Annotated in this window: 33 protein-coding genes; 27 read left to right on the plus strand and 6 right to left on the minus strand. The window is 69.9% G+C overall.

Features of this window, described 5'->3' with window-relative positions; translation table 11 throughout:
- The first annotated feature begins 276 nt into the window (after positions 1 to 276).
- From ACNFOC_RS12515 to ACNFOC_RS12565, 11 genes are all read left to right on the plus strand, one after another.
- Positions 277 to 2901, plus strand: coding sequence for a valine--tRNA ligase (locus tag ACNFOC_RS12515; RefSeq protein ID WP_416959188.1), 2625 nt, complete (start codon positions 277 to 279; stop codon positions 2899 to 2901).
- Positions 2902 to 3067: 166 nt separating this feature from the next.
- Positions 3068 to 4555: a bifunctional tetrahydrofolate synthase/dihydrofolate synthase gene (folC, locus tag ACNFOC_RS12520; protein ID WP_416959189.1), complete on the plus strand. Its 1488-nt coding sequence runs from the start codon at positions 3068 to 3070 to the stop codon at positions 4553 to 4555.
- Positions 4556 to 4560: 5 nt separating this feature from the next.
- Entirely contained in the window at positions 4561 to 4926 is a 366-nt protein-coding gene (locus ACNFOC_RS12525; protein ID WP_416959190.1) for a DUF4233 domain-containing protein, read from the plus strand.
- Positions 4927 to 5026: 100 nt separating this feature from the next.
- On the plus strand, positions 5027 to 5440 hold the full coding sequence (gene ndk, locus ACNFOC_RS12530; RefSeq protein WP_416959191.1) for a nucleoside-diphosphate kinase: 414 nt from the start codon (positions 5027 to 5029) through the stop codon (positions 5438 to 5440).
- Positions 5441 to 5716: 276 nt separating this feature from the next.
- Positions 5717 to 6736 (plus strand): rod shape-determining protein, encoded by a 1020-nt coding sequence (locus ACNFOC_RS12535; protein WP_019065566.1) that lies wholly within the window; start codon positions 5717 to 5719, stop codon positions 6734 to 6736.
- 172 nt (positions 6737 to 6908) lie between these two features.
- Positions 6909 to 7850: a rod shape-determining protein MreC gene (gene mreC / locus ACNFOC_RS12540; protein WP_416959192.1), complete on the plus strand. Its 942-nt coding sequence runs from the start codon at positions 6909 to 6911 to the stop codon at positions 7848 to 7850.
- 12 nt (positions 7851 to 7862) lie between these two features.
- A complete protein-coding gene (gene mreD, locus ACNFOC_RS12545; RefSeq protein ID WP_405972036.1) occupies positions 7863 to 8531 on the plus strand; it encodes a rod shape-determining protein MreD in 669 nt (222 codons plus the stop codon).
- Between the two features lie 93 nt (positions 8532 to 8624).
- Positions 8625 to 10889, plus strand: a complete 2265-nt coding sequence (mrdA, locus tag ACNFOC_RS12550; RefSeq protein ID WP_416959193.1) for a penicillin-binding protein 2 — start codon at positions 8625 to 8627, stop codon at positions 10887 to 10889.
- Complete coding sequence (rodA, locus tag ACNFOC_RS12555) at positions 10886 to 12082, plus strand: rod shape-determining protein RodA (protein ID WP_416959194.1); 1197 nt, start codon at positions 10886 to 10888, stop codon at positions 12080 to 12082. Before mrdA ends, rodA begins: the two co-directional genes overlap by 4 nt.
- A 105-nt stretch (positions 12083 to 12187) precedes the next feature.
- Complete coding sequence (locus ACNFOC_RS12560) at positions 12188 to 13753, plus strand: CYTH and CHAD domain-containing protein (RefSeq protein WP_416959195.1); 1566 nt, start codon at positions 12188 to 12190, stop codon at positions 13751 to 13753.
- 115 nt (positions 13754 to 13868) lie between these two features.
- Positions 13869 to 15836, plus strand: a complete 1968-nt coding sequence (locus tag ACNFOC_RS12565) for a TIGR03960 family B12-binding radical SAM protein (protein WP_416959196.1) — start codon at positions 13869 to 13871, stop codon at positions 15834 to 15836.
- A gap of 12 nt (positions 15837 to 15848) precedes the next feature.
- Here ACNFOC_RS12565 and ACNFOC_RS12570 read toward each other — a convergent pair whose 3' ends face one another.
- The gene (locus ACNFOC_RS12570; protein ID WP_416959197.1) at positions 15849 to 16544 is read right to left on the minus strand and encodes a DUF899 domain-containing protein; all 696 of its coding nucleotides are present in this window, start codon (positions 16542 to 16544) and stop codon (positions 15849 to 15851) included.
- A gap of 182 nt (positions 16545 to 16726) precedes the next feature.
- The gene (locus ACNFOC_RS12575; protein WP_416959198.1) at positions 16727 to 17533 is read right to left on the minus strand and encodes a hypothetical protein; all 807 of its coding nucleotides are present in this window, start codon (positions 17531 to 17533) and stop codon (positions 16727 to 16729) included.
- Between the two features lie 307 nt (positions 17534 to 17840).
- Here ACNFOC_RS12575 and ACNFOC_RS12580 point away from each other — a divergent pair, with 307 nt between their 5' ends.
- Positions 17841 to 18992 carry a glycosyltransferase gene (locus ACNFOC_RS12580; protein WP_416959199.1) on the plus strand — a complete coding sequence of 384 codons (1152 nt, stop codon included), beginning with the start codon at positions 17841 to 17843 and terminating at the stop codon, positions 18990 to 18992.
- Between the two features lie 29 nt (positions 18993 to 19021).
- On the opposite strand, the gene ACNFOC_RS12585 is transcribed toward ACNFOC_RS12580, so the two are convergent.
- Positions 19022 to 19498, minus strand: coding sequence for an RrF2 family transcriptional regulator (locus tag ACNFOC_RS12585; RefSeq protein WP_416959214.1), 477 nt, complete (start codon positions 19496 to 19498; stop codon positions 19022 to 19024).
- A gap of 156 nt (positions 19499 to 19654) precedes the next feature.
- On the opposite strand from ACNFOC_RS12585, the gene ACNFOC_RS12590 reads away from it, so the two are divergent.
- Positions 19655 to 20392 (plus strand): SDR family oxidoreductase, encoded by a 738-nt coding sequence (locus tag ACNFOC_RS12590; RefSeq protein ID WP_416959200.1) that lies wholly within the window; start codon positions 19655 to 19657, stop codon positions 20390 to 20392.
- Positions 20393 to 20397: 5 nt separating this feature from the next.
- On the opposite strand, the gene ACNFOC_RS12595 is transcribed toward ACNFOC_RS12590, so the two are convergent.
- A complete protein-coding gene (locus ACNFOC_RS12595; RefSeq protein WP_416959201.1) occupies positions 20398 to 21255 on the minus strand; it encodes a helix-turn-helix domain-containing protein in 858 nt (285 codons plus the stop codon).
- A gap of 169 nt (positions 21256 to 21424) precedes the next feature.
- Here ACNFOC_RS12595 and ACNFOC_RS12600 point away from each other — a divergent pair, with 169 nt between their 5' ends.
- A complete protein-coding gene (locus tag ACNFOC_RS12600) occupies positions 21425 to 22177 on the plus strand; it encodes an SDR family oxidoreductase (RefSeq protein WP_416959202.1) in 753 nt (250 codons plus the stop codon).
- Positions 22178 to 22190: 13 nt separating this feature from the next.
- Here the strand turns inward: ACNFOC_RS12600 and ACNFOC_RS12605 are convergent, their stop codons facing one another.
- Together ACNFOC_RS12605 and ACNFOC_RS12610 are read right to left on the minus strand one after the other, a co-directional pair.
- Positions 22191 to 23033, minus strand: coding sequence for an LPS-assembly lipoprotein LptE (locus ACNFOC_RS12605; RefSeq protein ID WP_416959215.1), 843 nt, complete (start codon positions 23031 to 23033; stop codon positions 22191 to 22193).
- Positions 23034 to 23176: 143 nt separating this feature from the next.
- Positions 23177 to 23692: a cysteine hydrolase family protein gene (locus tag ACNFOC_RS12610; RefSeq protein WP_416959216.1), complete on the minus strand. Its 516-nt coding sequence runs from the start codon at positions 23690 to 23692 to the stop codon at positions 23177 to 23179.
- Between the two features lie 154 nt (positions 23693 to 23846).
- Between ACNFOC_RS12610 and ACNFOC_RS12615 the strand changes: the two genes are divergently transcribed.
- The 13 genes from ACNFOC_RS12615 to ACNFOC_RS12675 form a co-directional block, all read left to right on the plus strand.
- Positions 23847 to 24461, plus strand: coding sequence for a TetR/AcrR family transcriptional regulator (locus ACNFOC_RS12615; RefSeq protein WP_416959203.1), 615 nt, complete (start codon positions 23847 to 23849; stop codon positions 24459 to 24461).
- Between the two features lie 296 nt (positions 24462 to 24757).
- Complete coding sequence (locus ACNFOC_RS12620; RefSeq protein ID WP_416959204.1) at positions 24758 to 25291, plus strand: GNAT family N-acetyltransferase; 534 nt, start codon at positions 24758 to 24760, stop codon at positions 25289 to 25291.
- Positions 25292 to 25306: 15 nt separating this feature from the next.
- Positions 25307 to 26416, plus strand: coding sequence for a phage tail tape measure protein (locus ACNFOC_RS12625; protein WP_416959205.1), 1110 nt, complete (start codon positions 25307 to 25309; stop codon positions 26414 to 26416).
- A 46-nt stretch (positions 26417 to 26462) separates the two neighbouring features.
- On the plus strand, positions 26463 to 27230 hold the full coding sequence (locus ACNFOC_RS12630; protein WP_416959206.1) for a TIGR03936 family radical SAM-associated protein: 768 nt from the start codon (positions 26463 to 26465) through the stop codon (positions 27228 to 27230).
- Between the two features lie 261 nt (positions 27231 to 27491).
- Positions 27492 to 31517 carry an Rne/Rng family ribonuclease gene (locus ACNFOC_RS12635; protein WP_416959207.1) on the plus strand — a complete coding sequence of 1342 codons (4026 nt, stop codon included), beginning with the start codon at positions 27492 to 27494 and terminating at the stop codon, positions 31515 to 31517.
- A 230-nt stretch (positions 31518 to 31747) separates the two neighbouring features.
- A complete protein-coding gene (gene rplU, locus ACNFOC_RS12640) occupies positions 31748 to 32068 on the plus strand; it encodes a 50S ribosomal protein L21 (protein WP_006374708.1) in 321 nt (106 codons plus the stop codon).
- Positions 32069 to 32082: 14 nt separating this feature from the next.
- Complete coding sequence (gene rpmA / locus ACNFOC_RS12645) at positions 32083 to 32337, plus strand: 50S ribosomal protein L27 (RefSeq protein WP_019063244.1); 255 nt, start codon at positions 32083 to 32085, stop codon at positions 32335 to 32337.
- A 159-nt stretch (positions 32338 to 32496) separates the two neighbouring features.
- A complete protein-coding gene (gene obgE / locus ACNFOC_RS12650; RefSeq protein ID WP_416959208.1) occupies positions 32497 to 33933 on the plus strand; it encodes a GTPase ObgE in 1437 nt (478 codons plus the stop codon).
- A gap of 615 nt (positions 33934 to 34548) precedes the next feature.
- Positions 34549 to 36099, plus strand: a complete 1551-nt coding sequence (locus ACNFOC_RS12655; protein WP_416959209.1) for an alkaline phosphatase D family protein — start codon at positions 34549 to 34551, stop codon at positions 36097 to 36099.
- Between the two features lie 96 nt (positions 36100 to 36195).
- Positions 36196 to 37359: a hypothetical protein gene (locus ACNFOC_RS12660; protein WP_416959210.1), complete on the plus strand. Its 1164-nt coding sequence runs from the start codon at positions 36196 to 36198 to the stop codon at positions 37357 to 37359.
- Between the two features lie 149 nt (positions 37360 to 37508).
- Positions 37509 to 39002, plus strand: coding sequence for a D-ribitol-5-phosphate cytidylyltransferase (locus ACNFOC_RS12665; protein ID WP_416959211.1), 1494 nt, complete (start codon positions 37509 to 37511; stop codon positions 39000 to 39002).
- 58 nt (positions 39003 to 39060) lie between these two features.
- Positions 39061 to 41139: a CDP-glycerol glycerophosphotransferase family protein gene (locus ACNFOC_RS12670; protein ID WP_416959212.1), complete on the plus strand. Its 2079-nt coding sequence runs from the start codon at positions 39061 to 39063 to the stop codon at positions 41137 to 41139.
- A 197-nt stretch (positions 41140 to 41336) separates the two neighbouring features.
- Positions 41337 to 42621 (plus strand): glycosyltransferase family 2 protein (locus ACNFOC_RS12675; RefSeq protein ID WP_416959213.1); only part of this gene is annotated, 1285 nt, incomplete at its 3' end.

A 42621-nucleotide genomic window follows, 5' to 3' on the forward strand; every position in this document is an offset into this window, starting at 1 on the left:
GCCTGCTGGGGGTAGCCGTAGCCGGGCTGGGGGGCGCCCTGCGGCGCCTGCTGGGGAGGCTGGCCGTAAGGACCCGGCTGACCGTACGGACCGGGCTGCTGAGGCTGCCCGCCGTACGGGCCCGGCTGGTTGTAGCTCATTTCTGGGTTCCCCTCCAGATGCTTATGTGATCCCGACATCCTGGCCCAGTCACAGGAACCGCACGGCATCGGGGGGCGCACCGTTACAGAACAAACGCGTTTCGGGACACCCCCGCGACACCCCTAAACTGGGCCCGTGACCGAGAACGCTCAGCAGCAGCCATCAGCGCCCGACTCAGAACTGCCGACCCAGTACGCGCCGGCCGAGGTAGAGGGGCCGCTGTACGAGCGCTGGGTGGAGCGGGGTTACTTCGAGGCGGACGCGAAGAGCGAGAAGCCGCCGTACACGATCGTCATCCCGCCGCCGAACGTCACGGGCAGCCTGCACCTCGGGCACGCCTTCGAGCACACGCTCATCGACGCCCTCACGCGCCGCAAGCGCATGCAGGGTTACGAGACGCTGTGGCAGCCCGGCATGGACCACGCCGGTATCGCCACGCAGAACGTCGTCGAGCGCGAGCTGGGCAAGGAGGGCAAGTCCCGCCACGACCTCGGCCGGGAGGCCTTCGTCGAGCGGGTCTGGCAGTGGAAGGGCGAGTCCGGGGGCCAGATCTCCGGCCAGATGCGCCGCCTCGGCGACGGTGTCGCGTGGTCGCGTGAGCGCTTCACCATGGACGAGGGCCTCTCCCAGTCCGTCCAGACCATCTTCAAGCGGCTCTACGACGACGAGTTGATCTACCGCGCCGAGCGCATCATCAACTGGTGCCCGCGCTGTCTCACCGCGATCTCCGACATCGAGGTCGAGTACCAGGACGACGACGGCGAGCTCGTCTCCATGAAGTACGGGGACGGTGACGAGACCATCGTCGTCGCCACGACCCGCGCCGAGACCATGCTCGGTGACACGGCCGTCGCCGTTCACCCCGGCGACGAGCGCTACAAGCACCTCGTCGGCAAGCTCATCAAGCTGCCGCTGACGGACCGTTCCATCCCGGTCGTCGCGGACGAGCACGTCGACCCCGAGTTCGGCACGGGTGCCGTCAAGGTCACCCCGGCCCACGACCCGAACGACTTCGAGATCGGCCAGCGGCACGACCTCCCGGCCATCACGGTCATGGACGAGCACGCCGTCATCACCGTCCCCGGCCCCTTCCAGGGCCAGGACCGCCTCGAAGCACGCTCCGCGATCGTCGCCGCCCTGCGCGCCGAGGGCCGGATCGTCGCCGAGAAGCGGCCGTACGCCCACTCGGTCGGCCACTGCTCGCGCTGCAAGACGACCATCGAGCCGCGGCTGTCCATGCAGTGGTGGGTCAAGGTCGCCCCGCTCGCGAAGGCGGCCGGCGACGCGGTCCGTGACGGCCGCGTCAAGATCCACCCCCAGGAGATGGAGAAGCGCTACTTCGACTGGGTCGACAACCTCCACGACTGGTGCATCTCACGGCAGTTGTGGTGGGGCCACCGCATCCCGGTCTGGTACGGCCCGAACGGCGAGGTCGTCTGCGTCGGACCCGACGACGAGGCCCCGGCCGGCGAGGGCTGGCACCAGGACACCGATGTCCTCGACACCTGGTTCTCCTCCGGCCTGTGGCCCTTCTCCACCCTCGGCTGGCCCGAACAGACCGAGTCGCTCGCGAAGTTCTACCCGAACTCCGTCCTGGTCACCGGCTACGACATCCTCTTCTTCTGGGTCGCCCGGATGATGATGTTCGGCCTCTACGCGATGGACGGCACCCCGCCGTTCCACACCATCGCCCTGCACGGCATGGTCCGCGACCAGTTCGGCAAGAAGATGTCCAAGTCCTTCGGGAACGCGGTCAATCCGCTCGACTGGATGGACAAGTACGGCTCCGACGCGCTCCGTTTCACCCTCGCGCGCGGCGCCAACCCGGGCGTCGACGTCCCGATCGGCGAGGACTGGGTCCAGGGCTCCCGCAACTTCGCCAACAAGCTCTGGAACGCGACCCGTTTCGCGCTCATGAACGGCGCGACGATCGAGGGCGAACTCCCGGTCGCCGACCGCCTGTCGGCGACCGACCGCTGGATCCTGTCCCGCCTGAACTCCACGGTCGCCGAAGTCGACGCGCTCTACGAGGACTACCAGTTCGCGAAGCTCTCCGACGCGCTGTTCCACTTCGCGTGGGACGAAGTCTTCGACTGGTACGTCGAGTTGTCCAAGACGACGTTCATGGCGGGCGGCGAACCGGCCGAGGTCTCCAAGCGCGTCCTGGGCGAAGTCCTCGACGTCACCCTGAAGTTGCTGCACCCGATCGTCCCGTTCGTCACGGAGACGCTCTGGACGACGCTGACGGGCGGCGAGTCGGTGGTCATCGCCGAGTGGCCGAAGGACAGCGGCTTCCGGGACGAGGCGGCCGAGCGTGAGATCGAGACGCTCCAGCAGGTCATCACCGAGGTCCGCCGTTTCCGCGCCGACCAGGGCCTCCAGCCCGGCCAGCGCGTCCCGGCCCGCCTCACGCTGGACGGCACGGCACTGGCCCCTCACGAGGCCGCCATCCGCCAGCTCCTCCGCCTCCAGCCGGAAGGCGACGCCTTCGTGGCGACGGCGACCCTCCCGGTCGGCGGCGCCACGGTCGCCCTCGACCTCTCCGGCACGATCGACGTCGCGGCGGAGCGGAAGCGCCTCGCGAAGGATCTGGCGGCGGCGGAGAAGGAGCGCCAGCAGGCTGAGGCCAAGCTCGGCAACGAGGCGTTCCTGGCCAAGGCCCCCGACAACGTGGTCGACAAGATCCGCGGCCGCCTGACGAAGGCGGACGAGGACATCGCCCGCATCAAGAACCAGCTGGCCGGCTTGCCGGAGGCGTAGGCGTCAGTACGTCAGCGAAGGCACCTGAAGCTTTGTAGCTCCGGGTGCCTTCGCTTACCTAGGGGCGCGGGGAACTGCGCGACCAGCCCCCACCGGCCCGCAGACGAAAGACCCCCCACCGGGCCCGCAGACGAAAGACCACCCCAACGTCCGTAGACTGACCCACGTGACTGACAGCGACCCGTTCGACGAGATCATCGAGGCCGAGACAGACCGCGACCCCGACCTCGCGGTCATCGAGGCCGGCAGCCGCACCCTCCGAGCCCAGGGCACCGGCGCCCCCCAGGCAGACGTACCCGGCCGCCCAGAAGACCCCGCGCTGGACAAGGCCCTCCGCACCGTAGAGGCCGACCTCGCCACCCGCTGGGGCGAGACCAAGCTGGAGCCCTCGGTCAGCCGTATCGCCGCGCTGATGGACGTCCTGGGCGACCCGCAGCGCTCGTACCCCTCGATCCACATCACCGGGACGAACGGAAAGACGTCCACGGCCCGCATGATCGAGGCGCTGCTCGGCGCCTTCGAGCTGCGGACCGGCCGGTACACCTCCCCGCACGTCCAGTCGATCACCGAGCGCATCAGCCTCGACGGCGCCCCGATCTCCGCCGAGCGGTTCATCGAGACGTACGAGGACATCAAGCCGTACATCGAGATGGTCGACGCGCAGCAGGAGTTCCGGCTGTCGTTCTTCGAGGTGCTCACGGGGATGGCGTACGCCGCGTTCGCGGACGCGCCCGTCGATGTCGCCGTCGTGGAAGTCGGGATGGGCGGGTCCTGGGACGCGACCAACGTCATCGACGCCGACGTCGCCGTAGTCACCCCCATCGATCTCGACCACACCGACCGGCTCGGCGGGACGACCGGTGAGATCGCCACCGAGAAGGCCGGGATCATCAAGCAGGACGCGACCGTGATCCTGGCGCAGCAGCCGGTGGACGCGGCGCAGGTGCTGCTGAAGAAGGCCGTCGAGGTGGACGCGACCGTGGCCCGGGAGGGTCTCGAGTTCGGTGTCGTGTCCCGCAACGTCGCGGTCGGCGGACAGCTCATCAACCTGCGCGGCCTCGGCGGCGAGTACGAGGAGATCTACCTCCCCCTGCACGGCCCGTACCAGGCGCACAACGCGGCCGTGGCGCTCGCCGCCGTGGAGGCATTCTTCGGTGTCGGGGCGCAGCGGCCCGATCCGCTCGCGATCGACACCGTGCGGAAGGCCTTCGCGTCCGTCACCTCGCCGGGGCGGCTGGAGGTGGTGCGGCGGTCGCCGACCGTCGTGCTGGACGCGGCGCACAACCCGGCGGGCGCCCGTGCGACCGCCGAGGCGGTGGCCGAGGCATTCGACTTCAGCCGGCTGATCGGGGTCGTCGGGGCCAGCGGGGACAAGAACGTGCGCGGGCTGCTGGAGGCCTTCGAGCCGATGTTCGCCGAGGTCGTCGTCACACAGAACTCCAGTCATCGCGCGATGGACGTGGACGAGCTGGCGGGGATCGCCGTCGAGGTGTTCGGCGACGAGCGCGTACAGGTCGAGCCCCGGCTGCCGGATGCCCTGGAGGCCGCGATCACGCTGGCCGAGGAGGACGGCGAGTTCGCGGGCGGCGGTGTGCTCGTCACCGGTTCCGTCATCACCGTCGGTGAGGCCCGACTGCTCCTGGGGAGGGGCTGACTTCCGTGCGTACGCTCTGTTCCTCGACGCTGATCGGCGAGTTCTTCGTGATCGGGTTCGCCGGTCTGGTCGCCATGAAGGACCCGGACCTGGCCACCTCCACGGTGTGGACGGTCAGCGGGATCGCGATGTTCCTGTCCGTCGCGCTGTGCGGCGTGGTGACCCGGCCGGGCGGCATCGCGCTGGGCTGGGCGCTCCAGATCGCGCTGATCGCGTCGGGCTTCGTCGTGCCGTCCATGTTCTTCCTCGGGGTGATCTTCGCGGCCCTGTGGTGGGCCTCGGTGCACTACGGCCGGAAGATCGACGAGGCGAAGGCGCGGTTCGCGGCGATGGCCGCGCAGGCCGACTCCACTACACCTGACGTTGCGTAATCGACGCATGGACACGCCCTGTAGCCTCGGCCTTGTCGTGAGACGACCGTGACACGACCGTGAGTCGACCCGCACCATCATGATCAGAAGGAGCCCCGTCGTGACCCAGCGCACCCTCGTCCTGCTCAAGCCCGACGCCGTACGTCGTGGCCTGACCGGCGAGATCATCAGCCGGATCGAGCGCAAGGCCGGCTGGCAGATCACCGCGCTGGAGCTGCGCACCCTGGACCAGGACACCCTGGAGCAGCACTACGGCGAGCACAAGGGCAAGCCCTTCTACGAGCCGCTGGTGGAGTTCATGGCCTCCGGTCCCGTCGTCGCCCTGATCGTCGAGGGCGAGCGGGTCATCGAGGGCGTACGCCGGCTGGCCGGTCCGACCGACCCGATCGCCGCCGCGCCGGGATCGATCCGCGGGGACTTCGGAGTCATCGTCCGCGAGAACCTGATCCACGCCTCGGACTCGGAGGAGTCCGCCGACCGCGAGGTGAAGATCTTCTTCCCCGGGCGCGTCTGAATCTCCATCAGTAACCCACATGCCTGACCAGGGACGGCCGCGATTTTCCGGCCGTCTCTTGGCATATGCGTGCCGATCGGGGGAACGAGTGCCCCCGTTGGGCCGTCTCCACAAGCGAGGCGGCGCCTCACATGCTGACAATGGCGAAGACCCTCGCGCAGTGTTCGTGATGGCGCGTCTACGATGGAAGCCTTCACGTCACAGCACCCACTTCGCCGACCTGAAAAGCCCTCAAAAGCTCCCGGGAAGGCCAGACGAATCCTGATGGGGAACTCAATGTCGTTCATCGGCCGTGACATGGCTGTCGACCTCGGGACCGCCAACACGCTGGTGTACGTCAGGGGTCGCGGGATCGTACTCAACGAGCCGTCCGTCGTCGCGATCAACACCAACACCGGTGGCATTCTCGCGGTCGGCTCCGAAGCCAAGAAGATGATCGGGCGCACGCCCGGCAACATCGTTGCCGTACGTCCGCTGAAGGACGGTGTCATCGCCGACTTCGAGATCACCGAGCGCATGCTCCGCTACTTCATCCTGAAGATCCACAAGCGGCGCTATCTCGCCCGCCCCCGTGTCGTCGTCTGTGTGCCCTCGGGCATCACGGGCGTCGAGCGCCGTGCCGTCATCGAGGCGTCGTCCCAGGCCGGGGCCCGCCAGGTGCACATCATCGAGGAGCCCATGGCCGCGGCCATCGGTTCCGGCCTGCCGGTCCACGAGGCCACGGGCAACATGGTGGTGGACATCGGCGGCGGCACCACGGAGGTCGCGGTCATCTCGCTCGGTGGCATCGTCACCGCCCAGTCCATCCGCGTCGCGGGCGACGAGTTGGACAACGCGATCATCCAGCACATCAAGAAGGAGTACTCGCTCCTTCTGGGTGAGCGGACGGCTGAGCAGATCAAGATCACGATTGGTTCCGCGTACGACCTCGACGATGACCAGCACACCGAAATCCGCGGCCGGGACCTGGTCTCCGGCCTTCCGAAAACCGTCGTCATCTCGGCCGGCGAAGTCCGCAAGGCGATCGAAGAGCCGGTCAACGCGATCGTCGACGCGGTGAAGACGACCCTCGACAAGTGCCCGCCGGAGCTGTCCGGCGACATCATGGACCGCGGAATCGTTCTGACCGGTGGTGGAGCCCTGCTGAAGGGTCTCGACGAGCGGCTGCGCCGTGAGACCGGAATGCCGATCCATATCGCGGAGGATCCGCTGGACAGCGTGGCGCTCGGCTCCGGCAAGTGTGTCGAGGAGTTCGAGGCGCTCCAGCAGGTTCTGGACGCCCAGCCGCGCAGATGACGTAACGCTTCGATTCCGCCGTACGGGATGATCTCCTCTCGTGCGGCGGATCGTTGATACGGAGGCATAGGCTCCGTCATAGGCCTCCATTCACATCTGACGGGGCCTCCGTACACACATCTGCATACCCGAACCTCTGCACATTTCTATGAGGAAGGCACGGCCGCCGCACGTGAGGGACACACGAGAGAGCCGGCTGCTCCTGGTGCTGCTGATCGCCGTAGCGTTCGCGTTGATCACGGTGGACATCCGGGGAGGGCAGGACTCGCCCGTCGACGGTGCCCGCCAGGCCGCGGCCACCGTGTTCGGCCCGATCGAGAACGGCGTGTCGTCCGCCGTCGACCCGGTCGGTGACGCGGTCTCCGCGGTCCGCGACTCCGGTGAGCGGCACGACCGGCTCGCCGTCCTGGAGAAGGAGAACGCGGCCCTCAAGGCGAAGCTCGGCAGCGACGACCGCAACCGCAGCCGCCTGACCCAGCTCGACAAGATGCTGAAGGTGGCCGGCGAGGGCCAGTACGGCATCAAGGGCGCCCAGGTCATCGCGATAGGAGCCGCCCAGAGCTTCTCCTGGACGATCACCATCGACGTCGGCGCCAACGACGGCATCAAGCGCGACATGACCGTCCTGAACGGCAACGGACTGGTGGGCCGGGTGACGACCGTCGGACCCGACACCGCCACCGTCCTCCTCGCCAACGACCCCGACTTCACCGTCGGCACCCGGATGGAGGACAGCGACGAACTCGGCTTCGCCTCCGGCGAGGGCGACGGACCGCTGCGCGTCGAACTCCTCAACGGCAAGGCTGAGGTGAAGAAGGGCGACCGGCTCGTCACCTTCGGCTCGCAGTCCGACAAGCCGTTCGTGCCCGGCGTCCCGGTCGGTGTCGTCTCCCGCGTCGACCCCTCCGGCGGCGGCCTGACCCGCACGCTGTACGTCACGCCGTACGTCAACTTCACCAAGCTCGACATCGTCGGCGTGGTCGTGGAGGCCCCGAAGAAGGACCCGCGTGACACGGTCCTGCCGGCGAAGCCCAAGCCGACCCCGATCCCGACGGTGACCGTCACGGTCACCCCGTCCGCGAACGCGCCGGTCGACGGCCAGCAACAGCAGTAGGAGCTCCTCCCCATGCGTGTCAACCGGATCCTGCTCTCCGTGCCGCTGGTCGTCGTCGCCCTCGTGATCCAGGTGAGCGTCCTCGCCCGCCTCCACCTCCCGGGCGCCGTCCCCGACCTGCTGCTCCTCACGGTCCTCGGCCTGGCCATGGTCTACGGCCATGTCGCGGGCGCCCTCATCGGCTTCGGCGCGGGCCTCCTCGCCGACCTGGCCCCGCCCGCCGACCACGCGGCCGGCCGCTACGCCCTCGTGCTCTGCGTGATCGGCTACCTCGCAGGCCTCGCGAAACCGGAGAACGGCCGCCTCAAGTCGGCCACCGGCCCGATGGCCGTCGTGGTCGCCGCCGCCATCGGCGCCACTCTGCTCTACGCCGGTGTCGGCGCCCTCGTCGGCGACACCGCCGCCCGCCATGTGGGCCTGGGCAGCCTGCTGTTCACGGCCTCCCTGTACGACCTGCTGCTCGCCCCGTTCGTCGTCCCCGGGATCATGGCGCTGGCCCGGCGCGCCGACAACGACCCGCTCGCGGAGACCAACGCCGCCAAGTCGGCCGACATCTCCTCGGGTTGGCTCTCCTCGGGCACCGGCCTGAAGATCGGCGGCCAGCGCGGCGGCCTCCGCATGAAGACCGCACGCGCGCGTGTGGCCCGTGCGGGACGTATCAAGGGGGTCAAGAGGCTTTGACCACCGGGGAGTTGGCCCACGGACTCACAGGTCCGTCGTATATGACTCATACACGCATCGTGTACGCGCACTGAGAGGGGGAGGCAGCACCACATGACCAACATCCCGGAGACCGGTCGGACTCCACGGGTTCAGATCAGGCTCGTCGTCATCCAGATTCTCGTCCTCTCCCTCCTCGGCACCCTCGGCGGGCGCCTCTGGTACCTACAGATCCGTGAGGGCGCCGCGTACCAGAAGGAAGCGTCCGGCAACCACGTCCAGCAGGTCGTCGAGCCCGCGGTGCGCGGTTCGATACTGGACGCGCGCGGTGTGCCCCTCGCCGACAACGAGACCCGGCTCGTGGTCTCCGCCTCCCGCACCGACCTGCTGAAGCAGGCGGACGACGGCAAGGCCGTCCTCACCAAGCTGTCCGGCGTGCTGGGCCTGAAGCCCGCGGACGTCATCCAGAAGGTCCGGCTGTGCGACGCGAAGACCCCGCAGCCCTGCTGGAACGGCTCGCCCTACCAGCCCATCCCGATCACCGACGAGGCCACCGCCAAGCAGGCCCTCCAGATCCGCGAGCGCGCCGAGGACTTCCCCGGCATCACCGCCGAGCCCGAGGCCGTACGGCGTTACGCGGCCCCCGGCGACGCCAACGCGGCCCAGGTCCTCGGCTACCTCTCGCCGGTCACCGACGACGAGATCACCCAGGCCAAGGACTCCGACTCGCCGTATCTGCGCTCCGACCAGGTCGGCCGCTCGGGCCTTGAGCGCGAGTACGACAAGGAGCTGCGCGGCAAGGCCGGCGTCACCCGCTACGAGGTCGACAACCTCGGCCGGGTCATCGGCAAGGCCAAGTCCGATGCGGCTGAGCCCGGTTCGAACCTCGTCACCAGCATCGACGCCCGCGTGCAGCGCGTCGCCGAGTACCAGCTGGACAAGGCGATGAAGACAGCCCGCACGCAGTTCGACAAGATCACCGGCGAGAACTACAAGGCCGACTCCGGTGCCGTGGTCGTGATGGAGGCCAAGACCGGCCGGATCGTCGCCATGGCGTCCGCGCCGACGTACGACCCGAACGTCTGGGTCGGCGGCATCTCCGCCAAGGACTACAAGCAGCTCACCGGCAAGAACTCCGACTACCCGCTGCTGAACCGCGCCATACAGGGTCAGTCGGCGCCCGGTTCGACGTTCAAGGTGGTCTCCACGGCCGCCGCGGTCGAGGCCGGCTACACCTGGGACGGCGGCTACCCCTGCACGAGTTCGTACTCGGTGGGCGGCCAGGTCTTCAAGAACTTCGAGGGCGAGAACTTCGGCCCCATCTCCCTGGGCCGCGCACTGGAGGTCTCCTGCGACACCGTCTTCTACGGCCTCGCCGACGCCCAGTGGAAGAAGGACGGCGGCATCAACCCGAAGAAGGGTGAGCCGAAGGACTACTTCTACAAGGCGGCCCACCAGTTCGGCCTCGGCAAGACCACCGGCGTCGACCTCCCCAACGAGGTCACGGGCCGGATCCCGGACCGCAAGTGGAAGCAGGAGACCTGGGAGGCCAACAAGGCCTACTGGTGCAAGACCGGCAAGAAGGGCGGCACGTACGTCCAGCAGATCGCGTACGAGAACTGCCTCGAAGGCAACAAGATGCGCGAGGGCGACTCGATCAACTACTCCATCGGCCAGGGCGACACCCTCGTCACGCCGATCCAGGAGGCCATGATCTACGGCGCGCTCGCCAACGGCGGCACCGAGTACGTCCCGACCATCGGCAAGGCGATCGTCAGCGCCGACGGCAAGACGGTCCAGGAGATCAAGCCGAAGGTGAAGGCCAAGCTGCCGATCAGCGCGGCCACGCACAAGGGCATCGACAAGGCCCTCGCGGGCGTGGTCACCAGCGGTACCGCCGCCTGGAAGTTCCAGGGCTGGCCGCAGGACAAGATCGCGCTGCACGCCAAGACGGGTACGGCGGAGGTCTACGGCAAGCAGACCACCTCCTGGTTCGCCACGTACACCAAGGACTACACGGTCGTCATGACGATCGCGCAGGCCGGTACGGGTTCCGGCGCCTCCGGTGAGGCCGTGCGCAACATCTACAACGCGATGTACGGCGTCCAGGCCGACGGCTCCGTCGACAAGAAGAAGGCGCTGCTGCCCACGCCGCAGACGAGCCTGCCGAAGGTCCGCGCCGACGGCACGATCGCCTCCCCGAAGATCACCGCCGACCCGGCCAAGGAGCTGGAGAAGCAGCAGGAGAAGGCGACCGAGGGGGGCGTCACGCCCGCGGACGACACCCAGCAGCCGGCCGTCGCGCCCTCACCGTCCACCACCAACAGCAACACCCGTAAGCGACCGCGCAGAAGGGGTAGCCGGAGGATGCTCACATGACCGGCAACAGCTTCTCCGTCTCCGGCTACGGGCCCGACCGGGCCGGCTGGACACGGGTGTTCGCCCGTGACTCGCTGGCCCGCCGGCTGGACTGGCCGATACTGCTGTCGGCGATCGGCCTGTCCCTGATCGGCTCGCTGCTGGTCTTCTCGGCGACCCGCAACCGCACCGAGATCAACCAGGGCGACCAGTACTACTTCCTGATCCGGCACCTGATGAACACCGGCATCGGCATCGCCCTGATGATCGGCGTTATCTGGGTCGGCCACCGCACCCTGCGCGTCGTCGTCCCGTTCCTGTACGGCGCCTCGGTGTTCGGCATCCTCCTGGTGCTCACCCCGCTGGGCTCCACGGTCAACGGCGCGCACTCCTGGATCGTGCTCGGCGGCGGCTTCTCGCTCCAGCCCTCGGAGTTCGTGAAGATCACGATCATCCTGGGCATGGCGATGGTGCTCGCCGCCCGGGTCGACGCGGGCGACAAGCCCTACCCCGACCACCGCACGGTCCTCCAGGCCCTCGGCCTCGCCTCGGTCCCGATGATGATCGTCATGCTGATGCCCGACCTCGGCTCGGTCATGGTCATGGTCATCATCGTGCTCGGCGTCCTGCTGGCCTCCGGCGCCTCCAACCGCTGGATCTTCGGCCTGCTCGGCGCGGGCACCCTGGGCGCGATCGCGGTGTGGCAGCTGCACATCCTGGACGAGTACCAGATCGCCCGCTTCGCCGCCTTCGCCAACCCGAGCCTCGACCCCGCCGGCGTCGGCTACAACACCAACCAGGCCCGCATCGCGATCGGCTCCGGCGGCCTCACCGGCGAGGGCCTCTTCCACGGCTCCCAGACCACAGGCCAGTTCGTCCCCGAACAGCAGACGGACTTCGTCTTCACGGTCGCGGGCGAGGAGTTGGGCTTCGTCGGCGCGGGCCTGATCCTCGTCCTCCTGGGCGTGGTCCTGTGGCGCGCCTGCCGCATCGCCCGCGACTCGACCGAGCTCTACGGCACGATCGTCGCCGCCGGGATCGTCGCCTGGTTCGCCTTCCAGGCCTTCGAGAACGTCGGCATGACCCTCGGCATCATGCCGGTCACCGGTCTGCCACTGCCGTTCGTGTCGTACGGCGGAACGTCGATGTTCGCGGTGTGGCTGGCGGTGGGGTTGCTCCAGTCGATCCGGGCGCAGCGCCCGATGTCCGCATAGCCGCTGTTTTCACGTGGCCGCCACCGCCCTGTGCGCCGGGGTTTCCCCGGGGTTCATTTGGGACGCACCCTGCCATCCTGGCCGGTCAGCAACTAGATTCAGGTCATGGCGGACACAAAGCGTGAGATCGAGCGTAAGTACGAGTCCGACGAGAGTGGGCTGCCCGACCTGACCGGTGTCGCCGGGGTTGAGGCCGTCATCGACAAGGGCGTCATGAGTCTGGACGCCGTGTACTACGACACGGCCGACGAGCGCCTCGCTGCCGCCTCACTGACCCTGCGCCGCCGCACCGGCGGTTCGGACGCGGGCTGGCACCTGAAGGTGCCGGTCGCGCCCGGTGTCCGCGACGAGATCCGGGAACCGCTCTCCGACACCGTGCCGGACACCCTCGCCGCGCTGGTCCGCTCCCGCGTGCGCGAGGCCGAGCTGCTCCCCGCCGTCCGCCTGCGCTCCGACCGCGACGTACGGCACCTCGTCGACGCCCAGGGCAAGCTCCTCGCCGAGGTCAGCGTGGACGCCGTGCACGCGGAACGCCTCACCGAGGGCGGCGGCACCGTCCAGTGGACCGAGATCGAGGTCGAACTCGCCGACGACGGCGACCCGGCGTTCCTCGACCAGGTGGAGAAACGGTTGCGCAAGGCGGGCGTACGGCCGTCGTCCTCGGCCTCGAAGCTGGCGCGGGCGCTGGCGGAGACATCGCGTCCATCGGAGTCGGGAAAGTCGGGGTCGGGAAAGTCCGGGTCGGGAAAGAAGAAGCGCAAGGCGGCGTCCGTGCCCGAGGGGCCCGCGGATCCGGTTACCGCCGGCGACCACGTCCTCGCCTACGCCCGCGCCCAGCGCGACGCCATCCTCGAACTCGACCCCGCCGTACGGCAGGACGCGTACGACTCCGTCCACCGCATGCGCGTCGCCACCCGCCGGCTGCGCAGCACGTTCCGGTCCTACGGCAAGGTCCTCGACCGTGAGGTCACCGACCCGATCGGCGATGAACTGCGGTGGCTGGCGGGCGAGTTGGGCGTGGACCGCGACCGGGAAGTGGTGACCGAACGCCTGACGACGGTCCTCGGCGAACTGCCCGGCACCCTGATCTCCGGCCCGATCCGCACCCGCCTGGACACCTGGGCGAACGCCCGGCACGGCGGATCACGCAGCCGGCTGATCGGCGTCCTGGACTCCCGTCGCTACCTCACGCTCCTCGACACCCTGGACGCGGTGATCGCCGACCCGCCCCTCTTGAAAGCCGCCGAGGGCGATCCGTCCAAGGTGATCGGCAAGGCCGTACGCAAGGACTTCGGAAAGGTTTCCGCGCTCGTGGAGGAGGCGATCGCGGCTCCGCCCGGCGAGGATCGCGACCTCGCGCTGCACGAGGCCCGCAAGAAGGCCAAGCGCACCCGGTACGCGGCGGAGGCGGCGACGCCGGCCCTCGGGGCACCGGCCCGCGCGCTGGCCAAGTCCATGAAGTCGCTGACCAGCCTGCTCGGCGAGCACCAGGACAGCGTGATGGTCCGCGTGACCCTGCGGGAGCTGTCCGCGGTGGCGCACGCGGCGGGGGAGAGCTCGTTCACATACGGGGTGCTGTACGGGCGGGAGGAGCAGCGGGCGGCCGGGGTGGAGGCGGCGCTGCCGGGGGCGTGGGAGGAGATCGTGGCCGAGGGGTCCCTCCAGGGGTGACGGCCGGTGCGTCCCGGAAGGCCCGTGAGCGATTGCGGCGTACGGGTGAGGTCCGGGATCGCGTTAGTCTGGATGGTCACCCGTCCGTTCAGTCCCGCTCACGAAGGTTCGCGAGATGCCTGCCGAAGTCGCTGCGGCCGCAGAGTCCGTGTTTCCGCAGCTCGAAGCCCTGCTCCCGCATGTGCAGAAGCCGATCCAGTACGTCGGCGGCGAGCTCAACTCCACGGTCAAGCCGTGGGAGTCGTGCGATGTCCGCTGGGCGCTGATGTACCCGGACGCGTACGAGGTCGGCCTGCCCAACCAGGGCGTCATGATCCTCTACGAGGTCCTGAACGAGCAGGAGGGCGTCCTCGCCGAGCGCACGTACAGCGTGTGGCCGGACCTGGAGGCGCTGATGCGGGAGCACAAGGTCCCGCAGTTCACGGTCGACAGCCACCGCCCGGTGGGCGCGTTCGACGTGTTCGGCCTGAGTTTCTCCACCGAACTCGGCTACACGAACATGCTGACGGCCCTGGACCTGGCGGGCATCCCGCTGGAGTCGAAGGACCGGACGCTCGACGACCCGATCGTGCTGGCGGGCGGCCACGCGGCCTTCAACCCCGAGCCGATCGCGGACTTCATCGACGCGGCGATCATCGGCGACGGCGAACAGGCCGTACTCGACATGACGAAGATCATCCGCGCCTGGAAGGCGGAGGGCCGCCCCGGCGGCCGCGAGGAGGTCCTCTTCCGCCTGGCGAAGACGGGTTCGGTCTACATCCCGGCCTTCTACGACGTCGAGTACCTGCCGGACGCCCGTATCGCGCGCGTGGTCCCCAACAAGTCGGGCGTCCCGTGGCGGGTGAGCAAGCACACGGTGATGGACCTGGACGAGTGGCCGTACCCGAAGCAGCCGCTGGTGCCTCTCGCCGAGACGGTCCATGAGCGCATGTCGGTCGAGATCTTCCGGGGCTGTACGCGCGGCTGCCGTTTCTGCCAGGCGGGCATGATCACGCGCCCGGTCCGTGAACGCTCGATCACGGGCATCGGCGAGATGGTCGAGAAGGGCCTGAAGGCGACGGGCTTCGAGGAGGTGGGCCTGCTGTCACTCTCCTCGGCCGACCACTCGGAGATCGGCGAGATCGCGAAGGGCCTGGCGGACCGGTACACGGAGGACAAGGTCGGCCTGTCCCTCCCGTCCACTCGCGTGGACGCGTTCAACGTGGACCTGGCGAACGAGCTGACGCGCAACGGCCGTAGGTCTGGCCTGACCTTCGCGCCGGAGGGCGGCTCCGAGCGCCTCCGCAAGGTCATCAACAAGATGGTCTCGGAAGAGGACCTGATCAGGACGGTCTCGACGGCGTACGGCAACGGCTGGCGCCAGGTGAAGCTGTACTTCATGTGCGGCCTCCCGACGGAGACCGACGAGGACGTCCTCCAGATCGCCGACATGGCGATGAACGTGATCGCCGAGGGCCGCAAGGTCTCCGGCCAGAACGACATCCGCTGCACGGTCTCGATCGGCGGCTTCGTCCCCAAACCGCACACCCCGTTCCAGTGGGCCCCGCAGCTCTCGGCGGCGGAGACGGACGCCCGCCTCACGAAGCTCCGCGACAAGATCCGCGGCGACAAGAAGTACGGCCGCTCGATCGGCTTCCGCTACCACGACGGCAAGCCGGGCATCGTCGAGGGCCTCCTCTCCCGCGGCGACCGCCGGATCGGCGCGGTCATCCGCGCCGTCTACGAGGACGGCGGCCGCTTCGACGGCTGGCGCGAGCACTTCTCCTACGACCGCTGGATGCGCTGCGCCGAGAAGACGCTGCCCGCGTTCGGCGTCGACGTCGACTGGTACACGACCCGCGAGAAGACGTACGAGGAGGTCCTTCCCTGGGACCACCTCGACTCGGGCCTCGACAAGGACTGGCTCTGGGAGGACTGGCAGGACGCCCTCGACGAGACGGAGGTCGAGGACTGCCGGTGGACGCCGTGCTTCGACTGCGGGGTGTGTCCGCAGATGGATACGTCCATTCAAATCGGGCCCACGGGCAAGAAGTTGCTCCCGCTGACGGTGAAGCAGCCTGCGGGGAGTGGGCACACGCACTGAGCGGTGCGTCGGTCAGCTGACGGGGTCCGAGGGGCCGTAGAGCGCGGCGATGTCCTTGGATCCCGCCCACCCGCTGTACGTGGGCGACTGGGGCCAGCCCTCGGGGGAGTCCTGCCATTCCTCCTGGCGGCCGTACGGCAGGAGGTCGATCAGGGCGAAGCTGTGGCTGAGTTGCTCGGTGCCGCGGCCGTCGGTGTGCCAGGTGCGGTAGACGGTGTCGCCGTCGCGTAGGAAGACGTTGACCGCGAAGCCGCCGTCCGGGGGTGCGCCGACGTCGGTGCCGAAGGGGCTGTTCGCGGTCGAGTACCAGGGCATCCGGTTGCCCACCCGGTGCTTGTAGGCGAGGGCCTCGTCGATCGGGCCCTGAGTGACGATGACGAATCGCGCGTCGTAGTTGTCGAGGAACTCCAGGCGCGTGAACTGCGAGGTGAACCCCGTGCAGCCCGAGCACTGCCACTCCTTGCCGACGAACCACATGTGGCTGTAGACCACCAACTGCCGCTTGCCTTCGAAGACTTCCGCCAGCCGGACCGGGCCGTCCTCGCCGTCGAGGGTGTAGTCGGGCATCTCGACCATCGGCAGCCGGCGGCGCTCGGCGGCGATGGCGTCGAGTTCCCGGGTCGCGGCCTTCTCGCGGGCGCGGAGGGTCGCGAGCCGCGTTTCCCATGTCGCGGTGTCGACGACGGGGGGTAGTGCGTCGGTGGTCATGGTCCCTCACAGAGGTTGTGGGCGTGGCTGTCCCTTGTGTGTGTGGGGGTAGACCTCGGTGGGCTCCGGAACTCATCGGTCGGGAGCTGGCGAGCCGGCCGGCTGCCCAGAACCGGGTGCTTCCCGCACCCGGCCCGGTCACGTCGTGGGGTGTGACCGGGCCAGAGGTGCGTGCCGGAGGGTCAGTTGTTGCTGTTGCCCGGTTCGGGTGAGTTCAGCGCGGTCCACGGGCCGGGGCAGGTCAGGCTGGCCGGGGTGTTCGCGGCGTGGCTCTCGGTGCAGATGGTCTCGAAGACCAGACCCGTGGTGGTGATGACGTCGTACTTGATGCCTGCCAGTGCCGTACCGCCCTGGCTGTGTTCGTTGACGGACACGCCGCAGGCGAAGCCGTTGGTGCCGCCGTTCGGATAGCCCGTCAGGGTGCTGAGGTCGGTCCACCGCATGGTGTGGTCCTCGCCGGGGCGGACGTCGCGGATGCCCGCGTAGGTGATGGTCCCGCTCACCGCGCCGCGGACCTCGTACACCTGTTGGTCCTGGAACCCGTCGATCTCGGCGCACGGCCCGGTGGCGCCGGTGGGGCCCGCCGGTCCGGTCGCGCCCGTGGCGCCCTGCGCTCCGGTGGCACCCGTCGCGCCCTGGTTGCCCTGCGGGCCGGTGGCTCCCGTGGGCCCCTTGGGGCCGGTCGCGCCTGTGGCTCCCTTGTCGCCCTTCGGGCCCTTGGGGCCGGTGGGACCCGTCGGTCCCTTGCAGTCGCCCTTGCCGCCGCCTTCGGTCACCCGGGACTTGTGATGGTGGGCCGGTTTGCAGTGATCGCCGGTGTGGCCGGCGGCCGCCTTCGGCTGGTCGGTGATGCTGCGCGCCGCCGCGGTGGCCGGAGCGGCCACGCCGGACGCCAGGACCAGGGCGAGCGAGGCCACCAGGCCCGCCTTCCTGAACCTGTCCCGGGCAAGCGGACCGAGGGGCGAGGACGTCGGGAACTCAGGGTTCATCTGTGCGCTCCTTGGGAGACCGGTCCGGGTGATGTCCCGAATCCGAGTGCGAACGCGAGCTTGGCCCTAGGGAGCTCGGACGACCGGCGTAGCGGCACGGAACGCGCCCACATGTCGTCATATCGGACTAATTGGTGCGCGCTGATGGGGCATTTTTTACCTGCGATCACCCGTACGGCCTCGACCGCCGCTGTTCGGGGGCTCTCGGCGCGGGCTTCCGCGTGGGTGGACGGCCATGAAGCGGACGCGTGCCACTGTGGCGCGCGTGATTCCGACGGGACGTCAGCAGTCCGGGACGGGTGAGGCCGTGAAGCAGCAGACCCTCTGCCTGTGCATGATCGTCAAGAACGAGTCGCTCGTGATCGAGCGCTGTCTGGAGGCCGCCCGTCCGCTCGTCGACTACTGGGTGATCTCCGACACCGGCTCGACGGACGGCACGCAGGACCTGATCCGCAAGCTGCTGGACGGCGTTCCCGGCGAGCTCCACGAGGAACCCTGGGTCGACTTCGGCCACAACCGGACCCGGAACATCCAGCATGCCCGCGGCAAGGCCGACTACCTGCTCACGCTCGACGCCGACCACGTCATGCGGCAGGACGCCCCGCTGCCCCGCCTGACGGCCGGCTCATACATGCTGCGCTACGACACCCCGGGCACCCAGCACCGGTTCAAGCACCTGATGCGGGGCGACTGGCCGTGGCGCTACGAGGGCGTGACGCACGAGTACCCGTGCACCGACGAGTCCGACACCCAGGAGAACCTGGACGCGCTCGTCATCGAGGACCAGGCCGACGGCGGGTGCCGTAGCGACAAGTTCGAGCGCGACGCGCGCCTGCTGCGGCGCGAGTTGGAGCGTGACCCGGACAATCCGCGCACGGTCTTCTATCTGGCCAACACCGAACGCGACCTGGGGCGCACGCGGGAAGCGATCGCTCTCTACGAGCGGCGCGCGGGGATGGGCGGTTGGGGTGAGGAGGTCTACTGCTCCCTCCTGGAAGCCGGAATCCTGCGGGCGGAGGAGGCCGACGACTGGCCGGGGGCGATGGACGCGTTCTCTCGGGCCTGGGACGGGCGGCCCGAACGGCTGGAGGCCTGCTATGAGTTGGCGTCCCGGCTGCGGCTCGCGGGCCGCCACCGCACCGCTTACGCCCTTCTCCGCGACGTCGTCGGCAGGCCGGAACCGGGTGACCTGCTCTTCACCAGGTCCTGGGTGTACCGATGGGGGCTCCTCTTCGAGTTCTCGATCACCGCGTACTGGGTGGGCGAGTTCGCGGCCTCGGTCGAAGCGTGCGACCGGTTGCTGGCCCTGCCGGACCTGCCCGCCGCCGTCCGCCGCCAGACCATGGCCAACCGGGAGTTCTCCGCCCCGCTCGCCGCCGCGGTCCCCCGGCCGTCGAACCCCGCACGCGGACCGAAGGCCTCCCGGGCGGGCAAGGCGGCCAGGGGCAGGAAGAAGTAGGCGGTACGCCGACGCGCTCGCCGTGCGGGTCAGTCGTGCTGGGCGACCAGCCAGGTGCCGACCCCCGCCAACGTCCCCTCCCCGGAGTCCGATTCCACGTCGCCCGCCAGGTCGGCGATCGTGACGGACCGCAGGGCGTCCCGGCGGGCCGACTCGGCGGCGGCCATCGTGCGGGCGATCGCGCACGGGGTGGTGCAGGCCTCGGGCGGGGTGGCCATCGGGCCGCGTTGGCGGATCTCCGTGCAGACGAAGGCCGGGTCGGGGCCGTCGATCGCCTCGACGACGTCGAGGACCGTGATCGACGCGGGGGAGCGGGTGAGGACGTAGCCGCCCGACTTTCCCTGTACCGATCGGACCAGGCCGGAGCGGGAGAGGGCCTGGAGCTGTTTGGCGAGGTAGGTCGGTGACACGTCGTGGAACTCGGCCAGGCGGGCGGCCGGGACCGGGGCCTGGGTCGAGGTCAGGACAACGCAGCAGTGCAGGGCCCACTCGACTCCGCCGGACATCTTCACCCGCTCATTTTACTCAGACTCCAGTTGACTCGGACATTAACTGTCCGGGTATTATCTCGGATGGAAAGTGTCCGAGTTTCGGGCCGGGGTGCCGCCGGAGTCGCGCAACGGTACATATCGGACGTCAGTCATCTACGGAAGGCGTAGGCCATGAAGATCGCAGTCATCGGCGGAACCGGACTGATCGGGTCGCAGGTCGTGCGGAACCTGAACGCGGCCGGGCATCAGGCCGTGCCGCACTCGCAGTCCACCGGCGTGGACATCATCACCGGTGAGGGGCTGGAGGCGGCCGTCTCGGGCGCCGACGTCGTCGTCAACCTGACGAACTCACCGACCTTCGACCACGCCTCGATCGGGTTCTTCCAGACGTCGATGGACAACCTGCTCGCCGCGAGCGAGAAGGGCGGGGCCGGCCATTTCGTCATCCTGTCCATCGTCGGCGTGGACCAGGTGCCGGGACTTGATTACTACCGGGCGAAGGTCCTTCAGGAGGACCTCCTCAAGGGCGGGCCGGTCCCGTACTCCATCGTCCGCGCCACGCAGTTCATGGAGTTCATGGGCGCGACCCTCGCCATGACCACCGACGGCGACACCGTCCGGCTGCCGCGTACGCCGATCCAGCCGATCGCCGCCGCGGAGGTCGCCGCCGTCGTCGCCGAGGTCGCCGCGGGCGCCCCGCTGAACGGCGTCCTCGACATCGCGGGACCGGACGTCTACCCCCTCGACGAACTCGGCCGGCTCACCCTGACCGCCAAGGGCAGCGCCGACTCCGTGGTCACCGACGACACCGCCGGCATGTTCGCCGTCGTCCCCGGTGACGTCCTCACCGCCCCGGACGGCGCGCGCATCACCGCCACCCACTACACGGACTGGCTCACCGGGCACTGACTCGCCTACGGCCGGGGCGCTTTCGGGGTCCCGGCCGCGTGCGGAGAACCCAACCGCGCCAGCGCCGCCGCGTCCTCCGTGTCCGGCTCCGCCGTGCCGACCAGGAGGCACTGGCCGGGGGCGCTCTGCACGTCGAACGTCTGGTACGTGAGTGTGACGCGGCCCACGGCCGGGTGGTTGAAGGTCTTGGACTGGCGGCCGGGGCGGCTGACGCTGTGGTTCTGCCACAGGGTGGCGAACTCCTCGCTCCCGTCGAGGAGTTCGGCGATCAGCGAGTCGAGCTCGCGGTCGTCACGGTCGTGTCCCGTGGCCAGCCGCAACGCCTCGGCCGAGCAGCGGGCGACGTGCTGCCAGTCGGCGAACAGGTCCCGGGCCGCCGGGTCGAGGAAGAGCGAGCGGACCATCCTGCGGCGGTCGCCCAGGGGCGCGAGCAGCGCGTCGGCCAGCGCGTTCGACGCGAGGATCTCCAGACGCCGGTTGATGACGTACGCCGCCGCCGTCGGGAACGCGTGCATGAGCTGGAGCAGCGCCGGGTCCACCGCGTCGGACGGTTCGGCGGGGACGGGCCTCGGGACCAGGCCGGCCAGGCGGTACGCGTGCCAGCGGGCGTCCGTGTCGAGGCGCAGGGCGCGGGCGATGGCGTCGACCACCTGGCCGGAGGGGCTGCGTTCCCGGCCCTGCTCCAGCCGGGCGTAGTAGTCGGCGCTGACCCCGGCCAGCACGGCGACCTCCTCGCGCCGCAGCCCGGCCACCCGGCGCGCCCCGGAACTGGGAAAACCCACCTCCGCCGGCGTCAGCCGGGACCGCCGCGCACGCAGGAAATCACCGAGCGCGTAACCGTCCGTGCCGTCCGTGGCGTCCATTCCAAAAGCCTACGGCGCTCCCGCTGCCCCGCTTCCGCTTCCTAGGAGTGGCACACCCCGGAAGCCCCGTCCTGCCTCATCGGGGCGATCCCGCCGATGCTCGGAAGGCACGACACGAACGGGCGATGGATCACCACCGCGCGGATCAGGTTTCACCGAAGGGCTCCTCATGACCGCCACCACCATCCAGTCCACCGCCCGTACCGCCAAGGTCGTCCTGATCACCGGCGCGAGCAGCGGTATCGGCGAGGCCACGGCCAGGCTGCTCGCCGCAGCCGGGCACCGGGTGTTCCTCGGCGCCCGGCGCGCCGACCGCCTCGCCGCCGTGGCCAAGGACATCCAGGCGGCGGGGGGTACGGCCGACCACCGCGAGCTGGACGTGACCAGCCTGGAGAGCGTGCAGGCTTTCGTCCGGGCCGCGCGGGAGTCGTACGGACGGGTCGACGTGCTCGTCAACAACGCGGGCGTGATGCCCCTGGCGATGCTGGAGGCCCTGAAGGTCGACGAGTGGAACCGCATGATCGACGTGAACATCCGCGGTGTGCTGCACGGTATCGCCGCGGTGCTGCCCGTCATGCGCGAGCAGGGCGCGGGACACATCGTGAACGTCGCCTCCGTCGCCGGGCACCGCGTCGATCCGACCGCGGCCGTCTACTGCGCCACCAAGTACGCGGTCCGCGCCATCTCCGAAGGGCTACGGCAGGAGAGCCGCGACCTGCGCGTCACCGTGGTCAGCCCCGGCTTCACCCGAACCGAACTGACCGACGGCATCGGCGACTTGGGCATGCGCGCGGTCGCGGAGGACATGATGGGCATCGCGATCCCCGCGACGGCGATCGGCGAGGCGATCGTCTACGCCGTCAACCAGCCCGCGGACGTCGACGTCAACGAGATCGTCGTCAGGCCCACGGCGCAAGGCTGAAGTCCCGCCGGAGTCAGGGGAGTTGGCCGCCTGTCGGCGAAGCCGAAGCCGACGGTGGTGGGTAACTCGGGTGCAGCGAGGCGGAGAGCGGGGCCAGTTCGGCGCACAAGGACGTGGGGAACGCGGGCTCCGCGCGCTGGACGGCCCCGCAGCCGCCGGCCGCGCTCGCCGTGATCGGTGCCCAACCGGCGGGCCTCGCACGGAAGAACCAGCGGTCGCCGAGCCGGGACGCGCAGCCGGACGGGGACGCGGTCGTGTCGCCGCAGACCGGGCCCGTACGCCAGGTGAAGTCGAGGACGAGCCACTTGCCGTCGCAGTGTTCCGCGTCGCGGTAGCTGTGCATGGGGGCGTCGGCGGCGATCATCGCCTGTTCGTAGGAGGCGGTGGTGCAGCCGGTGGGCGGCGGATGGCAGCCGAGCCTCCCGCACAGCCGCAGCGCGGGCAACTTGGCGCCGTCGGTGGTGAATTGGTTGTCGTAGTCGACGACCAGTCTCTGGTTGCCCAAGGGTTCGGGCAGCCGGAGTCGCGTCGAGGCCGTACGTTCCCCGGTGCAGCCGGAGCGCCTGTCCCCCGATGGTGAGGAGAAGGTGATCTGGACCCACACGGTGTTGTTCTCGGAGGCGGTGAGCGCGGCCTTGAGCGCCCGCACACACGGCTGCTCGCCGTCGGGTACCCGGACGCTCACGGTCAACGTGCGCTGGTCGTCGGCCAGTTGGGCCCCCGTGACCCTGGAGGGCGACGCCAGGGTCCAGGGGAGCGACTCGGTCGGCGTCGCTCCCTCCGCGCTCCCCGCGAGCTGCGTCCCGCAGGCGCTGAGAAGCAGTACGGCGGCTATGGCGCAGAGGGCGGCCACCACTGCCGCCCCGCGTGTTCCGACTGGTCCCACGAACGCTCAATCCCCCCCGGATCGCACCGACGTCGACTCGGGACCACCACGGACGGGCGTCACGTACGGGCCTCAAGTGCGCCCATCAATATAGGGAGTTCGGCCCAGGGAGTTCAGCGCGCGGCGACCCAGTCCGCCACCGTCGTCACCTCGGCCTGCATCGGGAACACCTTCTCCGTGAGGACCCGGTGCACCTCCGGGTCGTTGTCGAGGCAGCCGTCGGACAGGACGGTGAGGGTGAAGTCCAGGTCGGCGGCCTGGCGGAGGGTGGACAGGACGACGCCGCTGGTGGCGATCCCCGTCAGGACCAGGTGGTCGATGTCGTTCGCCCGCAGGACCATGTCGAGGTCGCTGCCTGCGAACGCGCTGACGCGGCGCTTGGTGACGAGGATGTCGCCGGGTCCGGGGGCCACGTCCGGGTGAATCTCGTTGGCCGGGCCCGCGGGGGCGCCCGCGAGCCTGCCGAACAGCTTGTTGCGGGGGCTGATCTCCGGTGCGCCGGGGCGGAACCCGACGGTCACGTAGATCACGCGGACGCCGTTCGCGCGGGCCGTGTCGATCGCCTTGCGCAGGCGCGGCAGATAGGCCGGGTCGGGGTAACGGTCCACGATCATGCGCTGGACGTCCATGACGAGGAGAGCTTCGGACACCGCTGTCCTTCCGTGAGCTGAGTGCGTGGTCGCTAAGTCATCAGGTGATTACTTGCCTAACGTAACCATGCCCTGTAGTCATGTCAACGAGTGATTACTTGAGCTGGTCGAGGATGGTCGAGGGAGGTCGCCGGTGGTGACGAGTGAGGCCGACGGACCCCGGCGGCGGGACGCGGGGGCGACCCGGCAGGCGCTCCTTGAGGCCGCGAGCAGCCGATTCACCCGGCTCGGGTACGACCGCACTACGTTGCGGGACGTCGCCGCCGACGTCGGGGTCAACCTGGCTCTCATCAAGCGGTACTTCGACTCGAAGGAAGGGCTGTTCAAGGCGGCCCTGGCCTCAACTCCCCGTTTCCTGGGCCGCGATGAGGAATTCCCTGCCGACCGGGCCGGCCTCGCCGAGGCGCTCAGTCATCAACTGTCCGCCGGTGCCTGGCCGGAGTTCGGCGAACACCCCGTACTGATGCTGCTGCGCGACACCGGCGACGAACGCGTGGACGCCCTGCGCCGAAAGGCCCTGGACGAGTTCAGCCGCCAGATCCTCGAAGCGTCCGGCGAGGGCGCGGCCGAGGAGGGCGACGAACGGCTGCTGCGCGCGCAACTCCTCGTCGCGCTCGGCGTCGGCGTCGCCGTCGTGCGGTCCGCCGTAGGCCTGCGCCCCCTGCGTGACGCGACCGCCGGTCAACTGGCCGCGCCACTCCGGGAGATCGTCGACGCGCTGCTGGCGCCCCCTGCCGACGACCGCTGAACTGCCGCACAACGCACGGGTGGACGACATCACGATCCGCCCCGCCGAACCCGCCGAGCTGGACGTCGTCGCGGGGCTCCGGTGGCGCTGGATTCTTGAGAGCGGACACCGACCCGCCGCCGCCCAGGAGGAGTTCGTACGACACTTCGTCAACTGGGCGGCGGAGAACGCCGGTTCGCACCGGTGCATGGTCGTCGTCCGGGACGGGGTGATCCCCGGCGAGCGCGACGGCGGTGTCGGCGGACGGCTCGCTCCTGCACACCCACGTCGGCCGCACCGACCCCTACCCTTGACCGATGCCTCAACTGATCCTGCCCGACGCCCGGTTCCGGGTCTCCTTCCTGGACGCCGTGTACGAGCACATCGTCGAGGACGACTTCTTCGGCGGCACCCTCGCGCGTGAACTGCGGGAGCACGGCAGCACCTGGCGGCAGCCGGCGGGCTTCGCGCGGTACGTCGAGGCGGTGCGCGAGGAGGAGTCGGAGGACGGGCGCCGGCCCGAGGGGTTCGTGCCGAACACCTGGTACTGGTACGTGGACGGCGACACCTACCTCGGCCGGATCCAGATACGGCACCGGCTCACTCCGTGGCTCCTCGACTACGGCGGCCACATCGGGTACGGCGTCCGGCCGGGCGCCCGTCGTCGCGGGCACGCGACCGCGATGCTCCGCGACGTCCTGCCGTACGCTCAGGCACTCGGCCTGGACCCGGTCCTCGTGACCTGTGATGCCACCAACATCGCGTCCCGCAAGGTGATCGAGGCCGGTGGCGGGAAGTTCGAGGACGAGCGGGACGGAAAATTGCGGTACTGGATCCGGACGGGGAGCTGAGGCGTCTTGCCCGGTATGGACACCCCCAGGAAATTCGAGAAGCCGCCCGCGCGGCCGTCGCCGCAGCCGCCCGAGGGGTGTCTCGCCGTCGCGATCCGTGTCCCGGTGCGGATCGTCGTGCTCGTGCTGGTCGTGCCGGTGCGGCTGGTGTGGGACGCGCTGGTGGTCGGCGGACGGTTCCTGTACCGGACCGTGCTGCGGCCGGTGGCGCGCGCGGTGTTCGTGTGGCCGTGGGTGGCCCTGTGGCGGTACGTCGTCGTGCCGCTCGCCAAGGCGCTCGGCTGGCTCACCAACCTCCTTGTCCTCGTACCTCTCGTCTGGCTGTACCGGTACGTGCTCACCCCGGTCGGGCACGCCCTCTCCTGGGCCGCCCGACAGATCGCGAGCGGCCTGGCGTGGGTGTACGCGCGCGTGCTCACTCCCGTCGGGCACGCGTGCGCGTGGGCCGCGGGCGGATTGGCAGCCGGCGTGGCGTGGGTCGTCGGTGGGGTGGCCGCCGGTGTGACCTGGCTCGGGCGGTATCTGGTCGTCGTGCCCGCCGAGTGGCTGTACGCGTGGGTCCTCGCGCCGGTCGGGCGGGCGATCGCCTGGTGCGGGCGGGGACTTCTGTGGCTGGTGAAGGCGATCGGTACCGGAGTCGGTGCCGTCCTCTACTGGACGGCCTGGATCCTCCTCGTCCTGCCCGCGATCGGCCTCTGGCGCTGGGTGCTGACACCGGTCGGGCGCGCGCTCGCCGTCATCGGGCGGGAGGTCCGGGACGCCCTCGGGCACGCCTGGCGGATCGCCGGGCACATCTCGCTCGCCGTGGGGCGGGTCCTCGGGACCCTCTTCCGGTGGATCTTCGTCGAGCCCGTGAGCTGGGTCTACCGGACGATCCTCACCCCGGTCGGACACGTCGTACGGGACCTGGTGCTGCGGCCCGCCGCCGAGGCCGCGCGCGCTGTGGGGCGGGTCACCCGGCAGGTGCTGACCGCCGTGCGCGACTCCGCCCGGCAGGCCCGTGCCGACTTCCGGCGGATGGTCTTCGGCGAGCCGCGAGCGCCCCAGCCGGTGGAGCGACGGGAACCGATGGGCGACGACACACGTACTCTTGGTAGAAGTACGACCGTTCTCACGAAGGACTAGGACACTGGGCAAGCGACAGCCCGAAGGCCCGCCGCCCGCACCCGCGGTGCAGCGCATCCGACTGCGCTACACCAAGCGCGGCCGCCTCCGGTTCACCAGCCACCGAGACTTCCAGCGCGCCTTCGAGCGTGCGCTGCGCCGCGCCGAGGTGCCGATGGCGTACTCGGCGGGGTTCACGCCGCATCCGAAGGTGTCGTACGCCAATGCCGCACCCACCGGCACGGGCAGTGAGGCGGAATACCTGGAGATCGCGCTCACCGCCGAGCGCGACCCCGACAAGCTGCGCGAGCTGCTCGACGAGTCGATGCCCGTAGGGCTCGACATCATCGACGCGGTCGAGGCCCGGACCTCCGGGCTCGCCGACCGGCTCACGGCTTCCGTGTGGGAGCTGCGGCTCGACGGAGTGGCGCCCGAGGACGCCGAGCGCGCGGTGGCCGCGTTCAACGCGGCCGAGAGCGTCGAGGTCCAGCGCATGGCCAAGAACGGCATGCGGACGTTCGACGCCCGACCCGCCGTAGCGCATCTTGAGACGGTTGGTCCACAGGCTGATAGGCCTACCGACCAGGCCTGTGCGATACTGCGGCTGGTTGTTCGGCACGTGACGCCTGCCGTTCGACCCGACGACGTCCTGTCCGGTCTTCGCGCCGTGGCCGACCTGGCGCCGCCGGTCGCCGCAGCGGTGACCAGGCTGGCGCAGGGGCTGTTCGATGAAGAGACCGGCACGGTGACCGACCCGCTCGCGCCCGACCGCGAGGCAGCAGTGACCGGGAACACCACGGTCGCCGAAGCTGCCGCCGCGAAGGCGCCGGCGTAGGGAAGTTCCGCGTAGGACGGACGTCGTAGCGTCGCCCTCGGACTCGGGAGCCACCTGGGTCGGGCAGCGCACCGACCACAAGACTTTCGCCAGGCCGTCCGCATCTGGGCGTACGGAACCGGCGAGACAGGACACAGAGAGCTCCCGTGCGGCGCCCGCGCCCCGGACGGCGGCACCGCGCAACGCGCGAGCCGCGGACGTCACCGGCATCCCCGCCGGACCAGGCGCGGCGCCCGGGAGCCTGACGGGAGAAACGCCCGCATGCTCGAACCGACCGAACCCACCGAGGGTTCCGAACCGACCACCCCGAGCGACACGCTGCCGCCGCGCCGCAGGCGCCGCGCCGCGTCTCGCCCAGCGGGACCGCCGACCGCCCCCGAGGGCGCGGTCGAGAACAGCGCTCCGGCCATACCGGCCGAGGTGAGCGACGAGAAGCAGGACGAGAACGTCGAGGTCACCGGGCCCGTTGCGGCCGAAGTGGCTGTCGAGGCTCCTGCTGCCGCAGAGGAAGCCGCGCCCGCCGGGCGTACGCGTCGGCGTGCCACTCGGCGGGTGTCCGCGCCCGCCGGTGCGCCCGAGGCGAGTGAGGTGCCCGAGGCGGCCGAGATCGTGGTGCCGGCCGTTGCCGCCGCCGCGCCCGCCGCCGTCGAGGAGACCGCGCCGCCCGTGGAGTCCGACGAGGACGCCGCTCCGCGGCGTACCCGCCGTCGTGCCACGCGCCGGGTGACCGCGCCCGAGACCGTTGCCCCGGCTGCCGTGGTGGCGCCGGTGGAGGAGCCCGAGGCCGCGCCTGTCGTCGCCGAGGAACCCGCCGTCGTAGAGGAAGAGGCTGCTGCGCCTGCCGGGCGTACGCGTCGGCGTGCTACCCGGAAGGTGTCTGCGCCCGCCGGTGCGCCCGAGGCGAGTGAAGTGCCCGAGGCCGCCGAGAGCGTTGAAGCCACCGCAGTGACCTCAGTGACCGAAGAAGTGACCGAAGGTTCCGCGGCTGCTGCGTCCGATGAGGATGCCGCCCCGCGTCGGAGCCGTCGTCGCGCCACGCGCCGTGTGTCCGCGCCTGCCGGGACGCCCGTGGGCGAGGAGGCCCCTGTGAACGACGAGACCCCCGCGGACACCGCGGAGACGAACACCACCGCCGAGGTTCCCGCCGAGGACTCGGGGCCGCGCCGTCGGCGCCGGTCCGTGCGGACCGCCGCCGGAGGGTTCTCCGCGCCCGCCCCCAAGAACGGGAACAGTGCCGAGGAGGAGGACGGTCCGCGCCGGCCGAGGCGGCCCGCTGTCGCCGTGTTCCAGGCGCCCGTCTTCACCGAGCCGATGTTCCAGACCCCCGAGCGGGCCGCCGCTGCCGCTGCCGCCGAGGCCGTGGAGGACGACGAGGAAGAGGTCGTCGTAGCGGAGCCCGTCGCGGTGGAGGTGGTCGAGGAGGAGACCGGCGGGCGTCGTCGGCGTCGCCGCCGGGGTGCCGCCTTCGAGGCGGAGCCCGAGGCGCCCGCCGTCGTCGAGACCGCCGTCGTGGAGGAGGAGCCCGAAGAGGCCGAGGAGGCCGAGGACTCCGCCGACGGTGACGAGGCCGAGGAGACCGGTTCGCGCCGTCGCCGTCGGCGTGGTGGCCGGCGTCGTCGCCGTGGCGAGTCCGCCACCGGTGAGGACGAGGGCGAGGACGGCGAGGAGTACGCCGCCGAGCAGGCCGCGCAGGATTCAGAGGACACCGCCGAGCAGGTCGAGGAGGACGCCGAGGAGGCGGACGACGACCAGGGCGGTTCCGGGTCGAGCAGTAGCCGTCGTCGGCGTCGTCGGCGTCGTCGCGCCGGTGACTCGGGCGGCGAGAGCGAGGCGCCCTCGTCGGCCGACGACCCCGAGCGCACCGTCGTCAAGGTCCGCGAGCCGCGCGCCAAGAAGGACGAGCACCCGAGCGACGAGGTGCAGTCCATCAAGGGCTCGACGCGTCTCGAGGCCAAGAAGCAGCGTCGCCGCGAAGGCCGCGAGCAGGGCCGCCGGCGCGTCCCGATCATCACCGAGGCAGAGTTCCTGGCCCGCCGTGAGGCCGTCGAGCGGGTGATGGTCGTCCGGCAGAGCGGTGAGCGCACGCAGATCGGCGTCCTGGAGGACGGCGTGCTCGTCGAGCACTACGTCAACAAGGAGCAGTCGACCTCGTACGTCGGCAACGTCTACCTGGGCAAGGTCCAGAACGTGCTGCCCTCGATGGAGGCCGCGTTCATCGACATCGGCAAGGGACGGAACGCTGTTCTCTATGCCGGTGAAGTGAACTTCGAAGCGCTCGGTATGGCCAACGGGCCGCGGCGCATCGAGAGCGCGCTCAAGTCCGGCCAGTCCGTGCTCGTGCAGGTCACCAAGGACCCGATCGGGCACAAGGGCGCCCGTCTGACCAGCCAGGTCTCCCTCCCGGGGCGCTACCTCGTGTACGTCCCCGAGGGCTCCATGACCGGCATCAGCCGCAAGCTGCCCGACACCGAACGGGCCCGGCTGAAGACCATCCTCAAGAAGATCGTCCCCGAGGACGCGGGCGTCATCGTGCGCACCGCCGCCGAGGGCGCGAGCGAGGACGAGCTGAGCCGCGACGTCGAGCGCCTCCAGGCACAGTGGGAGGACATCCAGAAGAAGGCGAAGAGCGGCGGCGGCTCGAACGCGCCGACTCTGCTGTACGGCGAGCCGGACATGACCGTCCGCGTCGTGCGCGACATCTTCAACGAGGACTTCACCAAGGTCATCGTCAGCGGCGACGAGGCGTGGGACACCATCCACGGCTACGTCGCGCACGTCGCCCCCGACCTCGCCGACCGGCTCTCCCGCTGGACCTCCGAGGTCGACGTCTTCGCGACGTACCGCATCGACGAGCAGCTGATGAAGGCGCTGGACCGCAAGGTCTGGCTGCCCAGTGGCGGTTCGCTGGTCATCGACAAGACCGAAGCGATGATCGTGATCGACGTCAACACCGGCAAGTTCACCGGTCAGGGCGGCAACCTCGAAGAGACCGTGACCAGGAACAACCTGGAGGCGGCCGAGGAGATCGTGCGCCAGCTGCGGCTGCGCGACCTGGGCGGCATCGTCGTCATCGACTTCATCGACATGGTCCTGGAGTCCAACCGGGACCTCGTCCTGCGGCGGCTCCTGGAGTGCCTGGGCCGCGACCGTACGAAGCACCAGGTCGCCGAGGTCACCTCGCTGGGCCTGGTCCAGATGACCCGCAAGCGCGTCGGACAGGGTCTGTTGGAGTCCTTCTCCGAGACCTGCGTCCACTGCAACGGCCGCGGTGTCATCGTGCACATGGAGCAGCCGACCTCGGTCGGTGGCGGCGGCAAGCGCAAGCGGCGCGGGCGCGGTGGTGACGGCAGCGGGCAGGACGCCCACGACACGCACGAGCACGACCACGAGCACGAGGTGGTCGACGACGAGGTCGAGACGGAGGCCGAGGTGGCCGCCGAGGTCGCCGCGCCGGTGCCGTTCGCCGAGCCCGAGTTCCGGCCCGACGAGGACCTGTACAGCAGCGCCGCCGAGGCGGAGGCCGCGGCCACCCGTGGTGGGCGTTCGCGGCGCCGGACGAGCCGTCGGGCGTCGGCTCCGGCCGGTGCGCCGAGGGGCGAGTCCCGGCAGGCGCGCGACGCGCAGGAGGTGCGTGAGGAGGCCGAGCCGGCCGCCGTCGCGCAGGCCGAGCCCGTCGCCGTGGAGGACCCGGTCGTCGAGGCGCCCGTGGTTCAGGAGACCCCGGCGCCCGCGCCGGTCGCCGAGGCTCCGGTGGTCGACGACGCCGCGCCCAAGGGGCGTACGCGGCGTCGGGCGACCCGTAAGGCGACCGCGCCCGCGGGTTCGCCGGCCGGGTCCGAGGAGGCCGCCGTGGTGACGGTCACCGAGGCCGCCGCGCCGGTCGTCGTCGAGACGCCCGCGCCCGTCGAGCAGCCCGAGGCACCCGCCGAGAGCGCGGCTCCGGCCCGCCCGCGGCGCCGTGCCGTGCGCAAGGCCACCGCGCCCACCGCGTCCGAGGAGGCGGCCGTGACGGTCGTACCGGCGGCCGTGGTGGAGGAAGCGCCGGTCGCTGAGGCCGAGGTCGAGGCGGACGCTCCGGCCAAGAAGACGGCCGCGCGCAAGGCCGCCAAGAAGGCCCCGGCGAAGAAGGCGGTCGCCAAGAAGGCGGCGGCCACCAAGACCGCGGCCAAGAAGACGGCCGCGAAGAAGACGACGGCCAAGAAGGCCGCCAAGACCACGTCGAAGAAGACCGCGGCGGCGGAGCAGACGAGCCCGTCCTCCGTCACCGCCTCCACCGACGAGGGCTGAACCCCGGGCGGGTGCGGCTGGTCCATGTGACCAGTCGCACTCCCCACCGGGCCCGGTTTGACCCGTTCGGCTGCGGCCCCGTAACCTTGACTGTCGGCGTGTCCACTGGTGACACGCCACATCCCCGTAAACCTCTTCCTCCCGGGCGTGTTCCGCCGGGAGAGGCCGTCTGCTCCGCAGGGCGGCTGGACTGCGGGGGTGCCGTCCCTGAGCTAGAGAGTGAGATCAGCGTGTACGCCATCGTGCGCAGCGGTGGTCGCCAGCACAAGGTTGCTGTCGGCGACATCGTTGAGGTTGACAAGATTTCCACTGCCAAGGTTGGCGACACGGTCGAGCTCTCGACCCTGCTCGTTGTCGACGGCGACGCTGTGACCAGCGACCCGTGGGTGCTGGCCGGCATCAAGGTCCAGGCCGAGATCGTGGACCACCACAAGGGCGTCAAGATCGACATCCTTCGGTACAAGAACAAGACCGGTTACCGCCGTCGTCAGGGCCACCGCCAGCAGTACACGGCGATCAAGGTCACTGAGATCCCCGCGGCTGCGAAGTAAGGGACTGAGGAGAGATGGCACACAAGAAGGGCGCATCGTCCACCCGGAACGGTCGCGACTCCAATGCCCAGCGGCTCGGCGTGAAGCGCTTCGGCGGTCAGGTCGTCAACGCTGGTGAGATCCTGGTCCGCCAGCGCGGCACCCACTTCCACCCCGGTTCGGGCGTCGGCCGTGGCGGCGACGACACGCTGTTCGCGCTGAACGCCGGTGCGGTGGAGTTCGGTACGCACCGTGGCCGCAAGGTCGTGAACATCGTTCCGGTCGCCTGAAGCATCAGGTAGCTGATTCAGGCAACTGATCGGAAGCTTTCGCGAGGCGGACCTCACTTCCCTTCCGGGAAGCGGGTCCGCCTTTCGCGTGTTTCTACTGAAGAGCAGCGGCTAGCTGTACCCACAAGACTTTGTTGTACGTAACTGGAGGCACATCCCATGACCACCTTCGTGGACCGCGTCGAGCTGCATGTCGCCGCGGGTAACGGAGGCCACGGCTGTGCCTCCGTCCACCGTGAGAAGTTCAAGCCGCTCGGCGGCCCGGACGGCGGCAACGGCGGAAGGGGCGGTGACGTCATCCTCATCGTCGACCAGTCCGTGACCACGCTGCTCGACTACCACCACTCGCCGCACCGCAAGGCCACCAACGGCAAGCCCGGCGAGGGCGGCAACCGCTCCGGCAAGGATGGCCAGGACCTGGTCCTGCCGGTGCCGGACGGCACGGTCGTGCTCGACGGCGCGGGCAACGTGCTCGCCGACCTCGTCGGCCACGGCACCTCCTACATCGCCGCGCAGGGCGGCCGGGGCGGCCTCGGCAACGCGGCGCTGTCGTCGGCCCGCCGCAAGGCCCCCGGTTTCGCGCTGCTCGGTGTTCCCGGTGACCTCCAGGACATCGTGCTGGAGCTGAAGACGGTCGCCGACGTCGCGCTCGTGGGCTACCCGAGCGCCGGCAAGTCCTCGCTGATCTCCGTGCTGAGCGCGGCCAAGCCGAAGATCGCCGACTACCCGTTCACGACGCTGGTCCCCAACCTCGGCGTGGTCACCGCCGGCGAGACCGTCTACACCATCGCCGACGTGCCCGGTCTCATCCCCGGCGCCAGCCAGGGCAAGGGCCTCGGCCTGGAGTTCCTGCGCCACGTCGAGCGGTGCAGCGTCCTCGTGCACATCCTGGACACCGCGACGCTGGAGTCCGAGCGCGACCCGATCTCCGACCTCGACATGATCGAGGAGGAGCTGAAGCAGTACGGCGGCCTCGACCGGCGCCCGCGGATGGTCGTCCTGAACAAGATCGACGTGCCGGACGGCAAGGACCTCGCCGAGATGGTGCGGCCGGATCTGGAAGCGCGTGGCTACCGCGTCTTCGAGGTGTCCGCCGTCGCCCACACGGGACTGCGTGAACTGTCCTTCGCCATCGCGGAGTTCGTCGCCGCGTCGCGGGCCGCGAAGCCGAAGGAGGAGGCGACCCGGATCGTCATCCGCCCGAAGGCGGTCGACGACAGCGGCTTCACCGTCGTGCAGGAGGAGGACGGCCTCTTCCGCGTGCGCGGCGAGAAGCCCGAACGCTGGGTCCGCCAGACCGACTTCAACAACGACGAGGCCGTCGGCTACCTCGCCGACCGGCTCAACCGGCTCGGTGTGGAGGCGTCGTTGATGAAGGCCGGCGCCCGTTCCGGCGACGGCGTCGCCATCGGTCCCGAGGACAACGCGGTCGTCTTCGACTGGGAGCCGACCGTGATGGCCGGTGCGGAGATGCTGGGCCGGCGTGGCGAGGACCACCGGCTCGACGAGCCGCGGCCGGCGACGCAGCGGCGTCGGGACAAGCAGGCCGAACGGGACGAGGCGACCCAGGAGTTCGAGGAGTTCAAGCCCTTCTGAACGACCCGCGCGGTGCGGCCTTCCGGCGATCGGAGCCGTGCGGTGACGGTTCGGCCGGCGGGCCGACCGCGCGGCTCGGCGAGGTGACTGCCCCTCGAACGGGGCGCCGGTCGTCGGCCGTGGCGGCTGCGTGTCCGGCGCGGCGGCTGTCGGTCGGGTGTGGTGGCCGGTGGCATAGCCGTTTGCCCGGCGCGGCTGCCCGTCCGGCGCGGTGGCTGTCCGACCTGGCTGGGTGACTGTCCGTCGGGTGCGGTGACCGGTCGACCGGTGGGAGGGCCGCTTGCCCGGCGTGGCGGCTGCCTCTCCGGCGCAAGGGCCGCCCGCCCCGGCGGAGTTGACCGCCCGTCAGGCACGGCGGCCGTCCGGCCCGGCATGACGACCGCTCGCCCCACCCCGCCCGCCGGTCGTCCGTCCGCCCGCCGATCGTCCGTCCGGCGTGAAGATCATTCACCGGCGTGACCAAACTGGCTGAGACCCGTTGCTCTCGGAGTAACGGGTCTCTTGCTGTGCGCTCATTTGTCATGGACGCGATACTTACTGTTCAACAGGTGGGACTCCGCGCACTGTGAGGCTTCCAAGTGACCCAAGAGGCCAACGTCGCAAGGGAGTTCACCGATGACCGGAGCCGTATCACCCGATCGACGACGTTTTCTCGCGGCCGGCGCGGCGGTGCTGGGAGCCGCCGCCTCCGCCCAGCTCTGGCTGCCGACCACCGCCCGAGCTGCCGAAACCCCGCTGCCCGACGGTGTGTTCAGCCTCGGCATCGCCTCCGGCGACCCGCTGCCCGACGGCATCGTGCTGTGGACGCGGCTCGCCCCGGACCCGCTCAACGGTGGTGGGATGCCGGATCAAGTGGTCCCGGTGGAGTGGGAAATCGCCGAGGACGCCCGTTTCAGAAAGCACCTGCGCCGCGGCATCGCGCCCGCGCGGCCCGAGTACGGGCACAGCGTTCACGTGGATGTACGGGGACTGCGCCCCGGCCGTGACCACTGGTACCGCTTCCGCGTCAGCGGGCAGCTCTCCGCCACCGGCCGCACCCGCACCGCGCCCCCCGCGAACAGCTCCGGCGGCCGACTGCGCGTCGCGCTCGCCTCCTGCCAGAACTGGCAGAACGGCTACTTCACGCCGTACGCCGACATGCTGTCCCAGGATCCCGACTTCGTGCTCTTCGTCGGTGACTACATCTACGAGTCGGCGCCGTCGAACGCGGGACCGCGCCGGCACGAGGGGACCGGGGAGCCGTACAGCCTGGTCCAGTACCGCAACCGGTACGCGCAGTACCGCACCGACCCGGATCTGCTGGCGATGCACGCCAACGCCCCCTGGGTGGTGACCTTCGACGACCACGAGGTGGACAACGACTGGGCGGGGGAGATCCCGCAGGACCCCGCCCAGCAGTCGCACGACGCGTTCGTGGCGCGGCTGACGGCGGCCTTCCAGGCGTACTACGAGCACATGCCGGTGCGCGCGAGCGCCGTGCCGGACGGGCCGCACATCCAGATGTACCGGCGCCTCGAGTTCGGCCGCCTGATGCGCCTGAACGTCCTGGACACCCGGCAGTTCCGCAGCGACCAGGCGACCACGCAGGCCGGCGCCGAGGACCCGTCGATGACGATGATGGGCGCCGAGCAGAAGGAGTGGCTGCTGAAGGGGCTGCGCCACTCGCCCGCCCGCTGGAACGTCATCGCCTCGCAGATCATGATGGCCGAGACGGACATCCTGCTCGGCGCGGGCAAGCAGTGGTTCTACGACGCCTGGGACGGCTACCAGGCCGAACGCAACGCCCTGCTGGGGGACTTCAAGAGCGTCCGCAACCCCGTGGTGCTCAGCGGCGACCGGCACCTCACGATGATCAGCGACCTCAAGGAAGACTTCGCCGATCCGGACTCCGACGTCGTCGGCGCCGAGTTCGTGGGGACGTCCATCTCCAGCAACGGCGACCAGGACCAGGCCGCCTTCCACGCCCAGTGGGACCCGCTGATGGCGGACAACCCGCACTGGAAGGTGATCGACGCCCACCGCGGCTACCACCTGTTCGACATCCGGCGGGACGGCATCGACGCGAAGGTGCGGGTCGTGGACACCGTCGTGAAGCCGACGGCGACACCGAGTACGTACGCCTCACTCCGGGTGGAGTCGGACGATCCCGGCGTCAGTGTGGTCTGACTTCTGTGAACCCTGTGCGAACGGAGCCTGAGACTCATCTGTGTCCCAGGCTCCTCTCAGGTCAAACTCAGGAACAACTCTTACCGTCCGTTAACCATGGAGACGGATTGTATTAAGGAAGCGCTGCCCGTCGGGACCCGGCTGCTGCACATCGGCCCGCACAAGACCGGGACCACCGCCATCCAGGGCGCGCTGTTCGCCGCGAAGGACACGATGCCCGAGCACGGCGTCGACTTCCCCGCACACAGCAGGCACCCGATGGAAGCGGCCCTCGCGGCCTGCGCCCGGCCCGCGATGATGGGCGACACCGCGCCCACCGACAAGCACTGGACGCGCCTCCTCGACGCCGTGCGGGCCACCGGCGACCGCACCTCGGTGATCAGCAGCGAGTTCTTCGCCGACGCCCAGGACGACGAGACCCTGGCCAGGATCGTGGAGCAGCTCGGCGGCGAGCGCGTGCACATCCTGATCACCCTGCGCCCGCTGGCGAAGATCATGCCCTCGCAGTGGCAGCAGTACGTGCAGAACGGCCTGCGCATGGGCTACGACAACTGGCTGGAGCACATGCTCCGCAAGGCGCCGTACGAGCAGCCCAACCCCAGCTTCTGGCGGCGGCACCGGCACGACCGGCTGGTCGAGCGGTGGGCCCGGGTCGTGGGTCCCGAGCGGGTCACCGTCGTCGTGGTCGACGACAGCGACCGGGACGGGCTGCTGCGCACCTTCGAGACACTGCTCGGGCTGCCGGCGAATCTCCTGCGGCCGGTTCCGGACGCGGCCAACCGTTCTCTCACCCTCGCCGAGACCGAAATGCTGCGGAAGCTCAACGTCGAATTCCGCGGAAATGGCCTCCCCGACGAGCTGTATTCCAAGCTCGTGCGCAACGGCGCGGTCATGCATATGAAGAATTCGTGCAGCCCGACTCCGCAGGACGTGAAGATCACCACGCCCCGGTGGGCACTGGAGGCGGCCGGCGCGATCGGCGCCGAGATGGCCGGGACCATCGCCGCCACGGGCGTACGGGTCGTAGGGGACCCGGACCTGCTGTCGGCCGTGCCCGAGGGGGGTGGGAAGGCGCCGGGCGCGCCGCGGATCGCTCCCGAAGTGGCCGCGCAGGCGCTCTACGGGGCGCTCGCGGCGGTGGCCGCGGCGCCCGTTCGGCACAGTGCGCCGGCGAAGGCGCGGACGGTTCACCAGACGTCGTCGAAGGAACTCGTACGGGTTCTCGGTCACCGTTGTCTGAAGAGGCTCCGGCGGCGCTGAGTTCCGTCATCGCACGGTCACCGGCAGTGCAAGATGAATGACAGGTGTCGCGCGCCTATGCGGCGGAGGTCACTCGCCTTGCACTGCGGTAACCGCGAGTGGGACCATTTGCGAGTTCCCCATTGTCCCGAGGTAGGTCAAGGTCACCTGTGTCGCACATAGCCAAGCCCCGCACCACCGCAGTGATCCTGGCCGGCGGTACCGGTCAGCGCGTGGGTCTCTCGATCCCCAAGCAGCTGCTGAAGATCGCCGGCAAGGCAGTCATCGAGCACACCCTGACCACCTTCGAGAACGCCGACTCGATCGACGACATCATCGTCCTGATGGCGCCGGGCTACGTCCCGGACATCGAGAAGATCGTCGCCAAGGCCGGCTTCGAGAAGGTCACCCGGATCATCGAGGGCGGCTCCACGCGCAACGAGACCACCGAGCGCGCCATCGCCGTGCTCGGCGAGGGCCTGGCCGAGGGTGAGGACCGCAACGTCCTCTTCCACGACGCCGTGCGCCCCCTGCTCTCACAGCGCGTGATCGACGACTGCGTGATCGCCCTGGAGCGTTTCCAGGCCGTCGACGTGGCCATCCCGTCCGCGGACACCATCATCGTGACGCGCACGCACGGCGACGACGGCGAGTTCATCACCGAGATCCCGGACCGCTCCCGGCTGCGCCGCGGCCAGACGCCCCAGGCGTTCAAGCTGTCCACGATCCGCCGCGCCTACGAGGTCGCCTCGGGGGACCCCAACTTCCAGGCCACGGACGACTGTTCGGTCGTACTCAAGTACCTGCCGGACGTGCCGATCCACGTCGTCGCGGGCGACGAGTACAACATGAAGGTCACCCAGCCCGTCGACGTCTTCATCGCCGACAAGCTCTTCCAGCTCGCCTCCACGGCCGCGCCCGAGCAGGTCGACGAGGCCGCCTACCGCGAGCTGCTCACGGGTAAGACGCTGGTCGTCTTCGGCGGCTCGTACGGCATCGGCAAGGACATCGCCGAGGTCGCCGAGGGCTACGGCGCCACGGTGTACGCGCTGGGCCGCTCGACCACCGGCACGCACGTCGAGAACCCCGAGGAGGTCGACGACGCGCTGTCCAAGGCGTACGGCGAGACCGGGCGCATCGACTACGTCATCAACACCGCGGGCGTGCTGCGCATCGGCAAGCTGGCCGAGACGGACAACGCGACGATCGAGGAAGCGCTGAAGGTCAACTACCTGGCGCCCGTGCAGATCGCTCGTTCCGCGTACAAGTACCTCGCCGAGACCAAGGGCCAGCTGCTGCTCTACACCTCCAGCAGCTACACCCGCGGCCGCGCCGAGTACAGCCTGTACTCCTCGACCAAGGCCGCGATGGTGAACCTCACGCAGGCCCTGGCGGACGAGTGGGCCGGCGACGGCATCCGCGTGAACTGCATCAACCCGGAGCGCACCGCCACCCCGATGCGCACCAAGGCGTTCGGCCAGGAGCCGACGGGCACGCTGCTCTCCTCCGAGGCCGTGGCCCGTACCTCGCTCGACGTGCTGCTGTCCGAGCTGACCGGCCATGTCATCGACGTCCGCCAGCAGGACCCGACGGCCGGCGCGGCCAAGGCGTCCGGCTTCGAGGCCGCCCTCGCCTCGGTCCTCGACGTCCAGGACGGCGTTTAATCAAGCCTGACTCTGAGCTCCGGTAAATTACTCGAAACCCCCAAGAGCAGGTTTATCAGTGATTTCCACCGCTATTCGCGTGGCCCGGGTGGGCAGCGCGGCTGAGCTGGCCGCCGCCGCCCTGATGATGCTGGGATACCCGGCCCTCATGCTGGCCGCCCTCATCCCGAGCGTCCCCGCCTTCGCCGCCGCGACCGTAGTGACGTACGTCGCGGACCACTACCTCCACCGCCAGGCCAGCTACCTGATCAACCGCCTCAGCAAGGTCAGAGCGGGCCTCTCCATCCGCTTCCTGATCCGCCAGCTCCTGCTGATCCTGCTGCTGGCCCGCATGGACCTCTCCGACAACCTCATCTTCTACGGCGCGATCGCCTGCTTCATCGCCTTCTACGGCCTCCAGGCCCCGCACGGCGCCGTCGTCACGCTGATCCGCAACCGCCGCCGGATGCCGGTCGCCACCCGCAACGTCGACCTCGGCTCACGCATCCACATCCCGGACGCCCCGAAGTTCGGCCTGCTGGAGCGCTCCGCCGAGAAGATGCTCCACCTCGACCTGTTCGCCGTCGTCGGCCTGCTGATCTCCGCGCAGCTGGACTCGGCCGTCGCGGGCTTCATCGGCATCGGCGTCACCCTGTTCCTGGGCACCCTCTACGTCGCCGCGCTCCTGCCGTACATACGGGGTACGAAGATCCCGCCGACGCCGGAGGTCATCCTCGCGGCCGTCGACGACTGGCTGCGCGAGTACAACCCGCAGACGGTGCTCTACTTCTCCGGCTCCAAGGACTCGGCGTACCAGGTCAACATGTGGCTGGAGACCATGGAACAGCTGGACACCCGGCCGCTGGTCCTGCTCCGTGAGCGCGTGATACTGCAGAACCTCGCCCAGACCAAGGCCCCCGTCATCTGCGTGCCCGGCGGTGTGCACCTGATGAACATGGACCTGTCGACCGTGCGCGTCGCGCTGTACGCGGCCAACGTCGGCAAGAACATCCACCTGCTGCGCGTCCCCACCATGAAGCACGTCTTCATCGGCCACGGCGACAGCGACAAGCTGGCCAGCGTCAACCCGTTCAGCAAGGTCTACGACGAGGTGTGGACCGCCGGCCGCGCGGGCCGCGACCGCTACGCCATCGCCGACGTCGGTGTCCGCGACGACGACATCGTCGAGGTCGGCCGCCCGCAGCTCGCCCCGATCCAGACCTGGCAGGGCGTCCCCGAGGGCCGTATCCCGACCGTGCTCTACGCGCCGACCTGGGAGGGCTGGGACAACGAGCCCGGCAACACCTCCCTGCTGCTGGCCGGCGAGAACATCGTGAAGAAGCTGCTCAAGGCCGACCCGCCGGTCCGTGTCCTGTACAAGCCGCACCCCTTCACCGGCACCGTCAGCCCCGCGGCCGGCTCCGCGCACCGCAAGGTCGTCGCCCTCGTCGAGAAGGCCGCCGCCCAGCGCGCGACCGACCCGCGCTTCCAGGCCGACGCGGCCGTGCAGACCAAGGCCAAGGCCGACCTGGCCCGCATCGAGGCCCGCATCGCCGAACTGTCCGGCGGCCCCGCCGACAAGGGCGACGAGGCCGAGCTGACCCGTGACGGCGTGGTCGACCTGGTCAAGTACGAGGAGATCGCCCGGCTGCGCGCCGAGTGGAACGACGCGTACTGGAAGTCGGTCGGCACCTTCGAGCACCGCGTCATCTCGGGCGCCGAGCCGCGCCTGTACGACTGCTTCAACGTGTCCGACGCGATGGTCTCCGACATCTCCAGCGTGGTCTCCGACTTCATCGCGAGCGGCAAGCCGTACGCGGTGACGGACTCCGCGAAGCTGGGCGTGGAGGAGTTCAAGCGGCAGAACACCGCGGTGCGCGCGGCCGTGATCCTCTCCAACAAGGCGGCGGAACTGGGCGAGTTGCTGACGGCGGTCCGCGCCCCGGACGCCGACCCGATGGCCGAGGACCGCAAGGAACTCAAGGAGTACCTGCTCGGCCCGGACGAGCCCACGTCGATCGAGCAGTTCAACACCGCGGTGGGGAACCTGGCGGTCAAGTCCGAGACGCGCAACGTCGGTCAGGAGCGGGCGGCGGCGACCGGTGAGGCGGCGGCTCCGGCCGAGGCGCACCTGTCGGCGGACCCCACGGTCGGCTGACCGGAGGCCGCTTTCGGCCAGGATTTGGTCAAGAAGGGCCCGGTTTTCGAGGAGTGATCCTCAAAAACCGGGCTCTTTTGCGTACCCCCTGCTGACGGAGGACAACCGATCGGCGCGGTCGGCCGTCTTCCAGACGGCGACCGGATGGCGACCCAGTTGATACGGGGGAAACGTGCCATGGACGAAGGGGGAGAAGCGTGACCGTGACACAGCCTGATGTGACCGTGGTCGTCGGGGCGTACGAGGCGATGCCGTATCTCGTCGAGTGCCTGCGCTCGGTCGAGGCGCAGACGCTGGACCCGGCCCGCATCGAGGTCATCGCCGTGGACGACGGCTCGACGGACGGTACGGGGGAGTACCTGGAGGAGTTCGCGGCCCGCGCCGCGACCCATGTCACGGTGATCCACCAGGAGAACTCGGGCGGGCCCAGCGCCCCGCGCAACGTCGGCCTCGGCAAGGCGAGCGGGCGCTACGTCTTCTTCCTCGACGCCGACGACCGGCTCGCCCCGGAGGCACTGGAGCGCATGGTCGCGATGGCCGACCGCAACGGCACGGACGTGGTGCTCGGCAAGGTCGAGGGCATCAACCGCGTCCCGCCCAAGGCGGCGTGGGTCGAGACGCTGGAGCGCACCGACGTCTTCCACTCCAACATCAAGTTCACGCTGAGCGCCCAGAAGCTGTTCAGACGGGCGCTGTTGGAGCGGCACAGCATGCGGTTCGACGAGTCGCTGTTCACCGGCGAGGACGCGCTGTTCACGATGGAGGCCTATCTGCGGGCCGACGGCGTCTCCGTGATCGCCGACCACACCTGCTACTACCTGGTGGGCCGCGACGACGGCAAACACGTGACGAAGAGCGGGAGTTACACCCTGCGCTTCGACTCCGCGCGTGCCCTGATGAACCTCATCGCGGAGATGGTCCCGCCGGGCGTAGAGCGCGACAAGCTGATGCTCCGCCCCTTCCTCGTCACGCTGCTCCCGCAGTTCGGCCCCAAGTACCTCAAGGACAGCGAGCAGGTCAGGCGCCACAAGTTCGAGCTGGCCAAGCCCCTGATGGCCGCCCACTGGACGGACGAGGTCGCCGTCCGCCTCAAGGTGGACGAGCGGCTCCGCCTCCACCTGGTCGCCGAGGAACGCCCCGAACTCCTCCTGGACGTCGTCGAGTTCGTCCGCGCCAAGAAGCAGCCCACCGCCGTCCTGGAGCGGCGGGGCCGCCGGGTGTACCTGGCGTATCCGCACTTCCGCTCCGGAGACACCGGGCTGCCCGACTCCTTGTACCTCGCCGAGCCGAGGGAGGCCCGCGAGGTCGAGGGGTACCGGGAGGGGGCCGCGGGCGCGTTCGTCCGGCGGGCGGCGCGGGCAGCCGTACCGTACGCGTCGCCTCCGCCTCGGCCCGTACGCCGTCCGCCGCCGCGTGCTCCTCGGCCTCGCGGCGGGCGTTCGTGCCGCGCTGGTCGACCAACTGCTCCTCGCGGCGGGCGAG

Source organism: Streptomyces colwelliae, assembly GCF_048158785.1.
GTDB lineage: Bacteria > Actinomycetota > Actinomycetes > Streptomycetales > Streptomycetaceae > Streptomyces.

Coding starts and splice junctions, on each gene's coding strand:
- ACNFOC_RS12535 (WP_019065566.1), top strand. CDS start 5,717: ATGTCGTTCATCGGCCGTGACATGGCTGTCGACCTCGGGACCGCCAAC.
- mreD (WP_405972036.1), top strand. CDS start 7,863: ATGCGTGTCAACCGGATCCTGCTCTCCGTGCCGCTGGTCGTCGTCGCC.
- mrdA (WP_416959193.1), top strand. CDS start 8,625: ATGACCAACATCCCGGAGACCGGTCGGACTCCACGGGTTCAGATCAGG.
- rodA (WP_416959194.1), top strand. CDS start 10,886: ATGACCGGCAACAGCTTCTCCGTCTCCGGCTACGGGCCCGACCGGGCC.
- ACNFOC_RS12560 (WP_416959195.1), top strand. CDS start 12,188: ATGGCGGACACAAAGCGTGAGATCGAGCGTAAGTACGAGTCCGACGAG.
- ACNFOC_RS12565 (WP_416959196.1), top strand. CDS start 13,869: ATGCCTGCCGAAGTCGCTGCGGCCGCAGAGTCCGTGTTTCCGCAGCTC.
- ACNFOC_RS12570 (WP_416959197.1), bottom strand. CDS start 16,544: ATGACCACCGACGCACTACCCCCCGTCGTCGACACCGCGACATGGGAA.
- ACNFOC_RS12575 (WP_416959198.1), bottom strand. CDS start 17,533: ATGAACCCTGAGTTCCCGACGTCCTCGCCCCTCGGTCCGCTTGCCCGG.
- ACNFOC_RS12585 (WP_416959214.1), bottom strand. CDS start 19,498: ATGTCCGGCGGAGTCGAGTGGGCCCTGCACTGCTGCGTTGTCCTGACC.
- ACNFOC_RS12590 (WP_416959200.1), top strand. CDS start 19,655: ATGAAGATCGCAGTCATCGGCGGAACCGGACTGATCGGGTCGCAGGTC.
- ACNFOC_RS12595 (WP_416959201.1), bottom strand. CDS start 21,255: ATGGACGCCACGGACGGCACGGACGGTTACGCGCTCGGTGATTTCCTG.
- ACNFOC_RS12600 (WP_416959202.1), top strand. CDS start 21,425: ATGACCGCCACCACCATCCAGTCCACCGCCCGTACCGCCAAGGTCGTC.
- ACNFOC_RS12610 (WP_416959216.1), bottom strand. CDS start 23,692: ATGGACGTCCAGCGCATGATCGTGGACCGTTACCCCGACCCGGCCTAT.
- ACNFOC_RS12620 (WP_416959204.1), top strand. CDS start 24,758: ATGCCTCAACTGATCCTGCCCGACGCCCGGTTCCGGGTCTCCTTCCTG.
- ACNFOC_RS12625 (WP_416959205.1), top strand. CDS start 25,307: ATGGACACCCCCAGGAAATTCGAGAAGCCGCCCGCGCGGCCGTCGCCG.
- ACNFOC_RS12635 (WP_416959207.1), top strand. CDS start 27,492: ATGCTCGAACCGACCGAACCCACCGAGGGTTCCGAACCGACCACCCCG.
- rpmA (WP_019063244.1), top strand. CDS start 32,083: ATGGCACACAAGAAGGGCGCATCGTCCACCCGGAACGGTCGCGACTCC.
- obgE (WP_416959208.1), top strand. CDS start 32,497: ATGACCACCTTCGTGGACCGCGTCGAGCTGCATGTCGCCGCGGGTAAC.
- ACNFOC_RS12655 (WP_416959209.1), top strand. CDS start 34,549: ATGACCGGAGCCGTATCACCCGATCGACGACGTTTTCTCGCGGCCGGC.
- ACNFOC_RS12660 (WP_416959210.1), top strand. CDS start 36,196: ATGGAGACGGATTGTATTAAGGAAGCGCTGCCCGTCGGGACCCGGCTG.